General features: G+C 59.8%; 47 protein-coding genes and 12 pseudogenes. 40 read left to right on the top strand and 19 right to left on the bottom strand.

The genetic code is table 11. The annotated features are described in order from the left end of the window. Positions 1-106: 106 nt before the first annotated feature. Positions 107-399: pseudogene (locus tag NKI70_RS29025) on the bottom strand (DUF1236 domain-containing protein). Positions 400-522: 123 nt separating this feature from the next. Here NKI70_RS29025 and NKI70_RS29020 point away from each other — a divergent pair. The 7 genes and pseudogenes from NKI70_RS29020 (at position 523) to NKI70_RS28990 (ending at position 4,224) form a co-directional block, all read left to right on the top strand. Next, entirely contained in the window at positions 523-882 is a 360-nt protein-coding gene (locus tag NKI70_RS29020; RefSeq protein WP_352694285.1) for a DUF2269 family protein, read from the top strand. A gap of 167 nt (positions 883-1,049) precedes the next feature. After that, positions 1,050-1,820 carry a hypothetical protein gene (locus NKI70_RS29015; RefSeq protein WP_352725718.1) on the top strand — a complete coding sequence of 257 codons (771 nt, stop codon included), beginning with the start codon at positions 1,050-1,052 and terminating at the stop codon, positions 1,818-1,820. Next, positions 1,817-2,212, top strand: a complete 396-nt coding sequence (locus NKI70_RS29010; protein ID WP_352694281.1) for a phage holin family protein — start codon at positions 1,817-1,819, stop codon at positions 2,210-2,212. Before NKI70_RS29015 ends, NKI70_RS29010 begins: the two co-directional genes overlap by 4 nt. Next, entirely contained in the window at positions 2,209-3,120 is a 912-nt protein-coding gene (locus NKI70_RS29005; RefSeq protein ID WP_352694279.1) for a hypothetical protein, read from the top strand. The genes NKI70_RS29010 and NKI70_RS29005 overlap by 4 nt, the downstream gene beginning before the upstream one ends. Before the next feature lie 152 nt (positions 3,121-3,272). Next, a pseudogene (locus NKI70_RS29000) lies at positions 3,273-3,353 on the top strand (hypothetical protein); the annotation flags it as partial. A gap of 118 nt (positions 3,354-3,471) precedes the next feature. Then, positions 3,472-3,813 (top strand): phage integrase central domain-containing protein, encoded by a 342-nt coding sequence (locus tag NKI70_RS28995; protein ID WP_352725724.1) that lies wholly within the window; start codon positions 3,472-3,474, stop codon positions 3,811-3,813. A gap of 3 nt (positions 3,814-3,816) precedes the next feature. Next, entirely contained in the window at positions 3,817-4,224 is a 408-nt protein-coding gene (locus NKI70_RS28990) for a tyrosine-type recombinase/integrase (protein WP_352725716.1), read from the top strand. Between the two features lie 194 nt (positions 4,225-4,418). Here the strand turns inward: NKI70_RS28990 and NKI70_RS28985 are convergent, their stop codons facing one another. Further along, entirely contained in the window at positions 4,419-4,679 is a 261-nt protein-coding gene (locus tag NKI70_RS28985) for a hypothetical protein (protein ID WP_352694276.1), read from the bottom strand. Positions 4,680-4,845: 166 nt separating this feature from the next. Here NKI70_RS28985 and NKI70_RS28980 point away from each other — a divergent pair, with 166 nt between their 5' ends. Continuing rightward, on the top strand, positions 4,846-5,112 hold the full coding sequence (locus tag NKI70_RS28980; RefSeq protein WP_352694275.1) for a DUF6894 family protein: 267 nt from the start codon (positions 4,846-4,848) through the stop codon (positions 5,110-5,112). A 204-nt stretch (positions 5,113-5,316) separates the two neighbouring features. On the opposite strand, the gene NKI70_RS28975 is transcribed toward NKI70_RS28980, so the two are convergent. From NKI70_RS28975 to NKI70_RS28955, 5 genes and pseudogenes are all read right to left on the bottom strand, one after another. Continuing rightward, positions 5,317-5,568 (bottom strand): DUF6894 family protein, encoded by a 252-nt coding sequence (locus NKI70_RS28975; RefSeq protein WP_352694273.1) that lies wholly within the window; start codon positions 5,566-5,568, stop codon positions 5,317-5,319. Positions 5,569-5,625: 57 nt separating this feature from the next. After that, a complete protein-coding gene (locus NKI70_RS28970; RefSeq protein ID WP_352694271.1) occupies positions 5,626-5,934 on the bottom strand; it encodes a hypothetical protein in 309 nt (102 codons plus the stop codon). A gap of 381 nt (positions 5,935-6,315) precedes the next feature. Next, a pseudogene (istB, locus tag NKI70_RS28965) lies at positions 6,316-6,928 on the bottom strand (IS21-like element helper ATPase IstB); the annotation flags it as partial. A 136-nt stretch (positions 6,929-7,064) separates the two neighbouring features. Continuing rightward, positions 7,065-8,042 (bottom strand): FAD-binding oxidoreductase, encoded by a 978-nt coding sequence (locus NKI70_RS28960; RefSeq protein ID WP_352694509.1) that lies wholly within the window; start codon positions 8,040-8,042, stop codon positions 7,065-7,067. 190 nt (positions 8,043-8,232) lie between these two features. Next, positions 8,233-9,090 carry a LysR family transcriptional regulator gene (locus NKI70_RS28955; protein ID WP_352725714.1) on the bottom strand — a complete coding sequence of 286 codons (858 nt, stop codon included), beginning with the start codon at positions 9,088-9,090 and terminating at the stop codon, positions 8,233-8,235. A gap of 133 nt (positions 9,091-9,223) precedes the next feature. Here NKI70_RS28955 and NKI70_RS28950 point away from each other — a divergent pair, with 133 nt between their 5' ends. The 11 genes and pseudogenes from NKI70_RS28950 to NKI70_RS28900 all read left to right on the top strand — a co-directional run bounded on the left by NKI70_RS28950 (position 9,224) and on the right by NKI70_RS28900 (position 20,096). Further along, complete coding sequence (locus tag NKI70_RS28950) at positions 9,224-10,306, top strand: amidohydrolase family protein (RefSeq protein WP_352725712.1); 1,083 nt, start codon at positions 9,224-9,226, stop codon at positions 10,304-10,306. A gap of 11 nt (positions 10,307-10,317) precedes the next feature. Next, positions 10,318-10,671, top strand: coding sequence for a Rieske (2Fe-2S) protein (locus NKI70_RS28945; RefSeq protein ID WP_352725710.1), 354 nt, complete (start codon positions 10,318-10,320; stop codon positions 10,669-10,671). A gap of 112 nt (positions 10,672-10,783) precedes the next feature. Continuing rightward, positions 10,784-12,391, top strand: a complete 1,608-nt coding sequence (locus NKI70_RS28940) for an ABC transporter substrate-binding protein (protein WP_352725708.1) — start codon at positions 10,784-10,786, stop codon at positions 12,389-12,391. A 100-nt stretch (positions 12,392-12,491) separates the two neighbouring features. Further along, complete coding sequence (locus NKI70_RS28935; RefSeq protein WP_352725706.1) at positions 12,492-13,538, top strand: ABC transporter permease; 1,047 nt, start codon at positions 12,492-12,494, stop codon at positions 13,536-13,538. Next, positions 13,535-14,419, top strand: coding sequence for an ABC transporter permease (locus tag NKI70_RS28930; RefSeq protein WP_352725704.1), 885 nt, complete (start codon positions 13,535-13,537; stop codon positions 14,417-14,419). The genes NKI70_RS28935 and NKI70_RS28930 overlap by 4 nt, the downstream gene beginning before the upstream one ends. After that, positions 14,409-16,040 (top strand): ABC transporter ATP-binding protein, encoded by a 1,632-nt coding sequence (locus NKI70_RS28925; RefSeq protein WP_352725702.1) that lies wholly within the window; start codon positions 14,409-14,411, stop codon positions 16,038-16,040. The genes NKI70_RS28930 and NKI70_RS28925 overlap by 11 nt, the downstream gene beginning before the upstream one ends. 530 nt (positions 16,041-16,570) lie before the next feature. Further along, a pseudogene (locus NKI70_RS28920) lies at positions 16,571-17,150 on the top strand (transposase family protein); the annotation flags it as partial. Between the two features lie 540 nt (positions 17,151-17,690). Beyond that, positions 17,691-18,008 (top strand): ArsR/SmtB family transcription factor, encoded by a 318-nt coding sequence (locus NKI70_RS28915; RefSeq protein WP_023678365.1) that lies wholly within the window; start codon positions 17,691-17,693, stop codon positions 18,006-18,008. After that, positions 18,005-18,493, top strand: coding sequence for an SRPBCC family protein (locus NKI70_RS28910; protein WP_023678366.1), 489 nt, complete (start codon positions 18,005-18,007; stop codon positions 18,491-18,493). Before NKI70_RS28915 ends, NKI70_RS28910 begins: the two co-directional genes overlap by 4 nt. 237 nt (positions 18,494-18,730) lie before the next feature. Next, the gene (locus NKI70_RS28905; RefSeq protein WP_352725700.1) at positions 18,731-18,979 is read left to right on the top strand and encodes an MAPEG family protein; all 249 of its coding nucleotides are present in this window, start codon (positions 18,731-18,733) and stop codon (positions 18,977-18,979) included. 979 nt (positions 18,980-19,958) lie between these two features. Further along, the gene (locus NKI70_RS28900; protein WP_352725698.1) at positions 19,959-20,096 is read left to right on the top strand and encodes a hypothetical protein; all 138 of its coding nucleotides are present in this window, start codon (positions 19,959-19,961) and stop codon (positions 20,094-20,096) included. 583 nt (positions 20,097-20,679) lie between these two features. On the opposite strand, the gene NKI70_RS28895 is transcribed toward NKI70_RS28900, so the two are convergent. Beyond that, complete coding sequence (locus tag NKI70_RS28895; protein ID WP_352648076.1) at positions 20,680-20,982, bottom strand: DUF1236 domain-containing protein; 303 nt, start codon at positions 20,980-20,982, stop codon at positions 20,680-20,682. 1,063 nt (positions 20,983-22,045) lie between these two features. On the opposite strand from NKI70_RS28895, the gene NKI70_RS28890 reads away from it, so the two are divergent. Beyond that, positions 22,046-22,258 carry a hypothetical protein gene (locus NKI70_RS28890; protein WP_352693751.1) on the top strand — a complete coding sequence of 71 codons (213 nt, stop codon included), beginning with the start codon at positions 22,046-22,048 and terminating at the stop codon, positions 22,256-22,258. A gap of 97 nt (positions 22,259-22,355) precedes the next feature. Here NKI70_RS28890 and NKI70_RS28885 read toward each other — a convergent pair whose 3' ends face one another. The 3 genes from NKI70_RS28885 to NKI70_RS34090 form a co-directional block, all read right to left on the bottom strand. Beyond that, positions 22,356-22,592, bottom strand: a complete 237-nt coding sequence (locus NKI70_RS28885) for a hypothetical protein (RefSeq protein WP_352693753.1) — start codon at positions 22,590-22,592, stop codon at positions 22,356-22,358. Between the two features lie 170 nt (positions 22,593-22,762). Further along, on the bottom strand, positions 22,763-23,005 hold the full coding sequence (locus tag NKI70_RS28880) for a hypothetical protein (protein WP_352693755.1): 243 nt from the start codon (positions 23,003-23,005) through the stop codon (positions 22,763-22,765). A gap of 493 nt (positions 23,006-23,498) precedes the next feature. Then, a complete protein-coding gene (locus tag NKI70_RS34090; protein WP_502894652.1) occupies positions 23,499-23,873 on the bottom strand; it encodes a hypothetical protein in 375 nt (124 codons plus the stop codon). A 107-nt stretch (positions 23,874-23,980) separates the two neighbouring features. On the opposite strand from NKI70_RS34090, the pseudogene NKI70_RS28870 reads away from it, so the two are divergent. Together NKI70_RS28870 and NKI70_RS28865 are read left to right on the top strand one after the other, a co-directional pair. Continuing rightward, a pseudogene (locus tag NKI70_RS28870) lies at positions 23,981-24,504 on the top strand (transposase); the annotation flags it as partial. Positions 24,505-24,697: 193 nt separating this feature from the next. Then, entirely contained in the window at positions 24,698-25,549 is an 852-nt protein-coding gene (locus NKI70_RS28865) for an alpha/beta fold hydrolase (protein ID WP_352693757.1), read from the top strand. 200 nt (positions 25,550-25,749) lie between these two features. On the opposite strand, the gene NKI70_RS28860 is transcribed toward NKI70_RS28865, so the two are convergent. Both NKI70_RS28860 and NKI70_RS28855 read right to left on the bottom strand, forming a co-directional pair. Further along, complete coding sequence (locus NKI70_RS28860) at positions 25,750-26,613, bottom strand: ferritin-like domain-containing protein (protein ID WP_502894653.1); 864 nt, start codon at positions 26,611-26,613, stop codon at positions 25,750-25,752. 158 nt (positions 26,614-26,771) lie between these two features. Then, positions 26,772-27,494 (bottom strand): RNA polymerase sigma factor, encoded by a 723-nt coding sequence (locus tag NKI70_RS28855; RefSeq protein ID WP_352693759.1) that lies wholly within the window; start codon positions 27,492-27,494, stop codon positions 26,772-26,774. A gap of 310 nt (positions 27,495-27,804) precedes the next feature. Here NKI70_RS28855 and NKI70_RS28850 point away from each other — a divergent pair, with 310 nt between their 5' ends. Both NKI70_RS28850 and NKI70_RS28845 read left to right on the top strand, forming a co-directional pair. After that, the gene (locus tag NKI70_RS28850) at positions 27,805-28,278 is read left to right on the top strand and encodes an ABC transporter permease subunit (protein ID WP_352725696.1); all 474 of its coding nucleotides are present in this window, start codon (positions 27,805-27,807) and stop codon (positions 28,276-28,278) included. A gap of 44 nt (positions 28,279-28,322) precedes the next feature. Then, positions 28,323-29,071: pseudogene (locus NKI70_RS28845) on the top strand (amino acid ABC transporter ATP-binding protein). A 73-nt stretch (positions 29,072-29,144) separates the two neighbouring features. On the opposite strand, the pseudogene NKI70_RS28840 reads toward NKI70_RS28845, so the two are convergent. Beyond that, a pseudogene (locus NKI70_RS28840) lies at positions 29,145-29,441 on the bottom strand (ABC transporter permease); the annotation flags it as partial. A 225-nt stretch (positions 29,442-29,666) separates the two neighbouring features. Next, a pseudogene (locus NKI70_RS28835) lies at positions 29,667-29,753 on the bottom strand (ABC transporter permease); the annotation flags it as partial. 269 nt (positions 29,754-30,022) lie between these two features. On the opposite strand from NKI70_RS28835, the gene NKI70_RS28830 reads away from it, so the two are divergent. Continuing rightward, a complete protein-coding gene (locus NKI70_RS28830) occupies positions 30,023-30,583 on the top strand; it encodes an MBL fold metallo-hydrolase (RefSeq protein WP_352725694.1) in 561 nt (186 codons plus the stop codon). 226 nt (positions 30,584-30,809) lie between these two features. Here NKI70_RS28830 and NKI70_RS28825 read toward each other — a convergent pair whose 3' ends face one another. Then, positions 30,810-31,460, bottom strand: a complete 651-nt coding sequence (locus NKI70_RS28825; protein WP_352693765.1) for a response regulator transcription factor — start codon at positions 31,458-31,460, stop codon at positions 30,810-30,812. Beyond that, positions 31,444-37,863, bottom strand: a complete 6,420-nt coding sequence (locus NKI70_RS28820; RefSeq protein WP_352725692.1) for an AAA family ATPase — start codon at positions 37,861-37,863, stop codon at positions 31,444-31,446. Before NKI70_RS28820 ends, NKI70_RS28825 begins: the two co-directional genes overlap by 17 nt. A gap of 393 nt (positions 37,864-38,256) precedes the next feature. Between NKI70_RS28820 and NKI70_RS28815 the strand changes: the two genes are divergently transcribed. The 12 genes and pseudogenes from NKI70_RS28815 (at position 38,257) to NKI70_RS28755 (ending at position 50,330) form a co-directional block, all read left to right on the top strand. Continuing rightward, positions 38,257-39,078 (top strand): alpha/beta fold hydrolase, encoded by an 822-nt coding sequence (locus NKI70_RS28815; protein ID WP_502898948.1) that lies wholly within the window; start codon positions 38,257-38,259, stop codon positions 39,076-39,078. Between the two features lie 84 nt (positions 39,079-39,162). Next, positions 39,163-40,149, top strand: a complete 987-nt coding sequence (locus tag NKI70_RS28810) for an alpha/beta fold hydrolase (RefSeq protein ID WP_352725690.1) — start codon at positions 39,163-39,165, stop codon at positions 40,147-40,149. A gap of 181 nt (positions 40,150-40,330) precedes the next feature. After that, a complete protein-coding gene (locus tag NKI70_RS28805) occupies positions 40,331-41,242 on the top strand; it encodes an alpha/beta fold hydrolase (protein ID WP_352693770.1) in 912 nt (303 codons plus the stop codon). A gap of 105 nt (positions 41,243-41,347) precedes the next feature. Continuing rightward, complete coding sequence (locus NKI70_RS28800; RefSeq protein WP_352725688.1) at positions 41,348-42,316, top strand: MBL fold metallo-hydrolase; 969 nt, start codon at positions 41,348-41,350, stop codon at positions 42,314-42,316. 140 nt (positions 42,317-42,456) lie between these two features. Next, a complete protein-coding gene (locus tag NKI70_RS28795) occupies positions 42,457-43,206 on the top strand; it encodes an SDR family NAD(P)-dependent oxidoreductase (RefSeq protein ID WP_352693773.1) in 750 nt (249 codons plus the stop codon). 72 nt (positions 43,207-43,278) lie between these two features. Beyond that, complete coding sequence (locus NKI70_RS28790; protein ID WP_352693775.1) at positions 43,279-43,752, top strand: nuclear transport factor 2 family protein; 474 nt, start codon at positions 43,279-43,281, stop codon at positions 43,750-43,752. Positions 43,753-44,036: 284 nt separating this feature from the next. Beyond that, the gene (locus tag NKI70_RS28780; RefSeq protein ID WP_352693777.1) at positions 44,037-44,633 is read left to right on the top strand and encodes a pyridoxamine 5'-phosphate oxidase family protein; all 597 of its coding nucleotides are present in this window, start codon (positions 44,037-44,039) and stop codon (positions 44,631-44,633) included. Between the two features lie 313 nt (positions 44,634-44,946). Next, positions 44,947-46,629 (top strand): annotated as a pseudogene (locus tag NKI70_RS28775) (FAD-dependent oxidoreductase). After that, positions 46,629-46,937, top strand: a pseudogene (locus NKI70_RS28770) (UBP-type zinc finger domain-containing protein). The pseudogenes NKI70_RS28775 and NKI70_RS28770 overlap by 1 nt, the downstream one beginning before the upstream one ends. A gap of 355 nt (positions 46,938-47,292) precedes the next feature. After that, entirely contained in the window at positions 47,293-47,700 is a 408-nt protein-coding gene (locus NKI70_RS28765) for a response regulator transcription factor (protein WP_352725686.1), read from the top strand. 75 nt (positions 47,701-47,775) lie between these two features. After that, positions 47,776-48,669, top strand: a complete 894-nt coding sequence (locus NKI70_RS28760) for a response regulator (RefSeq protein WP_352725684.1) — start codon at positions 47,776-47,778, stop codon at positions 48,667-48,669. A 179-nt stretch (positions 48,670-48,848) separates the two neighbouring features. Next, on the top strand, positions 48,849-50,330 hold the full coding sequence (locus NKI70_RS28755) for a PAS domain-containing sensor histidine kinase (protein ID WP_352725682.1): 1,482 nt from the start codon (positions 48,849-48,851) through the stop codon (positions 50,328-50,330). Positions 50,331-50,713: 383 nt separating this feature from the next. Here the strand turns inward: NKI70_RS28755 and NKI70_RS28750 are convergent. Continuing rightward, positions 50,714-51,073, bottom strand: a pseudogene (locus NKI70_RS28750) (adenylate/guanylate cyclase domain-containing protein); the annotation flags it as partial. 377 nt (positions 51,074-51,450) lie between these two features. Continuing rightward, positions 51,451-51,649: pseudogene (locus NKI70_RS28745) on the bottom strand (ATP-binding protein); the annotation flags it as partial. A gap of 198 nt (positions 51,650-51,847) precedes the next feature. Between NKI70_RS28745 and NKI70_RS28740 the strand changes: the two are divergent. The 3 genes from NKI70_RS28740 to NKI70_RS28730 form a co-directional block, all read left to right on the top strand. Continuing rightward, a complete protein-coding gene (locus NKI70_RS28740; RefSeq protein ID WP_352725680.1) occupies positions 51,848-52,099 on the top strand; it encodes a type II toxin-antitoxin system Phd/YefM family antitoxin in 252 nt (83 codons plus the stop codon). Between the two features lie 121 nt (positions 52,100-52,220). Then, entirely contained in the window at positions 52,221-52,487 is a 267-nt protein-coding gene (locus NKI70_RS28735) for a hypothetical protein (protein ID WP_352725678.1), read from the top strand. Between the two features lie 445 nt (positions 52,488-52,932). Beyond that, positions 52,933-53,189, top strand: a 257-nt coding sequence (locus tag NKI70_RS28730; RefSeq protein WP_352725676.1) for a hypothetical protein, incomplete at its 3' end; no start/stop codon positions are given.

Below are 53,189 nucleotides of genomic sequence, written 5' to 3'. Positions count from 1 at the left end.
AGCCGTGGCACGCTGATCACCCCGGCCCCATGCCGGAGAGCGCGGCGACCGAGCCGTCAGCTACACCACTCCCTGGGACACGATCGGCTTTGGTAGAAAAATCAATCTAGACCTTAACAATCCTGCGGGTACCTGGGTCAACCAGAACGGTTCGTCCCTCAACGACTACATAGCGGTACTGAACGTCCGGGACTTCGTACAGCTCGACTGTGTCGGGCAGAGCGGCGCCAATCTTGAGCTCAACACCGGGAAGCTCAGCGATGCTATCGGTTTCTTCTTTACATACTCCCGGATCACCGTGTCCTGCTCAGGCTGAATGATGACATCCTGAGCGGCGACCGCTCCGACACCTACGAAAAGAAGGATTCCTGTCGCAGCAGATAAAAATTGCTTTCCTATATAGTCCAACGAGGCAACCTTCCGCTGCGGTGCTTGATGGTCCCGCACGGGGCTACTTACCTGAACGGGCGGAAGGAATTGTTGTTCCGCTGGCGCTGAGCAACCCCGCGGCCGGCCGCCACGATGGCTTGGTTCCTTCGTAGAAAGGAGCTTTTAGGTCAGGACAATCGGGATGTGGGCATTCTTCACAGGGACAGGGCTGGTCGCCAGCGGTGCCAAAAGATGCACAAGCTGGCGTCGCAAGCCGCCGCTGCAGGCGCACCGTGGCCGCCGCGCTATCATCGGTTTTTCTGGCTGTCGGTCGCCTTCGGCTTCCCCGCCTTCGCTGCCGTACTCGGGATCTTCTGGCTGGTAATAGCTCGCCCAGCAATCGAGTCGCAGGCAGGGCATGCTGCGATCACGCGCAGTCAAAGCATTTGCGGAAAATTCCCGCCCCATGCAGAGCGAATATCCGCCGGAACGGGCCTATTACCCTCGCGTTAACGGTGATGACGTTCTCCGCAGATGTCTACCGCGCCGCCGGCTTTGCTGTTCTGAGAGAAATGCCCGTTAGTCGCACCGGAGTCCGGTCGCCGATATCATTCTAACGGCGCTCACTGCCGTGGGCATAAGGCCCCCTTCAGGCTGGTTAGGCGGAGCTTACCAAAAAAGTGCTGTTCGAACGGAACACAGAAAGCGCAGGCAAGTTCGGTGGGCAGTGGAGGAGATTGCGCCATGAACAGTGTCATTTATCTCATCGGCCTTGTCGTCATCGTGCTTGCGATCCTCTCCTTTCTCGGATTCCACTAGGAGATACCATGCAGGACCAGGACGACCAGGGCCGTCAGACGGCCGATTTCGAGGCAGCCAAAAGCGAGCTTTCGGAAAGACTACAACGGGAAAAGCAGACCGCGACAGAGGCGCTCCACGATGCTCGCGACGAAATCACTAGGAAAGCCGCCGATTACGCCTCGGAAGCAAAGGAAGCGTTGTTCAACAAGGCGGAGGGAACGCAGCGCGACGTGAGCGCCAATCTGAAGGCTTTCAGCGGCGCCTTGCGCGCGGCCAGCGAGCATCTTGCCAATAGCGATCAACGGACCGCTTCGAAGTTGGCCCTTGACGCCGCAGGCGGGCTCGAGCGGCTTTCGTCGTCCTTGAAGGATAAACCGTTCGACGAGGTGCTTGGTGAGATTCGGTCGTTCGGCCGCGACAACTCGGGGGCGCTGATCGCCGGTTCCGTATTGGCGGGCCTGGCGCTGGGACGGTTCATCAAGAGCTCGCCACCATCTGCCTCGACCGGGACACCGGTCCAGCCGGGAACAGGCCAAGCATCCGAAACGGGTTCGAACTCGCGATCGGCTGAGGCACTAGAGCCGACGCCGCTACGATCCGATCAGTCCGGCGACGACTGGGCCAATGCAAGGGTGGAGCAAAACCCATGACCGACAATCAGGACAGTCGCAGCCTGACAACACTTGTGGGGGATCTCGCACAGCAGGTCACGACGCTGCTTCAAACCGAAAGCAGGCTGTTGCGGGCTGAAATTTCGGAAAAAGTGACCAAGGCGGGCGCTGGCGCGGTTGAGGTCCTGGGAGGTGCCATTTGCCTGCTCGCCGCCCTGATTGTGCTCTTGCAGGCGCTGGTAATTGCTTTGGCGAGCGCCGGGTTGGGGGCGGGTTGGTCTTCGCTGCTGGTCGGAATCATGGTGGCGATACTGGGGATCATACTCTTGCGCACCGGCACGGCAAGCATGGCTCCCTCGGAGCTGACGCCCGACCGCACGCAAGACCAACTCAAGCGCGACGCACGCGTGATCAAGGACCAGATAAGATGATCGACAAATCCTCAGCCGAACTCGAACGCGATGCCGACATTGCCCGAGCCAAGATAACGGACACCGCAGACTCGATCCGCAGCAAGATGACACCGGGTCAGCTGATCGACGAATTCACCGGGATGTTCACCGGTGAGGGGGCGGCCATGCTCAGCAACCTCAAGGCTCAGGTCAGGGACAATCCCCTGCCCCTTACATTGGTGGGCGCCGGCCTGGCGTGGCTCATGCTCGGCAAAGGCACTTCGCTAGACAGTTCAGCGCCAGGCGCGTATCGGAGCAGGCCATCTGGGGGCTCCCGCAATTTCTCCGACCGGCAGAGCTTCGGCGAGGGCTGGCATGAGTCGAGCAGCGAGTACAATGGTCCCGAAAGCGAAGCTGCCGGAGGCGGCTCCATGCTCTCAGATGCCGCTGATTCGGTGGCTTCGGTAGCAGGCGGTGCTACCGAAGCTGTTGCAGACCTTGCGAGCGGGGCCAGAGAAAAGTTGAGAAGCACGGGCGGACAAGTCGCCTCGGGCGTTAGTGATGCGGCTGCACAGGCGCGCGAGTCTGCGCTGGACTTGTTCCAGCGCGAACCTCTGGCAATGGCTGCGGTCGGCCTCGCCGTGGGCACCGCCATCGGTGTGATGCTGCCCCACACCGCCTCGGAAGACGAGCAACTTGGCCGCTACAGCGACGAGCTCCGTGAGAGTGCCGAGGTCGTCCTCGAGACTGGCATGGAGCAAGCCAAGCAGGTCGCCGCCGAAGCCTATGAGACCGTAAAGGAAGAGGCTGACCGCCAGGGCGCCAGCGGCGACGAGACGCTAGTCGACCGCGTCGGCGAACTGGTAAAGAAGACGGCAAGCAAAACCGAGGAAGCTATTCGCGATCGTTTGCCGGAGACGGACGAGCCTCCCAAGACTTCGTCATAGCGCTGCCGCCGGTTTTCGTGGTGCGCTGGCGCAGCTGTTCTTGAGGTCCACCTAACTAGCGTTTCAGCTATTCCGTACCGTCCCCTGCTTCTTTGAAAATATTGGGCTTCTGGATTTATTTGTCTCGCACTGTCCGGCCCCGTCCCGTACTCATGTGGGCTCGTGACGGCAAGCGGCGTGAAATGGGCTTGGGCGCCTATCCCGTCGTCACACTTGCAAAGGCACGAGCGAAGGCCACCGAGTGCAGGTCTGCGGTTGAGGAAGGCCGCGATCCAATTGCAGAGAAAGCGAAGGAGCAGAGCCGACTTTCGGGGACTGCGCTGACAAGTACATCGCCACCATCAAGTCCGAATGGCGGACAAGCACGAATATCAGTGGAATCAGACGCTCACCAGTTTCTGCGAGAGCATCCGGCCGAAGCGGGTTTCGACAATCACAACCGAAGACCTTCTAGAAGTTCTTGCGCCCATCTGGCAGGCCAAAGCCGAGACGGCATCGAGGCTTCGCGGGCGTATCGAGCGCGTTCTAGAGTTCGCAAAGGTGAAGGGCTGGCGCTCGGGAGAGAACCCGGCGGCATGGCGCGGCAACTTGCGGAACCTCTTGCCGAAGCGCCAGCGGTTGCAGCGAGGCCATCAGCCGGCAATGCCGTATGCTGAAATCCCCGCGTTCACGGCTCGCTTGCGGAAGGCATAGGCGATGGCAGCTCGTGCGCTAGAGTTCACAATCCTGACTGTGGCCAGATCCGGCGAAACGTTTGGCGCGACGTGGAAAGAAATCGATTTTAAGGGAAAGCTCTGGAATGTGCCGAAAGAGCGCATGAAGGCCGGCGCCCCGCATACCGTTCCGCTATCGATCGAGGCCCTGGCGATTCTGGAAGCCCTGCACGAGCAACGGCAGGAGGGACAGGAATTCATCTTCACCCGTGACGGTGAGAACCCTCTGTCAAATATGGCCATGATGATGCTGCTTCGGCGCATGAAGCAGACGGAAATCACAGTTCACGGTTTCCGCTCTGGTTTCCGGGATAGGTGCGGCGACGCCACAAGCTTCTCGCGCGAAGTTGCGGAGGCCGCCCTGGCTCACAAGGTCGGGGATGAAACCTAACGAGCCTACCGCCGGTCTGACGCGCCCAAAGGTAGTGCTCATGGCCTCTGCCGCCATTGGCGATTCACTTGCGAGGCGATCGAGCAGCGCAAAGAGATTGCCGCGTTGGTAGCCGAGGCGCGGCGAACAGCGGCCGCTGTGATATGAATGGACCTAGTTCGCCAATCACACAGCGATGCCCGTGCCCCTAACCTTCAAGTCGCACGACCCAGAGCGGATGAAACTACAGCCGCTTCCGTTCCCGGCAGTTCGAACAGCATGGGCAGATGGCGACACTCGGCTTCGTCGACGATCAGCTCCTCAATAGTCGCGATGGAAAGATGGCTTTTGAGGCGCAGCCGGACAACCGCCGCGAGTTTGTGAACGGGGACCGGTACCGCCCCGGCGTGATGGGCTAGCAGACTATTGATCTCAGCAACTACCTTTGGATCGACGACGTGGGGCAATGGCAGCATGAGAGCACTCCTTTCGGAAGTAACTCTAAGCCGATCAGGGCGATGAGTCTGGCGGCGTACGTTTTTAACCAAATGCGCGGACATCATTGGACGTCAGATCACGCTCGTTAGCGGTTGCGTGCATTCGAGCGGCGGGCGCCGGCTGCATAGCCAATCGTGAAGCAAGATGAACCTTTCCCGCATTATTGTGTTTGGAGGGATGCCTCGCTTTTTCTTCGACTTCACCGATACCGGGCAAGTCTTCCGCGACGTCGAAGGCACAGATCTGCCCGATCTCGAAGCTGCAAAACAAGAGGCGGTGAGAGCCTTGGTCGAGATCACCACAGATAAGCTGCCGGATGGCCCCTATCGAGAGTTTGTGATGAAGGTACCCGACGAGAGTGACCAGACGTTCGCAGACGCAGTGCTCAAGTTTGAGCTGCGGGAGCGCTAGGGGTCTTCAAATGGTTTCCGCCTGGGACAAGTTTGACATAGTAACTGCTCGATTGAATGAGCGCCGCGCCCGCGCAGACATCGAAGACCTTCGGCAGACCATCGGCGAAACCCGCCGTGTAATCGCAGCGGCCCGTAAGCTGTTGGACCGGCTAGCCGTAGGCCACGGGGCCATCTCGTCAGAAAGCAGCTCCTCCCGCCCTACCTAGGCGCTGCTGATGCCCGCTATGCGGCTCAGTTCGAATTTGACCACGATCTGCACTAGCTGGTTGCCTGCTTCATCGCGGACTTGAATGCTAGCCTCGCGGTAGGTGCCATCGGGCAGCTTTTCTCTTGCGATTTCAAGCAGCGTTTTTGCTGCCTCGTCCTCCGCAGATTCCAGGTTCGGAAGCTCTGAACCTTCAGGGTCTGGGAAGGTCTCTCCATTGCTGGACAAGTCGAAGAAATAGCGCGGCATCAGTCCTAACTAGGATTGCCGGAAAATGTTCAATATCTCTTTTTTACATACAAAGAGCTAATTCACCATGTCCCGCAGGGGCTTCTTGCGCTTCGGTGGCCGGTATTTCTCCACCAGCCTGATCTTGTCGATGTCGATCGTCACCAGGGGCCACATGTCAATGGTCACCTTGCGGCCTTCCTCGTCTGTGCGCGTGACCTCGCCTGTAAGCTCGATTTGCTGGCCTCGCTTGACCTTGGAAGAATCCCGGATCGAATGCGGGAAGTTATAGGACGGAATAGAGACGCTTACGCGGTCCTCGGTGACCCGCCTTCGAACCGTGGCCGTGATTGCAACCACGTCACCGATGCCAATGCCCCGCGCCATGCCTTTGAGTCTGGAGCGGCCGGCGCCTTAGTCAAGATGCTGCTAATGTACAGCGACGATACCGCTTGGCGGACTGGCTAAACTCTCGTTATATCGCGCGCATGGCAAGCGGCTGGACGATTTGTGGCCGGCTACAATCGGCAATACGACACGTTCAAAACGCTGTCGCTGGACGCTCCCATGGGCGGTCGGAGCTCAGACGAATCGACCTGCTGGAGGCACCGGCCGCTTACGAACCCGATGAAGACGAGGAAGATGATCCGGATATCCTGATGCTCAAGGGCAGACACTTCCGTCTGTGATGGACAAGGGGACGGCCCAATCTTAGGTGTCAAACGAATCCAGGAATTGACCCTTTGGCGAACTGAAGAACTGACCCCTTCATTGGTTTGCTGTTTGGTTTGTTTCGGGCACCGAGCCGACCTTCTGCAGAAGGCCGGACCGTCGCTTTTCGCGCAGCCTGTAGCTGTCCCCCCCTGATGGTGATCACCGTTGAATGGTGAAGCAGGCGATCCAAGATTGCCGTGGCCACCACGGGATCTCCAAAAACGCTCCCCCATTCACCCACCGAACGGTTGGAGGTAATCAGGATCGATCCCTTCTCGTAGCGGCGGGACACCAGTTGGAAGAAGAGGTGGGCGGCATTGGGCTCGAAGGGAAGATATCCGAGCTCGTCGATGATCAGCAATTTCGGCCGTGACAGGATCGTTAACTGCTTGTCGAGCGAGCCGTCGCTGTGGGCCTTGGCCAACATCGCCACCAACGTGGCTGCCGTGACGAACTGCACGTTGTAATTCTGGCGGATTGCCTCGCGGCCAAGGCTCACTGCAAGATGGGTCTTGCCCGTGCCCGGAGGGCCAAGGAACAGGACTGTGTCGTCGTGGGCGATCCAGCGGCAGGTCGCAAGTTCCCTGATCTGTCCCTGATCCAGCGATGGCTGCGCGTCGAAGTCGAAGCCGTCGAGTTCGCGCACGAACGGGAACTGCGCCAGTTTCCAGGCGCGAGCGTTGTCGTGAGCTGACCCAAAGCAGTAATCGTCTCTTCAATTCATGAGGGAACGTGCCTGAGGCCGAAGTTCGTGTGGTGCTTCGAAGCGGACACGTTGGGCTTCAATCCAAACTCACCCGGGGTTAAAGATCTAGCAAAACGTCGCCTTGCGGGCGGCTGCAGCACGCCAGGACGTAGCCTGCCGATTTGTCGTCCAATGTCAGTCCGCCCAGGTCATCCATGACGACTTCGCCGGACAGCTTGGCGATCCGGCACGTGCCGCAAACTCCCTGCTGGCAGGCGGTGGGGACGTAGACGCCACATTGGCGCGCCACTTCCAGCAAGGTCTCTCCGGGCGCGCAGTCATGCGCAACGCCAGACCTGACGAAGCGGACCGACGACGAAACCTTTGAAGCCGGTACCGAACGCGAACTGTTGCCGCCTCCGAAGCTCTCCTCATGATACTGTGAACGGGCGAGCCCGATTGCATCGAGGCAGCTGCGTGCAGCCTTCATGTAGGATTCCGGCCCACAGGCAAACACCGTACGGCTGTGGAGATCGGGAACCAAGGTCAGGAGCATCTCACTGTTAATTCGCCCGGTTGGACCCGTCCAGGCCGGGTCTCCGTGACTGCAAATGCAAGTCACATGAACATTGGGAAAGCGAGCGGCAAGTGCGTCCAGTTCGAGCCGAAAAATGATGTCGTCCGGCGTTCTCGCACTATGAATGAAGTGGATATCCTGGTCGGCTGCGCGGTCGGTAAATGCGCGCAGCATTGACATCACGGGAGTTATCCCGCTGCCACCTGAAAGGAAGAGGGACTTTGCATGCGGCAGATCGTCGAGATTGAACGAGCCGAGCGGCCCTTCGATCTCGATCCCGTCGCCCGGCTTCAAATTGTCATGCAGCCAATTCGAAACGAGCCCGCCCGGCGTCCGCTTCACGGTAATCTGAAGATCGAGCGGTCGCGTCGGCGGTGACGAAACAGAGTAGGAGCGCGTCACCGCGGCACCGTCGATCCTCAGGTGCACCAGAACATATTGGCCAGCGCTGAAGCAGAACATCCGATCTGAAGCGGGTGTGAGAACGAATGTTTTCACATCGTGCGTTTCGTTGATCACGCGCCGGCAGAGCACAAGCTGCGGTGTGGTCTGTGCCCAATGCCGGTGACGCTTTGTTGGGACGAAGCCGGAGGCTGCAAAGGCCGCGTATGCATTCATCATTCAACTCGGGTTTGAAGTCGAGCCAAGATGCCACTTCAAACCCCGCTGAACAGCCGCGCAATCCTGCCTTTATGATCGGTAATTTCGATTAGACTTCCAGTGACATTACAGCAACCTGGAGAGCTCGGATGCCTTTGCGAATAATTGGTTCATGTTTGCGGCGCGCGAGTATCGCGGTGTGGACTGGCTGGTGCAGCGTCGGCGCTCCCTCGACGAGAAACGATGGGAGTTCAGCAGTGAACCTGCGCGCATCGTCGCTACGCATATAGCAGGTGCCGCCCGTTCGTCGGAGCATGATCTCCGCCAGAGTTTCCGATCCCGTCGAAAGCCGGCAGATCGTTAACTCGGCCAACAGCTCTGCGTGCGTCTTTTCCAGCACGGCGGTGTAGCCCGGGCGAATGTAGGTTTCAGGGTCGACGTCGGACAGCGTTCTGGCAGCCGTCGAAACCATCACATATTCCTCGACCATCAGGTGTTCGTAGGCGATCTCAGGCAGGTAGCGAGGCGCATAAAGGACGGCGATATCCAGATTTCCCATGCTTAGGTCGCTGACCATCTGGTTCGAATAGTCCGACTCGACGTGGATCGAGGATTTTGGAAGGGCCTGGCACAGTGTCTCGACCCATCCGGGCAGGACCGAACGGGTCATGCCTACCTGTGCGGCGATGCGCAAGGTGCCCTCGAACCGGTTGAACGCTCGCACGTCGTGTCGAGCTTGCGACCAGGTCGACAGCAGGGATCTGGCGTAGGCTTCGAACCGCCGTCCTGCGGCTGTCGGCTCAGCACCGGCGCGCCCGCGCTGGAAGAGCTCGGACCCGATCGCGCTCTCCAGATTCCTGATCCGGGTGCTGATCGTCGACTGGGTCAATCCCAGCCGATCGGCGGTGCGATTGAAATTTCGCGACTCGATGATGTCGAGAAAGGTTTCGATGTGATCTAGCTGCACGTGACCTCCAATCGAAAAAGTCGATCATATTGCGCTGGATCATAAGCTTGATCAAACAATACTCAAGGCGGAAGCTGCATGGGAGAAATCGGCCGGCAGCATCGACCAGGCTGAAGCTACGGAGCTGAGCAACGTGTTCATAGTCGACTGCGATTGTCACAATTACTGGTCAAGCGCCACTGTACTGGAGCCCTACCTTTCCGGCCTGTGGAGGGACATGTTCGTCGAAGGCGAGAAGACAGGTCCCGTTGGCGCCTTCCCGCATGGCCATCGTCCCTGGTTTCATCCGCAGGACTTCTCCCGCAAGGACGTCCGTCCGAAAACGGAAGCCGACAACTATCTCATCATGAAGGAAAAACACCTCGACAAGTACAAGGTCGATGTGGCGATCCTGACCGGCGACGAGCCGATCGAGGCTTCCACCCTCGCCAATCCCTATTATGCCAGCGCCCTCGTCAGCGCCTACAATGACTATCAGATCGACCAATGGCTGCCGAAGGACGATCGCTTCATGGGCTCGATCATCGTCGCGCCACAGGATCCGAAGCTCGCGGCCGCCGAGATACGCCGTCTGGGCAATCACCCGCGCATGGTTCAGGTTCTTGCCTCGCAAGGCTCCGTCAAGCCCTATGGCGATCCGTTTTACCACCCGATCTATGAAGCATGCGCCGAGGTGGGGCTGCCCTTTGCCATTCATCTGGGCGGCCATGGCGGCGTGAATTCGACCGCGATTGCTCCGGCCCCAACGACGTTCTTCTGGGAGACGCACGCCATCCTGCACATGTCGGCGATTTCACATGTCGCAAGCATGATTGCGCATGGCGTCTTCGAAAAATGGCCGGACCTCTACTTCGTTGTCATCGAGTGCGGCGTTGCCTGGGTGCCTTCGGTACTGTGGCGCCTTGACGCCGATTACAAAGCGCTGCGCAAAGAGACGCCATGGCTGAAGATGCTGCCCTCGGAATATTGCCGGCGCAACATCCGCTTCTCCACGCAGCCGCTGGAGCAGCCCGCAAATATTCAGCATCTCTGGTCCACTCTCGAGGCGATGGACGGCGAAAACACGCTGATGTTTGCCTCCGACTATCCGCATTGGGATTACGACGATGCCAATACGCTGCAAATCCCTCCCGTCTGGAAGAGCAAGATTATGGGCCTGAATGCGCTGGAGGTCTACAAGCGCATCCCCCGCGCGCAAGCGGCGAATGCCGCCTGAGGAAGCAGACGATGCCCGAGAAGACATACATCTGCCGCGTCGACGAGATCGAAACCGGGTCTCCTTTCATCGCCAAGATCCGCAGCCTTTCGGTCGGCGTTTTCCGCATCGGAGATTCATTCCACGCGCTGCTGAATGTTTGTCCGCACCGCGGCGCTCCGCTTTGCGAGGGGCCGCAATGCGGAACAACTGCACCGGTCAAAGGGGCGCAATTCATCTATCACCGCCAAAACGAGATCGTGCGCTGCGCCTGGCATGGCTGGGAATTCGACATCAAATCAGGTGCGGCCCTGGTCGATCCGTCCGTTCGCGCGCGCACATTTCCAGTCACCGTCGAGGCGGGCAGCATCTATGTGACGGCCTGATCGAGGTGCGGATTTGAGCGGTCAGAAGAAAGGGTGATCGCGGCTGACGAGCAGATTTCTTCACAGGTGCTTGACGAACAATAACGCGGAAAATCCGCAATGGGAGAGTCAAATGTCAGAATCTGAATACAAGCTTGCTATCGCTCAAAGCCTGATTGGTCGCGGCAAGATTTCTCGCCGCGACTTCATTCATCTTGGGCTGGCCGCGGGGCTGAGCGTCGCCGCTGCGGACAAGCTCTTCGTCAGCACGGCACGGGCCGAACCGCTGCAGGGCGGCTTCGCCAAGCTGGGCATGGCACATGGCGCAACAACGGATTCGATCGATCCGGCCGGCTACCCGGATACGTTCACACAAACCGCGTTCTCGGGCTCGATGTCCAACAGCCTCACCGAGGTCGACGCGAAAGGCAACGTCCATCCGGACCTTGCCGAGAGCTTTGAATCATCCGACGGGGCCAAAACCTGGGTCTTCAAGCTGCGCAAGGGCGCAATCTTCCACAACGGCAAGAATGTGACGGCGGACGACGTCGTGACTTCGCTGCGCTACCATATGGGCGACGAAACCAAATCGGCGGCGAAGCCGCTGCTTGAACCGGTCGCCAGCATCAAGGCGGACGGCCCGGAGACGGTTGTCTTCACGTTGAAGAGCGGCAATGCCGACTTCCCCTACATCATGAGTGACTACCATCTGGTCATCATGCCGGCCAAGGACGGCAAGGCGGATTGGGGATCGGGCGTTCGCACCGGTGCTTTCGTGCTCGAGAACTTCCAGCCCGGAGTTTCGGCCAAGCTCAAGCGCAATCCGAACTACTTCAAGAACGGCAAACCCTATCTCGACGAGGTGGAGTTCATCGCCATCACCGATCTCGCCGCTCGCATGGCCGCGTTATCGACAGGGGAGGTGGACTATATTGGCCGCGCCGACCTCAAGACCCTCGGCATGTTGAAACGCAATCCCAAGGTGGAGATCGTCGAGGTCACCGGCTATGGCCACTATACGTTGCCGATGAATGTCACGATGGCGCCGTTCGACAATCCGGACGTCCGAATGGCTTTGAAATGGGCGATCAACCGTCAGGAGATCGTCGACAAGATCTTTCTCGGCCACGCCACCGTGGCCAACGACAACCCGATCGCGCCGGCAATCAAATTCGCCACGAATCCGCAGCCGCAACACAGTTTCGATCCGGAGAAAGCCAAGCATTATCTGAAAAAGGCCGGGATGGAAAAACTGAAGGTGGACCTCTCGGTTGCGGATGCCGCTTTTGCAGGCGCTGTGGACGCGGCTGCGCTCATCCGCGAGACGGCCGCCCAGTGCGGCATCGACGTAAACGTGGTGCGCGAGGCCGAGGACGCATATTGGGACAATGTCTGGCTCAAGAAACCTTGGTGCGCTTCTTATTGGAGCGGTCGCGCGACGGCCGACTGGATGTTCACGCAAGCCTTCGCCGCGGACTCCAGCTGGAACGAGTCGTTCTGGAAAAATCCCCGCTTCAACGAGTTGCTTGTCCAGGCGCGCGCCGAGACCGACGAGGCCAAGCGGGCGGCAATGTATGCCGAGATGCAGCAACTGACCCATGATGATGGCGGCAGCATCGTACTGGTCTTCAACAATTTCGTCAGCGCCAAATCCAATAAGCTCGCACATGGCGAAGTGGCGCCGAACTGGGAGAACGATGGACTGAAGATGGCCGAACGCTGGTGGATCGCCACTGCGTGAGAGTGCGGGCCGGACCCGCGATGGTTGCGAGGGTCCGGTTGGCCCCGGTGTGCCCTGCCGGATGTGGCAGGGCAGCGGCCGCAACGGGAAACGCGTGCAAATGAACCCCGTCGCAAGAACGGTTCTGCAGCGCCTTGGCCTCGGCCTGGTCACGCTGTTCATCGTGTCCATCATTATCTTCTCGGCGATCGCAATGCTGCCGGGCGACTTCGCCAAGGCGACGCTCGGGCAATCCGCGACACCCGAAACGGTCGCCGCCTTCCAGCGAGAAATTGGCATCGACCGTCCGCCTGTCGAGCGCTACTTCGTCTGGGTCGGGCAGATGCTCCACGGGGATTTCGGCTCTTCGTTCGCGAGCCGCACCGGGTATCGGCGCACCGTGGCCGAGATCATCGCGCCGCGCCTCTACAATACGATGTTCCTCGCGTCGATGACCGCGCTGATCGCAGTTCCGCTGGCCCTGGGACTTGGCGTCCTCGCTGCGCTCTACCGCAATGGCTGGTTCGACCGGCTGGTGAACGCAGTGACGCTGACAACCATTTCGTTCCCGGAGTTTTTCGTCGCCTATATGCTTGCCTACCTGGTCATCTCGCGCGACACGTTCATCGGATCCGAGTTCGCACAATCCCTGCCGCAATGGCTCGCAGTGTCACTGAACTGGATACTCAACGCAGTTCCCAAATTCCCGACCTTGTCCAACGTGAACGACCAGACGCCGTTCTGGAACCACGTCTGGAGAGTAGCTTTGCCGGCAACCACGCTTACGCTCGTCATCGTCGCCCACATGATGCGCATGACACGAGCGGCGATCATCAACATGCTGGCAAGCCCCTATATCGACATGGCGCGGCTCAAGGGAATGTCGCCCATGGCCATCGTACTCAGGCATGCCTTGCCCAACGCATGGGCTCCGATCGTCACGGTGGTGGCGTTCAATCTTGCTTATCTCGTCGTCGGAGTGGTCGTTGTCGAAGTGGTGTTCGTCTATCCCGGCATCGGTCAGCTGATGGTTGACGCGGTCAAATCAAGGGATGTTCCGGTTGTCCAGGCTTGTGCCCTGATTTTCGCGGCGACCTATATCCTCCTCAATCTGACTGCCGACATCATTTCCATCGCCACCAATCCCAGGCTCTTGCATCCACGATGACCAGCTACGAACCCATCGCTCAGGTTCACAGGCTGAGGCGCTCGCGCGCCACCCGGGCCAAAACGGCGCTGAAGAAGGCACCCTTCAGTGCCTGGTTCGGCATCCTCGTCATCATCGGCTATGTCATCGTTGCGGTGTTCGCGCACTGGATCGCCCCATACGGCGAAACGCAGGTCTTCAGCGAAGCCTTCGCACCGTGGAGCCAGCAGTTCAAATTGGGAACCGACCAGCTCGGCCGCGATATGCTTACACGCTTGATTTACGGTGCGCGCAACACCATCGGTATCGCCGTCGCGACCACACTGCTGTCCTTCGCAGTCGGCGTCTCGCTAGGCCTTCTAGCCGCATTGTACAGGGGATGGCTCGACCAGATACTGTCGCGTGCGGTTGACGTGTTGATGTCGATCCCAAGCCTGATCTTCGCCCTGGTGCTGCTTTCGATATTCGGCTCGTCGATCACCAGCCTGATAATCATCATTGCGCTGCTCGATTCTACCCGTGTCTTTCGGCTCGCACGCGCCGTCGGGCTTAACGTGGCAGTGATGGAATATGTCGAAGTGGCGCGATTGCGCGGCGAAGGCCCGAAATGGATCATCGCCAAGGAAATCCTTCCCAACGTCATGCCGCCGCTGGTCGCTGAGTTCGGCTTGCGATTTTGCTTCGTATTCCTCACGATCGCGGCACTGTCCTTCCTGGGCGTCGGTATTCAGCCGCCGACCGCCGATTGGGGGTCGATGGTGCGCGAGAATGCGACCCTGATCACCTACGGCGATGTCACGCCGCTGCTGCCGGCCGGCGCGATTGCCCTCCTTACAGTCTCCGTGAATTTCGTCGTGGACTGGTTCCTGCATGCAACCAGCGGGTTGCGCGATGAAAAGTAGCGGTCCGGGGTCGCGCGAAAAAGGCAAGGATCTGCTGCAGATCCGCAATCTCCATGTCGAGGGCTTCTCGGACGAGCGATGGCATCCCATTGTCCGCGGGGTCGATCTGGCGCTGAAGCAGGGGGAGGTTCTTGGCCTGATCGGCGAGTCAGGCGCCGGCAAATCCACCATTGGCCTCGCCGCGATGGGTTACGCCAAGCCGGGCTGCCGTATCACACAGGGCTCGATCCTGTTCGACGGGCTCGATCTTCTGGCACTCAGCGAAACAGGGCGGCGTCGCCTCAGAGGCTCCCGTATCGCCTATGTCGCACAAAGCGCCGCGGCCTCTTTCAATCCGGCCCACCGGCTCCTCGACCAGACTGTCGAAACTGTGGTGGCGCATGGGATTGCCAGCCGAGAGAAAGCGAACCGGAGTGCCGTCGATCTTTATCGGCGTCTTCAGCTTCCACATCCGGAGACCATCGGCTTCCGCTATCCTCATCAGGTTTCCGGCGGACAGTTGCAACGGGCAATGACCGCGATGGCGATGGCTTGTCGTCCGGACCTCATCGTCTTCGACGAGCCAACGACGGCGCTCGATGTGACGACGCAGGTCGAAGTTCTCGCCTCCATTCGCAACATCGTGGAGGAATTCAACACGGCTGCAATCTATGTGACGCATGATCTGGCGGTGGTGGCGCAAATGGCGGATCGCATCATGGTTTTGCGCGATGGACTTACCGTGGAGGAGGCAGAAACGCGCCAGATGCTCGCCTCGCCCAGCCAGGAATATACCAAAACGCTCTGGGCCGTGCGCAAGCTCGCCAAGCCCGAAGTTCCGGCCGATGAATATCTGCTTACGATAGACAATGTCACCGCGGCCTATGCCCGGACGGTGAAGGTGCTCCAGGACGTCTCCATCAAAGTTCCGCGTGGAAGAACAGTGGCTGTGGTCGGCGAGTCCGGTTCCGGGAAATCGACGCTCGCTCGCGTCGTTACCGGCCTGTTGCCGCCGCTTTCGGGATCGATTTCCTTTGCCGGCCAGGCCCTTTCCAGGTCCCTTAAGACGCGCCCAAAAGAGATTCTGCGCCGCATACAGATGATTTATCAAATGCCCGACAACGCCCTAAATCCGCGCCAGACAGTCGAAGAAGTCATAGCTCGGCCGCTTGAATTCTATCTTGGCCTCAAGGGAGCGCAGCGGGATCGGCGGATCGGCGAACTCATGCACATGGTCGAGATGAGCGAAACTTACCTGGATCGTCTGCCGGCCGAACTGTCGGGGGGCCAGAAGCAGCGCGTTTGCATCGCCCGAGCGTTGGCCGCCGATCCGGAACTGATCATCTGCGACGAAATCACGTCTGCGCTCGACCAGATTGTGCAGGAGGAAATCCTCAAGCTGTTAATGCGGCTTCAGCGCGAGCTCGGCATGAGCTACATTTTCATCACCCATGACATTGCCACCGTGCGGGCGATCGCCGACGAGATTGTGGTCATGCACCAGGGGAAAGTCGTTGAGCAGGGATTAAAGAGCGAAATTCTCACGCCGCCGCATGCCCCCTATACCGAACGGCTTTTATCCTCCGTGCCGGAAATGGATCCGGATTGGCTGACAAGGCTGCTGGCCAGCCGGAAGATCTGACGGAGCGCAGCAGGTGTTTTCGATAAGACGAGAACCGCGTACACTTGTCGCCTGATCTTTGTCTCCCGCTAAACAATAGTCCTTACTCGTTGCACGCTTCGCATGAAGCGACGCTAATCCGAGCCCTGGAGCCCGCCAATTCACCGCGCGTGGCGCTTTAAATATGCTGACGACAAGAAGGTCTGCCACCTTCCGTATTGAGCTCCGGATGGATCGCAGCTTCGGTCAACAAAGAGAAGTGACTCGAACGTCCGCGGTGGGGCGCATTGCCGCCCGGCCGCTGTAGGGCCGAGAGCAGACCGGCACCTTCGGAGCCCTGCAGGAAGATAGGGACGTTCCAGTCCGAGCTGACGTGGCAGGCTAACCTAAAACGGACTGATCGATCTGACAGGTGGGACCCTTGGGCAGCCCTTATGTCCGCTGTCGTGAGGCGGACTGGCAGGGTTGGTTAGCGAAAAGCTCAGGTCGACCAGATGTTTGATCCCAGATTTTGATGGGGCATCCTTGTCCTCCGAATCAAGTGATGCGCTATGGGCCAGGTTCTGCATGGGCACGCCACGACGACAGAGGCGGTCCTCGAGCGATACAGAACAGTCAAGAGAGCCTGAGAGCGCTGGCGAAGCGCTACGGGATCAACCAGAAGACTGTTGCCAAATGGCGGGAACGGACCTCGGTGGCCGATTTGCCGATCGGTCCGAGAGAGCCTAGATCGACAGTGCTCTTGTCCGAGGAGGAGGCCGTCATCGTCCCTTCCGGCGCTACACTCTGCTGCCGCTCGACGATTGCCGCTACGCGTTGCAGCCGACGATCCCGCATCTGACGCGCTGTTCATTGCACCGCTGTCTGCAGCGCCACGGCAGCGGCCGATTGCCGGATGTCGAGGGCGACAAGCCGGCGAAAAAGAAGTTCAAGGCCTATCCGATCGGCTTCTTCCACGTTGATATCGCGGAGGTTCGAACCGAACAGGGCAAGCTACACATGTTCGTCGCCATCGACCGAACCGCGGGTTCGCCTGTCGAGCTGCACGAGAAGGCTCCGACAGCCATTTCCAAAGAGTTTCTGCTACGCCTGATCGCGACCGTCCCCTACAGGATCCACACCGTTCTCAGCCAGCCATTTCGCGGCGGAGGTCCGCCCAAAGATGGCGGCGTTGAAGTTCGCTCAATGCACCGACAGTGGCGGCAAACCGGAGCGGTCGTGACGAGACATGAGATGCTCGATGACGTCTCGCTGTACTGGCTCACAGAATCCGGGGCTTCCGCCGCACAGATCTATTGGGAAGATCATTCCAACAATTTCAACGCCGTGACATTGTGAAGATGCCCGTGGCGGTGACCGTCTTCCCCGGGGAGATCTATCGCGCGAGCGCAGCTGGGTCGAGCGCTGCTACAACAACCTGGTCTACTTCAGCAACGCCGAAAACGGCGGACATTTCGCGGCATGGGAGCAGCCGGAAATCTTCACCCAGGGACTTCGGGCGGCTTTCCGGTTGCTGCGCTGATTGAGCAGTGGAGGCGGCGTACCTTACATTTAGTCACCGAGTAGCGCGCGACATCACCTGAACTTTTAACGACGGGGTCTGGACCAGGGCTGAGTTCCGTCGATCCCTCCAGGTTGACAGCGCAGGCCCATCGATTTAAGTTCGCGTTAGTGGCAACTAACGCGAAACATTGGACAGCGCTCGGAGACTCGACGAGGCGCACGATATTCGAATTGTTGGTCGAACAGCCTTGTTCGGTCAGCGGACTTGCTCGTGTGCTGCCTGTAACCAGGCCGGCGGTCTCTCAGCACTTGAAAGTACTCAAGGATGCCGGGCTTGTGGCCGACACGCGCTCAGGCAAGGAACGAATATACCGTATCGATCCGGACGGCCTAGCAAGTCTGCGCGCGGAAATCGATCAGTTCTGGAGCAAGACCCTGGCGAGCTACAAACTGGCCGTCGAGCACCCAAAGAAGGACCAGCCATGAGCAAGCTTCCTGCAACCGCGCCCGTAAGGCATTTCGTCGTTGTCGAGGCACCTATCGCGCGTGCCTTCAAGGTCTTCACCGAGGATTTCGGGAAATTCAAACCTCGCGAGCACAATCTTCTTGCCGTACCGATCGCAGAGACGATCTTCGAACCCTGGGTCGGGGGCCACGTTTACGATCGCGGCGTGGACGGCAGCGAGTGCCGCTGGGCTCGTGTGTTGGCTTACAATCCCCCCAGCCGGCTGATTCTGAGCTGGGACATCAGCCCTCGGTGGCAGATTGAGAGCGACCTGAACAAAACCAGCGAATGGGAAGTCCGGTTCACGGCTGAGACGGAGAACCGAACCCGGGTTGAGATCGAGCACCGGAATCTCGAACGCCATGGCGAAGGCTGGGAGGGCGTGCGCGGGGGGGTTGATAGCGATCAAGGCTGGCCGCTGTACTTGCGGCGGTTCCACGACCTTTTCCCCGGTGCGACCGCCTGACACCGCTGGCGACTTTGAGGGCGTGACTGGCAAGAACCGTTTGGTCCACTGCGATCCCAGTGAGTGGAGACAAGACGGAAGTCTATTGTTAAGCGTTCTCGGCGTGCTCGCGCTCTGTTTGCTATCGGTCGTATTGGCAGTCTACTCAGGTTCGTCCAAGGGTTTGCAGGAGCGCTGGCAGGACCGGTAGTCCCAGCAGACGACGAGAACCGGCTCTAAAGGATCGACCGCGTTCACATGAACTCGGTCGAGGCGCTGGCGCCCCTTGTCGTGCCCTCGGCGCTAGCCATGATGGTTGGCGTTGAACCGGCCACTTTGGCGATATTGGTCTGGACCCACGTCGCGATACGCCTCCTCCACCTGGGAGTCTACCTGCGCGGCGGAAACGCCGCCAAGGGAGGTAGTGTCAGAACGATCTTGTACGTCTCTGGCGCGCTGGTCACGTTTGTCCTTATTCTTGTGACTGGATGGGCAGCACTCAAGTGACGTTGGCGCCACTCCTTGGAGGCCACAGGGAAAGAAGTCGTTCCACTCCAAGCAGCATCCCCACCCCGATAAGAGCTCCTGAGCATGCAGGGGACGTTCGGCCTCTAGCAGGCTGTTGAAGAAGCATCCCGTTTGGCCTTGAGGATAGCCTCATGCAATCCTTCTTCCGTCTGACCTGATCAACCCCAGCCGCCTCCCTCGCTTCCACCGCCGCCGCCACCAGAAGGAATGACAGGCGCAGGAACAGGCTCGTCCTCAACCGGTATAATCACTTTCTTCGCGATTTTTTGTTTGCGAACGGGCTTGACGACCTTCGGCGGAGGCACCCGGCGGACAATCTTCGGCTGGGGCGTTTCGAAACGTCCATACCCTGGTCGACCATCCTCGTTGAGGGATGCTGCAAAATCTGCTCCGCCGGCAAAGCGTGCGGGGATAGCTGCATATCGAGGCAGAGAAAGTACCACAAAGCACCGGGCTGTGCGTGCGACGGATAGGGCGCCGACCCGGCAATCAGCCAATGACACCGAGGAATGGGTCAGCTACGCTGACGCGGCGGCGGACTTGATTCCGCCTGGCCGGCACCTATCCCATGCCCTCCCCCGCTCCCGATGGGTGCCGGCCATCTTCAGCGCGACGCGAGCGCTTCAGTTCCCCCGGAGCTTAATCGGATCCCAGCCTCACCGGCCGCCGCTCGTGCAGGCATGCGCCCCGACCGTGCTGAACAGTGCGTCTTTGCGTACCGCCGGATGGAGCGGCAGGTACTTAGCTCCGCCACGGGGCTATGATCCGAGGCGGGTAGGCCGCCGAGCAATGTCCCTTCATCGGTGGTCCGCCGGGTGCCCACTGTATGCCTCGATCGATATGATGCCTTTAACAAAGCGGAAAGAACTGTGACCTTATCCAGAGCAGACAGGACGTAGATGAGGTCGCAAGCCGACCCGCAAATGACAATCAAACTCCTGACCCAACAAATTTCTCGATGGTTGATCTCATTTCGTCGAGCGACGAGGAGGTCTCTGCACTCGTCAGGCGAACCGAGCGCCTTGCCATTACCGTGACCACACTAATGGCGATCTTCCTGATCTTCGCACCGGTGGTCTTCATTGCTCTGATGTAGCCTCCTCTCAGTTGCTCGGTGCGGATCTTGCTCTGGGCATTGGGTGGGCCGGCATGTTCCTGGACCTACTTCCGAAGGTGCTCGCGCATCTCTCGATTGCTGCTGACGAAAGCGCTGCCGACGTATTGCGCGTGCCGATCTCAGGCGAGTGCCGGCATTCCCGGCTCGCACTCGGCGCCCGGCATTTCGAACTCACTTTCGGGGCCTGCAAATCTTCCGCGCTCCCGGCGGGGGCATGGCCAAGTGCGTGTGCTTCTGGAAAATCCCAATCGTGTCGGTATAGGTAATCCGGACCTCGCGTCCGCACCCCTCGCACTTGTAATGGGAAACAACCTGGAACCAGCCGCCGTTCTTGACGAGCGAAGTTGCAATGCGGGCATTGGAAAGTCAGACCGGCAGAGGATAGAATGGGAGAGAGGGACATTGCAGCGCCTCGCATTCTGGAGAGCTCAAAGCTTGTCCAGCCCGTCAACGAAGGATGCGGCTATCAAATCGTCGGCTTCAATTTCCCCCTTGCGCTTCTCCGGTCGCGACCTTCCCGCCGTACCTTTCGGAACGGCGGGCTGTCCTCTGAGTCGTCAGGTCACTGGATGATCTTGACGATCTTGCGTGTGCCCGGGTCGACAACGACGGTCCGATCGTCGACGACCGTATAGCGATACTTCTTGACGTTAGGCACTTCATGAAGCTCGACCGTATCGGGCAACGTCGAACCGATATTGAGCTCCACTCCAGGGACTTTCACCGATGCGAGCGGCTGCTTCTTGACATATTCCTTGATGACGGTTTCCTGCTCAGGCTCGATGACGACGTCCTGAGCGGCTACGGCGCCGACACCTGCAAGCAGCAAGAATCCCGCGACTGCGGTGGAAAGATGAATTCTCATAGCTATCTCCTTGTGGGCTCGTGGGCGCAAAACATCGCGCCAAAGCGCCCCAAACCTGCAGCTTCTCTAGACGTTCCAAACTGAGCCTTAAGGCTTGCGTGCGTAGGACCTAAGTCTGAGTCGCTGCGCGCAATGGCCCCCCACAGTGTAGCCGTCCGGAACTGCGTCTGTTCGTACTCGTTGCGGTCCCTCAAGGGAGGAGCCTATGGAGAACAGTGTTCACGAAGCTCGCTGGCTGCTTGCACCGGTTTTCGCCATCTCCCTCACCTGCTTGGTGATTGGAATAGTCGCGAGTTGATGGTCGTTAGCCAGAAATGACGCTCAAAAAGTCCCCAGAAATTGTATTTGCGCAGCTAGAGTCCCTTCCTGCGCTGATGGGATCCGCCCGCCAAATCGAGGAAGTGGCGGGCGGATTCTCATTTGCAGCTGCTGAGTGAGTAGGAAAACGGAAATGAACGAGAACAAGGGCAACCAAGCCTACGTCGAACCGAGGCCGCCTATCGATCGATCGATGCGTTTTATGAGGTGGAACGTTTCGCGCGGAAAAATTGCATTTCGCCAAGTCATGACCGCCAGACCCTCACCAAGGCAGTGAAAAAGCTGCGAGATCGCCATTGAAAAACCCGCCGCACTCCAACCAAGAGTTGGGGATTCCATATCCGGCCTCATGTTCGCTTTTTACACACCGTTCACTCGTGCATCCTGACGGGCACTATTTTTGATGCATCAGCTACTACAGCGACGGTCTTCTGAATCTTGGGGGTTCAAAATGCCTTTCAAACGAGCCGGTCTATACCCATCCGATCTGGACCTTTTCCAACGCGTTTTTCGACCAACTCTGCAGTGAGGAGAAGATCGCCCGCTCCTCCCAAGCTGACCAAATGCTCGCAATGCAAATAGTTGGCGTCTTTCGAGAGACAGGCTCGAACGACACCGATCTGCCCGAGCTCGTGAGAGCGAAACGTAGCATTCTTCGTCCCAAAAATTCCCCAGCCGCTACTCCATAGCGGCGGGAAAGATAAGCGTTACGAAGACGCCTCGGGACTCATATTCGGACCTCAGCTTGTTCCATGACATGACCTTGCCAGGCGCCGTTTTGCTTCTGGAGCCCGATGATCTCATGGTGCCGCTCGACGATCAGACCACGGCAGCGAGGATCACTGCTTGCCTCGTACTGGACCATGTGGAGGCTGAGCCATTGGCGCTCGCGTACTTTGCCGAACCCTGGTGTTTCTCCAGCCCGGCGGATGAGGCAGCCGTTTTTCGCCGGTGGTGAGTTCATTGATGGCCTTGGAGAACTCGTCAAAATGCTGACGAGCCCGAGCGAACGCCGCATGAGTCCGACCTCGCTCTGTCGCTACATCGGTGTGCGGCTAGCGGCCAAAAGGCTCAAACCGTGCGGCTGTGTCCGTGCTGCCAGGATCGATCTTCGCCAACCGCGATCTCGCCTCGGCCACGCGTCGTTGCGCAGCCCGGATCGTGCTGCACAGCGCGAGGTTGATACCGACACCGCAGTCTTCATCCAGCATTTCATTTGCACGTTCGAGGGAGCGTTCGGCCCGGTTAAGCCGCTGTCGGGCTCTCGCCAGTTCCATATCCAAAAGTTCCATTATTCCGAATCCATTGCGGTCCCTTCGATTTGTAAACCGCTTGTGGTCGACGTTGGTTCCGGCTGTTCGCGAGCGTGTCGCTCAGACGTCGATGTGGCGGGCACGGTTCTGGAGCGAGAGTGGTGGCGCCGGTGGCCTGAAGATCGCGACGAACGAAACGCCGGCCCAGTTCAACCCGCGCGACGTCCTTCAAAGCTGGGGGGATCGATCTTCACCAATCGGTCTGCGGCCTCGACCGCAGTTCGTATCCTTCTGCAGAGCGCGAGATTTTCGGCCAGCATTTCTTCAGTGCGTCGAAGCGCGAGCTCGGTCCGGTGGATGCGCTGCCTGGCATTGGCAACTTCCGATGTCAAAATATCGGCCGCCATCCCGTGGCCGTGGGGTTCCATAGTGTCCATGGGTTTGTAATACATGGGGGGCGATATCGTTCCCTGTTGTCGTGCGAAGCGGGGTATCGCAGCGTTCTGGATTGCGACTGGCGAAAAATGAAGGCCTCGAGCGTTCATCGACTGACCATTGGAAACGGCACCTGAAAACTTCACATTGAACCGTTCATCGGAACGACGCTGCTTTCCCACATCACGGTGCCGGCGGTGCGCAAGTTCGCGGACAAGCTGCGGAACGAAGCAACGAAGGCCGATTGCAGACGATGGCCCGGAAGGCTCTCGGTTCGCTTGGGGCGCTTTGCTCTGACGCGCAGGAACGCGGCCTGGCCACACGCGATCCGGTCAGGGCCTCCGCCGCGCGCGGCGCAGAGGCAAGGAGCGCTAGGCGGAAAAGCGACAGAAAAGCAAGCGCAAGATCAGCGTCGACATACCGACGCGCGAAGAGATCAAGGCCATTCTTGCCTCATCGACGGGACGCTGGCGCCCGCTTCTCGGCACTGCCGTCTTTACCGGCACGCGATCATCGGAGCTTCGCCGGCTGCGATGGAGTGACGTGGATTTCGAGCGAGCACAGATTAGCGTTCACCAGCGCGCCGACGACTATGGGGCGATCGGCCGGCCAAAGCCTGAAGCGGGAGAGAGAACGATCCCTGGTTGGAAGCTCGCCTGCCCCCGTCGCGTGACTGGCAACGACGCCGCGGGCAATCCCGTCAGGGAATTGCACTAGGTGTTCCCGATAGCAAGCGGCAATATCGAAAGCGGATCGAACATCACCAAACGCGGTTTCCTCCCAACGCAGGTGTCGGCTGGCGTGACTGTCGCGAGCGAAGAGAGAAACCAGGACGGCGAAGTCGTCATGGCGGCCAAGTATGGCGGCATGCACGCCCTTCGCCATTTCTCTGCATCATGGTTGATCAATCGGCCAGAAGGTTGTGGGCTCGGCCTTCCACCAAAGGTCATCCAGGAACGGCTAGGGACATAGCTCGATCGTGATAACCATGGACGTCTGCCCATGAAGGCATCAAGGCGGCCGTCACCAAGGTGCTGTGCGCGATCTGGCAGAGGTGCCGCGTCCACTTCATGAGGAACGTGCTGGCCCATGCCGGCAAGAGCGGGCGCCGCGGTCTCCGCTTTCATCGCCACCGCCTTCGCCCAGGAAAACGCCCGGGGCCGCAAGCACGCAATGGCGCGCCGTCGCCGACCAGATCCGGCCGAAGGTGCCGAAGCTGGCGACAATCATGGACGACGCCGAGCCCGACGTGCTTGCCTACATGACTTTCCCCAAGGAGTACCGCGCCAAGCTGCACTCGACCAATCCGATCGAGCGCCTCAACGGCGAGATCAAGCGGCGCACCGAGGTCGTCGGCATCTTCCCAAATGATGACGCCATCGTCCGCCTGGTTGGCGCGATCCTGCTCGAACAGAACGACGAATGGGCTGTGCAGCGCGCCAGATACATGACGCTGGAAACCATCAGCCAAATGAGCGATGATCCTCTGATCAGCCTGCCAGCCGTGGCACGCTGATCAGCCCGGCCCCGTGCCGGAGAGCGCGGCGACCAAGCCGTCAGCTACACCACTCCCTGGGACACGATCTTGCTTTGCAGCTCCCTATGGCACATGGCGAGCTTGAGATCGGACCGGACGACGCAAGATTGCCAAGGCTGGCGGCGATACTGAGGTGAGATCCCCTAGGTGTCATCCGGTGCGCAGCGAAATATTGAAACTTGATGATTTGGTTCTGGCCGCCGACGTGACCGGCAATCCGCAGCATCCGGCACTGCTGCTGCTACACGGTTGGCCACACAATCGTCGGGTCTACGACACTGTGATCGACGCCTTCGCGGCGGATTTCTACGCAATTGTCCCTGATCTGCCGGGCATCGGCGAGTCTATCGGCGCTCCACGAACCGGCGAAAAGGCAGTGCTCGCGGATATCGTCCTCACGGCTGCGGAAGAGCTTGGCGCCAAGGACATCGTGGTCGCCGGGTTTGATGTCGGCGGCATGATTGCCTTTGGATCGGCCCGCGAACATGGGGCGCGCATACGCGGCGCGGTGGTAGCCCATACGGTCTTGCCGGGCAGCGAACCCTGGACGAAGGTGATCAGCAATCCGCATATCTGGCATTTCGCCTTCCACGCCATACCGGAGCTGCCCGAGGTGCTGGTTACCGGTCACGAACGGGAGTATTTTGACTTCTTCACGAATTTCCTTGCCGGGAGGAAAGAGGCGGTAACGGAGAAACACCGAGCCGCCTTCACCAAAGCCTATGAACGACCGGAGGCATTGAAGGCCGGCTTCGACTGGTATCGAGCGTTCGAGGCGGACGCCAAGAAGAACATGCGGCACAAGCGGATCAGGACGCCCATGCTTTATCTGCGCGGCAACGCGGACGGCCGCGGAATCGAGGACTATGTTGCTGGGATCGAGGCAATTGGTGCCGAGGCCTTGACAGGTAAGGTCATCAGCGGAGCTGGCGAGTTCATGCCCCTCGAAAAACCGGAGGCATTCGTCCAGGTCGTGCGCGACTTTGCGAAGAGCGCTGTGTCGGCTAGGGCCAAGGCAGCGTAGCGTTGTACTACCCGACGAGCCACAGCAATGTCGTCAGCGCGAGGATTCACTCATGGCGCATAGAAGGGCCGAGGTTCGCTTGTGGCGAAGCTGACGATCCGTGGCTCCCATTATCATCATTATTCATGGTCTTTCTCCGAGAGCAGCCGATATCAGGCCGCTCGGTTTCCGGCGGCCGATCGTCACCCGTCGCAACTGGCTCAGGTGCTTTTGAGCGTGCCGTTCATCCCTTCCGGATAGAAGCCGCCCTTGCTCACTCCGTCCTTGTCGGTGAGGTAGACGATCCGGAGCACCTGTTGCGGTGTTCTGGTGAAGGCGATTGCGTCCGGCGTTGAAGGAACGATGTTGGCTTTGCCGTCCACCTGGATCCCCTGGTCCTTATCGTCCGATCCGTCGATTTTGTCTCGGGCATCGGAGACAGCGTTGGCGGCCTTCCAGGCTTTCTCTCCCTTCCGGTATAGCGTAGATCGCGCCATTCCCATGTGGTAGGCCTCGACCGCCAGGATGCCTGCGGCGGCGGCGAGGAAGTCTTTGTTTTTCAGAACTGTCGCCGCACCCGCATAGGCGGTGACGCCGACATCCTCGAACAGCATGCCGCCGAGAACGAAGTTCGTTTCGTTACCGAAGGGATCGAAGTCCCGCCCGAGGCCAGCTGCCTCCGTAACCGCCTTGAACCCCGCATCGAAATCTATGGCCGGCCTGTCGACGGCGTTCTTTGCAAGCGTCTTGCGGTAGAATCGGACGTGCGCAAGTTCGTTTTCAGCAACTTCCTGCATGAATTGGCCGATGGCGGGTGTTTCGAAGGACACTTTCTTTCCGCCGACGACATCGCCCGGTTTCGAGCCGGCATCGGCGTCGTCGATACCCTTTCCGGTGGTGCCGCGGAGGTAGTATTCAGCCTCCATATATTCGAGATTGAGCGCAAAGCGGAAAATGTCCTCGTCCGATATGTCCTGTGCCAATACCGGAGAAGGCCGCGCGATGCCGCCGAGTGCCGCTCCGGCACCGAGTACGACAAGTCCCTGAAGCGACTGACGCCGGGATAGGTGAAGTGCGCCCTGCATAGCGGTCTCCTATGTTTGTTGATTCAACACCGCTGTCAGCACCGCGGCGCCGAATGCATTTGCCCGACGATTAGATGGTCCGGGGCGCCGAAATATTCCCGTGTCCCGCTACAAAAGCCCCGCGAAAGAAGCCGGCGTAATCTCGGCGTGGACTGCGTCTACGTGCGCTCGGTCGCCACATTCAACAGATGAGTATTCTTTCGAACCAGGCTGATTGCGAGCCGATCTAAGACTGATTGCGCGAGGCGGTCACAACGGGCGCCAGCGAAGAGAAACGTATCCGTGAACACGGTGGTGAGCTTGTCACGCAGCGCCTCGCGAAGCAGCCGGCGTGCGCGATAAAGGCGGGTGCTCACTGTCTGAGGTCGCAATGCCAAAAGAAAAGCCGTTTCCTCAATGCTCATTTCCTCAACGTCCCGCATGACAAAGACGATGCGAAAGGGCTCTGGCAGGCCACCGACGGCCCCCTCCAGGAGGCCGCGGATTTCAACGAGCGCGGCTGCTTCTTCGGGATCAGGGTTGTGGGCGCTGAATGGAGCGACCATGCCTTCGATGGCTTTCACGTCGACAGTGGGCCGCCTTTTCCGGCGGCGTCCCAGCGCCTCGTTCAGCGCGATCCGGGTGAGCCAGGTCGACAGCCGCGCCTCCGCGCGGAATTCGGCCAGATGGGTGAAGGCGTGGATATAGGTCTCCTGAAGTACGTCCTCCGCCTCAGTGTCGTCATTCAGGACGGCGCGGGCGACCCGGTGAAGCCGCTGATTGTGACGCTTGATGATTAACCAGAATGCGGCGGGGTCACGCTGACGCGCGTGTTCAACCAGCCCCGCGTCGTCAAGGTCTTCGATCCTCACTGCCTCGTTGGATCCGGTCGGCTTCACCATAGGCGGTCCAGATGCATCAGCTTACTATGAGATAAGCGTTTTCCGGGTTTCGGTCTGCAGCCCTGTGGAAACTTGGGACTCTAGCGAACCAGAGGTCTGCTCACCACCCAACCGCGACGTAGAACGCTCCACGGCAGTAGGGCGGAGCCGAACCCTTCGGCCGGCTCGGTCGCGCCAGAAGCAGTCACTCCGTAGCGAGCCCTTGAATGACCGCAATGAGGCCGATGAACGAACCCGCTGGCCTGTGGCCCGCGGGTTCCTTCCTCGGGTACTTGCGTACGCCTGCCGGCGCCCGACCGGGCTGCCGCTCTTGTCCATCCTGTTCGTGGCATCGATCATGATGCCGCTGTTCCTGCCCGAAGCCTTGTTGCCCGACAAGTTCGTGCGTGCGCTGGTCGCCCTCACCATCTTCGCCGCGGCCTATCTCGCCGAGGTGATCCGCGGCGGCCTGCAGGCCATCCCGAATGGCCAATACGAGGCCGCGGCGGCGCTCGGCCTGCCCTTCTGGCGCACGCAATATCTCGTCATCCTGCCGCAGGCGATCCAGGTGGCGATCCCGGCGCTGGCCAACACCATCATCGTCATGATCAAGAACACCAGCCTTGTCCTGGTGGTCGGCCTGTTCGACCTGATCAGCTCCGGTAAGGCGGCGCTGGCCGACCCGGACTGGCCGTCGCCGGCGGCCGAGACGTTCCTGTTCATCGGCGCGATCTTCTTCGCACTCTCGTTCTCATTCGCCCGCTTCGCCGACTTCCTGGAGAGGCGCGGCCCCACCGCTCACTAGGAAATGTTGTGATGTTATCATCCGCCGCCAAGCGCGTTCCGCCCATGCCCGATCCCAATGATCCGCCGGCAATCGAAATGACCGGGATGAACAAGTGGTACGGGAACTTCCATGTGCTGAAGGACATCGACTTGACAGTCCTTCGCGGCGAAAAGCTGGTGATCTGCGGGCCCTCGGGCTCGGGCAAGTCGACCATGATCCGTTGCATCAACCGGCTGGAGGAGCACCAGCAGGGACAGATCGTCGTCGACGGCGTCGAACTCACCAATGATTTGAAGAAGATAGACCTAATTCGCCGCGACATCGGCATGGTGTTCCAGCATTTCAACCTGTTCCCGCACCTGACCATTCTGGAGAACCTGACGCTGGCGCCGATCTGGGTGCGCAGGATGCAGCGCGCACAAGCCGAGCAGACCGCCATGCATTATCTGGAACGGGTGAAGATTCCGGACCAGGCGCACAAATATCCCGGCCAGCTTTCAGGCGGTCAGCAGCAGCGGGTTGCGATCGCGCGTGCGCTCTGTATGAGCCCGAAAATCATGCTCTTCGACGAGCCCACGTCGGCACTCGATCCGGAAATGGTCAAAGAAGTGCTCGACACCATGGTCGCGCTGGCTGGGGATGGCATGACCATGCTGTGTGTCACGCACGAGATGGGATTTGCCGCCAGGTCGCCGACCGCATCGTCTTTATGGACCAGGGCGAGATTGTCGAGATGAACACGCCCTCCGAATTCTTCTCGCATCCGCGTCACCAGCGCAGCAAACTGTTCCTTACCCAGATCCTGAACTAGCGAACCTCTTCCGCCAGCCCAAGCGTCGGCCGGATGAGCAGACGCAAGTCAGAAATCTGGTCCGAGTCCTGGATCAGCGCGCCGCGACCTGCCAGACCGCGACGCCGGCGAGGATGAGGCCGGCGACACCTTCTATGCCGCGCGAGATGAGGTCGAACAAAAAGGGCCGACTCTCGAAGAAATGCACCAGCCGCTCGCGAAGCAGGATCGACAGCGCCGCGACTGACGAGAGTGTCAGCGCGACGCCAAGCATCATGGTGATCGCGAAAAGGATGCCGGCTCCGGGAACGCCTCGCAACATGGCGAAGCTCATCACGAACAGCGTCAGCGGACACGGGATCAGGCCGGCAATGACACCGACGACCTCCCCTTCATGTTTGTGCCTGCCGGTGGTTCAGCGCGCGCCATCCATCCACAGACCGATGAGCCCGAGGAGTGCGCGACTGACATCTTCGAGCAGCGGTGCCCGGCCAACACTTCCCAGAACAATAAAAGCGCGTCACGTTCGTCCGGCCTCATGCGACACGCTTTAGGTTCTTGTTTTTATGCATGCCGTTTTCGCAAAACCGCTGCACACTTTTGCGCGACATGCATTAGACACGAGCGGCAAGGAGAGGACGGCGATCAGCACCGCCATCGTCACATGGGTAACAGAGAGCGTGATCGAGACGAGTAGACTGCGCAAGACCTTCGCATCCGAGCCGGCGCTGGACGGCTATATCGACATTAAATCCGAGCTTTTCATCGGGCTCGACGCGAGGCGGAGCGGCTGGCGGAGGTCAGCTTCAACAAGCCCGGACCGCGCCGCGCACCGGTCAATGCCTATCTCGTCAATCTGCGCGACCGTCTGGTGCTCGTAGACGCCGGTACGTCGGACAGCATGGGCCGTCACCCGGCCGCCTTTCAGCCGCTACCGAGGCGGCCGGCGTCGCTCCGGACCAGATCGACACTTTGCTGATTACTCACATGCATCCCGACCACATCAACGGCGTTCTGACTCCCGCCGGCGAGGCGCTATTTCCAAATGCAGAGCTCGTCGTCACCGCAACCGACTACGCTTTCTGGCATGACGACGCGAACATGAACCAGGCGCCGGACGAGGCGAAGCCGTTCTTCATCAGGGCACGCAAGCCCGCCGCCGCTTATGCGGACCGCCTGCCGCAAGTGGACGGCGAGCGCGACGCGCTCGGCTCGATCCACACCGTGCCGTTGCCCGGCCACACGCCGGGCCATGCCGGCTTCATTGTCGAATCGGATGGCGAGGCGCTGATGTCGTGCACATGGCGACCTCAGTTCGCCCGCCCGGAGTGGAGCATCGCGTTCGATGTCGATTCCAAACTGGCCGCCGAGATGCGCAAGCGGACGCTCGACCGGGTCGCTGCCGATCGGATGCCGATCGCCGGGATGCATTTGCCGTTCCCCGGTTTCGGACATGTCGGGCGCCACGGCAAGCCCATCGCTTCGTGCCGGCCGAATGGGTCTATGAACTGTAGGCAGAAGTCGGCACGTTAAGCGACGCGTCTGCATCCGCATCGTCAAGTTCTGGGGTTCGACATGGATGCGCTGACATAGCCCAGATCGGGCGAGCCTTCGATGCGGTTCTTTTTAGGCCGGTGCATCAGCGGGGCTGTAGCGGCGCTCTGAGGTCTTGCCGTCGGGCTCCGGGCATAATCAACATTCAGGTGGAGCACCCGGCCAGGCGCAGCTGGTCAGGTTTGCGCATCTCTTTTGGCTCGGATTATTTGGCAAAACGTCTAGAGTTGCTGGAAGGGTCGATCGCATCGGTCATTCGCACAAGTTCGGCGACCGATCGCGCGTTCATCTTTTGCATCACTTGCCCGCGGTGGAGTTTGACTGTCGCCTCGCTCAGACCAATGTCCGCGGCGATCTGCTTGTTCCGGCGCCCAGTTACGACCAGTGCCATGACCTCGCGCTCGCGCGGCGTCAGGGTTTCAAAGTCCGCGCCAACTCTCGAGACGGTGCGAGCACAGGCCCGGTGGGCTTGGTCCCGCTCGATTGCCAAATGAACGGCATCCAATAGATCTTGACTTCGGACAGGCTTCGGCAGGAACTCCACGGCGCCGGCTTTCATGGCCCGAACAGCCATCGGAACGTCGGCGTGACCGCTGATGAATATGATTGGGAGACGGACGCCCTCCCTGACAAGGAAGTCTTGGAAGTCGAGCCCACTCTGCCCGGGGAGGCGAACGTCAAGAACCAAACACCCAGGACGATCCGGCTGGTCGTCGGCAAGAAACGCCTGGACAGATGCGAATAGCTCCACGCGGAGGCCAATCGACTGGAAAAGTTCGTTCAACGCCTCGCGGATGGACTCGTCATCATCAATGACAAAGACCGTCGGCCTTGTATCGTCAATGCGAGGAGACATGGGCATTGTCGTCGACGAAAACGGGCAGGGTAAAGCAAAAGGCACTTCCCAAGGGCACTCTCGGCGCGGTCCATATGCGACCGCCATGCGCTTCGATTATGGAGCGACAAATCGACAATCCCATGCCGATTCCTTCGCGCTTCGTAGTGAAAAAGGCTTCGAAGAGTTGGGCGCTGTTGTCCGGATCCAACCCGACTCCTGTGTCGGAAACAGTCACCAAGATGTAGCCAGGATCACCCGGTTGAGTGTCTATATGCATACGTCGAGGCTGATGCTGGCTCGCAGAGATCGCCTCAATACCGTTCATAATCAGATTCAAGAGCACCTGCTGCATCTGGATACGGTCCCCAAGGATCTCGGCATCCATCGTGAGGTCTGTCTCCGCGACTATCTCATGTCGGCGCAGTTCGCCACGCGTCAGCAGCAGCACCTCAAGGATTACTTGATTGAGATTCAGTTCGCTCATCTGCGGTGGAGACTTCTTGGCCAGGGCCCGGATGCTGGCGATGATATCACCGGCGCGGTGGCCGTCCCTTACGATGCGCTCTGCGGCTTGCCGTGCCTTCGAGATATTGAGATGTTCGTCTGTAAGCCACTGCACGCAAGTTGCGGCATTGGTCACGATTGCCATCAGCGGCTGGTTGACTTCATGGGCGATCGAAACTGTCAGTTCCCCCATGGCGGTCAATCTTCCCGCGCGGGCAAGGCCTGCCTGAGCCTCTCGAAGCGTCATCTCGAACCGATGCGCGTCTTCCTCTTTGGCTCGTTGTTCGGTTATGTCGAAAATCGTCCCCCCGTAACTTGGAGCCTCGCTTTCATTCAACGCCAATCGCCCACGGCTCTGAACCAACTTGACCGATCCGTCGGGCAGTACGATGCGGTGCTCGAATTCGAATTCTCCCCCATCTGCCATTGCGGTTGCATGCACGGCTTCGACGTGGTCCCGGTCCTGCGGATGCACACGCGCCAATAGTGCCTGATAGGTGACCTCCCTTTCACTTGCGTTGAACCCGAAGATCCGTGCGCACTCCTCAGACCACGATATACGGTCTGTCCCGGCACTCCAGCTCCAGCTCCCGGTATGACTGATCCTTTGGCCCTCTGCCAGCATCGACTCGCTCTTGCTTAGAGCGTCTTCGGCGTTCTTCCGGTGCACGATGACGCTTGCGAGATGGGTAAACTGTTCCAAGATCCTTTCCTCCCATGCTGTGATCTCACGTGCTTCACGAGCATAGAGCGCCAAGGTACCGAAAACGCCGCCGCTGCCTGAGAGTATGGGCGTTGACCAGCAGGCTCTCAGGTCATGATCCAGGGCCAAGTTGCGATAGTCAATCCAGAGCGGATCGGTTTTGATATCTGAGACGAAAACCTTCTCCGCGCGATAGGCTGCGGTGCCGCACGATCCGGCTGCAGGTCCGATCAGCCCGCCGTCGATAGCCTTCGTGAAGCTCGCCGGAAGGCTTGGAGCGATACAATGTCGAAGTGTGTTGGCCGCTGCATCCAGGACCAACAAGCTTGCCGGAGATCCGCCTGTCATATCTTCGATAGCTCGAACCAGGGAGTCCAGAATTGGCATCAGATCGCAGCCGTCCGCGATCATTTCAAGGAGCCGCTTCTCTGCGGAAATCAGCTCTTCGGCACGCTTGATGTCTTCGATGTCTGTGTTCGTGCCATACCACTTTACGATTGCGCCGCTTTCATCGCGCATAGGCGAGGCCCGTACCAGAAACCTGCGGGTCGCGCCGTCGAACCGTACCATGCGCGCTTCGATTTCTCCTCCAACGCCAGTCGCCAGAACGTCCGTCCATTTCTTTACGACCTTGTCGACATCGGCAGCGTGGAAGGTGGAGATCCATACATCGCCCGTCATTGCTTGTGGCGGGATCCCGGTAAAATCGTGCCACCGCTTGTTTGCAAACTCGATCGAGCCGTCGGGTAGTGCGCTCCAGGCCAGCGCGGGGATCATGTCGAATGACTGGCGCAACTCGACTTCCGCCCCTCGCGCGTATTCCTGCGCTGTCTTGATATCCAGGAATAACTGCGCGTTTTCGATCGATATGGCCGCCTGGGAGGCAAGAACCCGCAATAGCGACAGCTTGTTCGGTGTGAACAGATGGGACGATAGGTTGTTCTCCAGATAGAGGACACCGACAAGCAGTTTCTGCTTGACCAGCGGGAGACATAAGACGGACCGTGGACACGCGCGGAGCAGATAGGGGTCGGCCGAATGCGGATTGGCAGTCAAAGCGTCATCCAGGATGATGACATCATGCGTGCGCGTGACAAAGTTTAAGATGGACTCAGGCAGCTCGCTTGCCGGTCTGGATTGACGCCGCGGATGCACGACTACGCCTTCGGCGCTGGTGATGGCCTCAGCGACGATGCGCATCTCCCCTTCCAGCGGCAGGAGCAGGAGCCCACGGACAGCGCCGGCGTGCTCAACCACCGCTGTCATCAATCGCTCGATCAACCGCTCAAGAATAATCTCGCCGGACACTGCCTGCGACACCTCGATCACAGCAGCCAGATCCAGGTGCTTCAGCTCGATCCCGCTCGCAGCTGTTCCTACGCGCGGCGATAGTTCGCCGCCCAGTTGGGGATACAGCCGATCGAGTTGGCTTACCTTGGCGGCGGCACCCCAACGAAGGTAGCAGGACCGCGCGTTGCGTAGATAAGCGTCGGCGATCGTCTCGAAGCCGCGCTCTGCGTAGAACCGCGCGGCAAGCTCGTTGGCAATGCCCTCGTTATGGACGAAATCCTGCTCGCGCGCCGACCTCACAGCGTCCTCGTAAAGCCGCATGGCGTCCAAGTCCCGTCGTTCAAGACGGGCCAGCTCGGCCCCGAGCAGGGCCGCGCGGTGCGTGAAATTTTCGGGGCCGCTCTCCGCCCACGTCGTGATTTGCTGGTGATGGGCTGCAAGCTCTTCCAATTGGCTGGATCTTTCCTCCGCCGACGCGGAGTCGTAGCGCCCCGCCCGAGCGAGTCCCGCATAGAAATGGTATTCTGGCAGCTCGATTTGAGTCGGCAGCGTCCAAAGCAAAGACGCGACCTTCGATGCTGCTGCGACGGCAGATGCGTAATCGCCGGCATAGACGCGGGCTTGCAGCTTGCGAATCCAATAGCGGGAGGCGGCGATCGCCAGTCGCGGGTTGTCCTCCAGATGTTGCTCGAACTGGAGTTCATCGAACTCTGCGTCATTGAAAGAGTTGAAATCCGGCGTTTGCCCGCGGAGGGTCCGGATAAGCCTGAGTTGCGCGACGATGACATCGCTGATGAGACCGAAGCGCGCGCGCCGCACGAATTCGAGCGCACTCTCCGCCTCTCGTTCGACTTCGCCGAGCGGCTCGCCGGAGGCGAGAAGGATGGTGACCAGGTCGACGCGGGAAAAGGCGGCAAAGGTAAGGTCACCCGCGTCCCGCGCCGCCTCAAAGGCGCGTCGCAGGAAGACTCGGCAGGTCGCCAAATGCTGCGTCCAATGGGCAAGGTGGAGCGTGAACACCGAATAGACGCTGCCGCTGAGACGGTCGAGACCTCGCTTCTCGACCAGATCCAAGGCAAGCCTGCCGAAGCGACTACCGGCCTGGGGGTTGCCCAAGTAGATGCCGAGGACGCTGCCAAGCAGCGCATAAGCGAGGCATGATCCATCGGTGTTGCCGTACTGGAGGCTGAGCGCTGCCATCCGTACAATGACGAGACGGAACAGGTTCAAGTCGGTGAACTGGGCCGGCGATAGGAGCGCGGTGAGCACGTTCATGGTCGCCCGCCGGTCGGGGTCGGTCATGAGTGGCAGATCGACCAGGGCCTCGATCGAGCCAGCCTCGATCGGCCGCCATAACCGACCATATTCCTGGCGAATGTCCTCCTCCGTCGCATGCCGCGACCACTGGAGGTCAACCCGCCGGAGATAGTCCAGGCCAACCTCGACAGCGCTGTCGCTGCGGTCCAAGGTCGTGTAGAGATTGAGGCGAACACAGGTCACGGCAGCAGCGTCAACGGTGGTCTGCGGGCGCATTGACAGCGCCGAGAGACGTGCTTCCGCTGACGCCAACTCTCCGGATAGATACTCGCACTCAGCCCAGTTCAGCTCAAGGTCGAACGTGAGTCGGTACCACCGTTCCCATTCGTTGTTCGCCAGCAGAGCGCGGCCGGCGGTAAAATACTGCAGGGCCGAGGCATAGGCGGTTGCCGCCTTGGCCCGCTTGCCCGCTATGAGGTCAAGCCCGGCGACTTGCTCGCGCTCCTCCGGCGTGGCAATTAGCGCCGCGCCGCGAGCGAACTGGTTCACGACTTCGAAGATGCTCTCCTCGAGTTCCTCTGTCGTGGCCCGCGCTGCAAGCAGGCGGCCAATCCGAAGATGCACAATGGCACGCTCGCCTTCTGCGACGAGTGCATAAGCCGCTTCCTGCACACGGTCATGGGTGAATGCGAAGCCGCCGTCCACAATCAGGACAAGGCCCGCGAGAATGGCTTCCCAAAGCGCGTCATCCGTTGCCTGCTCGGACCGCCCGACGACGATGCTCAGCGTCATCAGCCGCGCACCATTTCCGAGGCAGGCCAGAATCTTCACCGCCTCCAATGCCGCGCCGGACAGGCGTGCCAGTCTTCCGGCCATAAGCTCGGCGAGGTTGTCGGTGATCCCCTTGGCGCCGATACGGGCCACATCCCACCGCCATGTGCCCGCGTTCCGGTCGAAAGCGAGCAGTTCTTCGTCTCCAAGCGCTGCCAGGAACTGCCCAGCGAAAAATGGGTTACCCTCGGTCTTGTCGTACACAAGCTCGGCTAAAGGCCGAACGAAATTGGCATCTGACTGTAGAGCGTCCGCCAACAGAAGCGATACTTCGTTGCGCGCTAGAGATCCAAGACGCACCTCTTCAAGCCTGCGATTAGCGTTCCGCATCATCTCCAGGGTCGGAGCGAGGGAATGAGTCGGTCCGATCTCATTGTCCCGATAGGCACAGATCAACAGGAGATGTCGAACGTCCGACTCCGCAGCGAGACGCCGAATGAGCTCGATCGTGGCCGCATCCAGCCACTGCACATCGTCGATAAACAACGCCAGCGGGTGATCCGGCCGGGCAAAGACCCCAAGGAACCGCTGAAAAACCAGGTGAAAGCGATTCTGCGCGTCCTGAGGCGGGAGATCGGGCGCCGGCGGTTGCTCGCCAATTATGACGGCGAGCTCCGGGATCAGGTTGATCATCAGTTGGCCGTTCGGCCCCAGCGCCTCGAGTAGTTCTCGCCGCCGCCGATCAAGGTCCGTTTCTTCGAGGCTCAGGATCTGGCGGACGATGCCTTGGAAAGCCTGGGCAATGGTCGCGTATGGAATGTCGCGCTTGTACTGATCGAACTTACCGGCCGCGAACAGGCCTGGCTTTGAAACCAGAGCCTTGCGCAGTTCCCCCACCAGCGACGACTTGCCGACTCCCGCGGGACCCGACACTAGAACGACCTCCGTCTCTCCCAGTCTGGCGACGCGACCGAAGGCCTTCAGGAGGCTGTCGAGCTGACCGGAGCGTCCGTACAGGCTCTCCGGGATCCGAAGCCGGTCTGGGCGATCACTCGCTGCAATCACGAATGCGTCGACGCGTCCATATGTCGTCCATGAATCGAAACAACGCCGCAGGTCGGATTCGACCGCGATGATGGTCTGGTATCGATCTTCCGCTGTCTTGGCCAAGAGTTTGACCAAAATCGCCTCGAGGGTTTGCGGGACATTGGGCACACGTTCACGCGGCGGGATTGGCTGGCGCGCGATATGGCAATGGATCCATTCTATGGGTTCAGAGGCGGTGAACGGCAGCTCTCCGGTCAACATCTCGTAAAGGGTGACGCCGAGGGAATAGAGATCACTGCGCGAATCGATTGAGCGGTTCGTACGGCCTGTCTGCTCGGGAGACATGTAAGGAAGTGTTCCTGCGATCAGTTCCGGCGGCGCTGGAGGCTGGCGTTCGCGGGGCAGTTGGATCGCTAGGCCAAAGCCCATGAGCCGAACATGCCAGTTGTCGTCGACGAGTACGTTCGCCGGCTTGATATCCTTGTGTATCAGGCCACAGGCATGGACCTGCCGAAGCGCTGCGACAAGCCCGATGGCCAAGTTCAGGAAATCTCCTTGTGGCAGAGGCGCGCCGAGTTGCCCGTCAAGTGGACGGCCGCCCGGGTCTTCAAGCACGAGCGCCATACGGCCTTCATGGCGTGCAAGCGCCACCGGCCGGACCGCCCAGGCGGGGTCAAGCTGGTCCGACAACGCAAGCTCTCGCTCCAGCCGTTCGAGAGTCGACCTTTGCGGTTGGAGGGAGGTTGGGGACAGAACAAGGATCGTCTTGCCAGACGCTCGTCCGCGATAGAGAGCGGTCTCGCCGTCTTCGCGCAGCCTTTCCAGCACATATCCGGAAATGTCCATCATGGCGGCCCCCGCTTCGCGGCACTTAACCTTGCAACCGTAGTCGTTCCGCAAGGCGGCCGGTAGCTAAAAACCAACTTACCTTTCATTAGAACAAGGCGTTTTTGCCCAAGCGAGCTGCGGGCGGCCGCCTAACAAGTCCTCACGCAATCTCTCGCGATCTCCTTCGATCTATGCGGTTCCCTGACGTAAGTTGGAGGCATACCAAGGCGGAAGAAAGCGGCGAAGCGAGTGAACAGCCCAAGCAAACGGGGTTCGAGTTTCGAGGCCTTTTACGAGAGCGTCGTGATCGGCGACGCGAGCCAACTCACACCGACAAAATTAGCGCTCCCGGCGTTCGCCATCGCCACCGAGCCGACGGTCACCGCAGTCGATTCAGATCAGAAAGGACAGACCATGAGCATGATCACAACCAAGGACGGCACCGAGATCTACTATAAGGACTGGGGCTCGGGACAGCCTGTCGTGTTCAGCCACGGCTGGCCGCTTTCCTCCGATGCCTTCGAGGACCAGATGTTCTTTCTGGCCTCCAATGGCTATCGCTGCATTGCACATGATCGCCGGGGACATGGCCGCTCCAGCCAGCCCTGGAAGGGCAACGACCTCGACACTTATGCCGACGATCTCGCCGAACTCACCGCGGCGCTTGATCTGAAGGATGCAATCCATGTCGGCCATTCCACCGGCGGCGGTGAAGTCACCCGCTATATCGGTCGGCACGGCACGGGACGAGTGGCCAAGGCCGTGCTGATTGGTGCCATCCCGCCAGTCATGCTCAGGTCGGAGAAGAACCCGGGCGGCACGCCGATCGAGGCATTCAATCAGTTGCGCGCAGCCGTTCTCATAGATCGCTCGCAATTCTGGAAGGATCTCAGTGTTCCCTTCTATGGCTACAACCGCCCGGGAGCGAAGGTATCGGAGGGAGTCTGCGAGTCGTTCTGGCTCCAGGGCATGATGGCCGGCTTCCCGGCGTCTTACTTCTGCATCAAGGCCTTCTCCGAAACCGACCTCACCGAGGATTTGAAAGAGATCGACGTGCCGACGCTCGTGCTGCACGGCGACGACGACCAGATCGTCCCGATCGCGGATTCGGCTCTCCTCTCGTCGAAGCTGATCAAGAACGCGAAACTCGTCGTCTATGAAGGCGCCCCGCACGGAATGTGCACCACCCTCAAGGACCAGGTGAACGACGAGTTGCTCGCCTTCATCAAATCCTGACGCAAAATCCGCCTCTGCTGCTTCGCAGAAAACAACCGCCCGGCGGCTGGGTGAGTTCTGCCCGACTGTCGAAAGGACAAATCAATGACCGAGAAAGCTTCGGGATTCCTTGCCTCTGCGTCGCGCCGGGTCGTGCTGATAGGAGCGACCGGGTTGGTCGCAACGTCAGTCATGGGTCTCCCCATCGTACCAGGTGGAAATGAGGCTCGGGCGGCTGCCAAAAAGCCTCAGAAGGCTCGAACCGGCGATACTCTCGCCACCAAAGACGGCACCGAGATCTACTATAAGGACTGGGGCTCGGGACAGCCTGTCGTGTTCAGCCACGGCTGGCCGCTTTCCTCCGATGCCTTCGAGGACCAGATGTTCTTTCTGGCCTCCAATGGCTATCGCTGCATTGCACATGATCGCCGGGGACATGGCCGCTCCAGCCAGCCCTGGAACGGCAACAACCTCGACACCTATGCCGACGATCTCGCCGAACTCACCGCCGCGCTTGATCTGAAGGATGCAATCCATGTCGGCCATTCCACCGGCGGCGGTGAAGTCACCCGCTATATTGGTCGACACGGCACGGGACGGGTGGCCAAGGCTGTACTGATCAGTGCGATACCACCGCTTCGACTGAAGACGGAAGCGAACCCCCTCGGCGCGTCGATCGAAGCGTTCGACCAGGTGCGCGCCAGTGTTCAAGCGGACCGCTCACAATTCTGGAAGGATCTTAGTCTTGCCTTCTATGGCTATAACCGCCCGGGAACGAAGATATCGCAAGGAGTCTGCGAGTCGTTCTGGCTCCAGGGCATGATGGCCGGCTTCCCGGCGTCCTATCTCGGCATCAAGGCACAGTCCGAGACAGATCTCACCGAGGATTTGAAGAAGATCGACGTGCCGACGCTCGTGCTGCACGGAGACGACGACCAGCTAGTTCCGATCGTGGATTCGGCGCTGCTGTCGGCGAAGCTTGTGAAGAATGCGAAACTGAAGGTGATCAAAGGTGCACCGCACGGTTTATGCACGACACACAAAGACGAGGTGAACGCGGAGCTCCTCGCCTTCATACGCCAAACGGCCTGACTCCCCGCCTCCTCCCCCACAGGCCGTTGACTGCGCTACGCGGGCGACCGCGTGCCCGCGTAGCGCCTTTCCTCAACAATCCCGGCAGCCGCCGGACAAAGGAGATCAAATGTTCACTTTCAATACCCGCCGCACCGCGCTGGTGTTTGCTGCCGCACTGCTTTCTTCGACCCCACTGCCGATGATGGTCAATGCCCCTGCAAGTGCCGCCGCTGAGACCGTGGACTCGACCACCCACTACCACACGGTCAAGATCGGTGGCGTCGACGTTTTCTATCGTGAGGCAGGGCCGGCGAACGCGCCGGTTGTGCTTCTGCTTCACGGCTTCCCGACCTCTTCACACATGTTCCGCAATCTGATCCCGGCGCTTGCCGACCGCTATCACGTGATCGCGCCCGACTACCCGGGATTTGGCGAGAGCGCGGCACCTGATCACACCAAATTCGCGTACACCTTCGCTCACTACGCCGATCTGGTGGATGGCTTGCTCGGGCGACTCGGCGCGAACAACTACGCGATGTACGTCATGGACTACGGCGCTCCGGTCGGATACCGGCTCGCGCTCAAACATCCGGAACGGGTAACCGCCTTGATCGTGCAAAACGGCAACGCTTACGAGGAGGGCCTGAAGGAATTCTGGGATCCGATCAAGGCCTATTGGGCAGACGGTTCGGCCGCGCATCGGAAGGCGCTGAGTTTCCTTGTCACGCCTGCCGTCACGAAATTCCAATACACGGACGGCGTAGCCGACGTTTCCCGGATCGACCCGGACAATTGGGAACATGACCAGGTGCTGCTCGACCGTCCCGGCAACAAGGACATTCAGCTCGATCTCTTCCACGACTATGGCAGCAACGTCCCACTCTACCCGAAATTCCAGGCATTTTTCCGCGAGCGCAAGCCGCCAATGCTGGTCGTGTGGGGCAAGAACGACAAAATCTTCCCCGCCGATGGCGCCGGCCCATATCTTCGTGATTTGCCAGGAGCCGAGCTTCATTTGCTGGATACCGGGCATTTCGCGCTCGAAGACAAGCTGGATGAGATGGTACCGCTGATCCGGGACTTCCTGGACCGCAAGCTGGCCACCAACTGAGCCAACGTCAGCTGCGATCGGAGCGCTGGCGGCGTCGCGGCCGCCAGCGGGTGGACGCGAGACGCACAAACACGACATGACGCACCATCAAAGGATGAAACAATCATGTACGCCCGCCGGCATTTACTTTCGCGTCGCGGCTTTTGCCTGTGCTGCATGGCCGCTTTCGCCGGCGCTGTTACCGGCGGCTGGCTCACACCTCGGGAAGCATTTGCCGAGGCACGCGGCATCGTCAGCCTGATCAAGGACGGTGCCGCCGTATCGCCCATAGCCACCCACAAATTGCGCGGCAACGTGAGTGTGCTTGAGGGTTCCGGCGGCAACGTCGCGGTCCTCACTGGACCCGACGGCAAGGTGCTTGTCGATGCCGGCATCGGGGTTTCCCGCCCTCAAATGACGAGGGCGCTCGCCAATCTCGGCCCCGAGCCGATCACACATTTGATCAACACGCATTGGCATTTTGATCACACCGACGGCAATGCATGGCTTCGCTCGGCCGGAGCGAAGATCATCGCTCACGAAAACACCCGCAAATATCTCTCACAGACCCAGCGCGTCGAGGAATGGGACTATAACTTCCGGCCATTGCTCCCGGATGGATTACCCAGCGAAGTGTTCGCCGACAGGCGCGATCTGCAGCTCAATCGGGCGTCCATCGCACTGAAACGTTGCGGCCCGGCGCACACCGACAGCGACATCTCCGTCACGTTTGGCGAAGCAGATATCGTCCATGTCGGTGATACCTATTGGAACGGCATTTATCCCTTCATCGACTATTCGACGGGCGGCAGCATCGACGGAATGATCGCTGCGTCCGACGCTAATCTCGCCGCGACAACCGGCAAGACGATCATCATTCCGGGTTACGGCCATCCGGTCAGCAACCGAGCGGAGCTCCAGGACTTTCGCGACATGCTGGTCGTGATCCGGGAGAATGTCGCGAAGCTGAAGCGCCTGGGACGAACGCGCGACGAAACCGTGGTGGCCAAACCTACGGCTGCGTTCGACGGCAAGTGGGGCAACTTCGTGATCGATCCCGGTTTTTTCACTCGGTTGGTCTACGAAGGCGTTTGATCGCCAAATCGGATTTCGGAGCGTCTGCTCGGTTGAAACATGAGCGCCGTCGAACAATTTTGGCCGGCAGCCGCAGGCTGGGACCACTCACTGCCTCTATTCATCGCCGCCGCGACCAACTTGGATCAGGAGATTTCGTAATGGGCAAGCTCAACGGAAAAGTCGCAGTGATCACCGGCGCAACGAGTGGCATAGGTTTGGCCGCGGCAAAACGGTTTGCGGCGGAAGGCGCCCGTGTATTCATGACCGGCCGCCGCAAAAGGGAACTCGATGCGGCGATCAACGAAGTTGGCAACAATTCGCGAGGCATTCAGGGTGATGTAGCGAACCTAGCCGATCTCGACCGCCTTTTTGAGATCGTGAAGGATGAAGCCGGCGCCATCGACATTCTATTCGCCAACGCAGGTGGCGGGGAATTTTCCGCTCTCGGCGCTATTACGGAAGAGCATTTCGACAGAACTTTTGGAGTCAACGTAAAAGGCACGCTCTTCACAGTCCAGAAGGCGCTGCCGCTTCTCAGGGACCATAGCTCGATCATCCTTACCGGATCGACCGCTGCGACGACTGGCACGCCTGGGTTCAGCGTCTACGGCGCCAGCAAGGCAGCAATCCGCAACTTCGCGCGCAGTTGGATTCTTGATCTGGTCGGCCGAGGGATTCGCGTCAATATACTTGTCCCCGGCGCCACCTCTACTCCCGGCTGGCACGAGCTCGCGCCATCCGAGGAGGCCCACAATGAGATGATCCGGTTCGTGTCGACAAGAACGCCGTTAGGGCGTCTCGCTGACCCCGACGAAACCGCAAGCGCAGCCCTCTTCCTTGCTTCCAGCGACAGCAGCTTCGTCACGGGAAGCGAGTTGTTTGTCGATGGCGGCTCCGCGCAGATCTAGGTTTCAGGTTACGTCGTCGGGACCGTGACCAACCGCTTACCAATCGAAACACTGACTGAAAGGAGAAAGATCATGCCTGAACAACGCCCGCCGCTGCCGCCATTCACCCGCGAATCCGCCATCCAGAAGGTTCGCGGTGCAGAAGATGGCTGGAACAGCTGCAATCCCGAACGCGTGTCGCTCGCCTATACTGTTGACAGCTATTGGCGCAATCGCTCGACTTTTGTGCAGGGACGCGAGGCTATCGTCGCCTTCCTGACCGGCAAGTGGGTGCGTGAACTGGATTATCGGCTGATCAAGGAACTTTGGGCCTTCACGGACAACCGCATCGCCGTTCGCTTCGCTTATGAATATCACGACGATTCCGGCAACTGGTTCCGCGCCTATGGCAATGAGAATTGGGAATTCGATGAAAACGGCCTGATGCAAAAACGCTTTGCCTGCATCAATGATTTGCCAATTCAGGAATCAGAATGCAAATTCTTGTGGAACCGCTCCGGACCACGTCCGGCCGATCATCCGGGCCTGTCGGAGTTAGGGTTGTAATCTGTGCCTAAGACCATCACCGTACGTTCGGACGTCATTCCGGTCCTTGCCGAGATCTTCCGCGAACATGGCTTCGAAGGCGCGAGCCACCATCGGCCAGAAGACCGGACTCGGCAACGGGCCGACCTTTCCGTCCCGGTCGGCAACCAGTGCGTGACGACGCCACCGCCCTTTCGCTCTTCCGGGAAGCGCGGAAATCTCGAAGTTGGACTCACGGATCTGCCAGATCGTCAGGGTTCTCGTGCCATCTAGCCAACCATCTAGCGACTCGCAGGGAGCAATGAATGGCCCACAAATTCGCCGAAATCGCGTTCACTGACGCAGTGAAGTCCGTGCAGCAAACGATGGGCAGCCGCAGCGCTTATGCCCGCCGTGAAGCCGGTTCTGATATCAACGGCCAGCTTGGGCCAGATGAGATCAAGTTTCTCGCCGAGCGCGACAGCTTCTACATTGCTTCGGTCTCGGAGATCGGATGGCCCTACGTGCAGTTCCGTGGTGGGCCGGCTGGATTCCTGAAGGTCCTTGACGAACAGACTCTGGGCTTTGCGGATTTCCGGGGCAACCGGCAGTACATTACCACCGGCAACGTCGCCGAGGACGACCGTATTTCGCTGTTCCTGATGGACTATCCGAACAGGCGCCGTCTCAAGATCTTCGGTCGAATGCATGTCATCGGTACCCGAGATGATCCGGCGCTCACGGCAAGGCTGACAATCGGGGATTATGCTGCAGTGGTCGAACGAGTGATGCTCATCAAGGTCGAGGCCTTCGACTGGAACTGCCCGCAACACATAACGCCCCGCTTTACTGAAAACGAGATTGCGGCAGCTTTCGCGGCTCACCGGGAGGGCAATGCCAAGAATCGCGGGCCGGCATCGTAGCGAACCCATTGAGGAGTGGACGGATGCAGGACAATTCCCAGACCTCGGAAGCGCCGATCTTTGGCGTACTTCTGGCCGCCGGCGAGGCGCCCAACTTCAGCCCTGGCGGCGCAGTCCGCATTCTTACCCGCTTTCCGATGGGCCACTACCGCGTACCCACTTATCTGCGCGGCAAGGAAAGCTCGTCGAGGTCGTCATCGAGCCGACAGCCGTCGATAACGAGGAAGAAGGTTACGGCACTTTCCGATTGGAGCAGCGTTGAAGCTCAGAGACCGCTTCGATCTACGGGATGTCGGCGATAGGTTCGAAAATCATGTCTCAAACCACCAACCGGATCTTCGGTGCGCGTCGCGATCAGGCGTTTCCCACGCTGGCTGAGGCCGACATCGATCGCATGCGCCGGTTCGGCGAGACCAGCGCCTATGCCGCCGGCGAGCACATCGTCACGGCCGGCGATGTGGCGCCCGGCTTGATCGTCGTCCTGTCGGGTAGAGTGGAGATCACCCAGGATGGCGGGCTCGGCCGGCGTGAAACGATCGTCACGCATGGTCCAGGCAGCTTCGTCGGCGAACTGGCGCAGCTTTCGGCTCGTCCCTCGCTGGTGAATTCGTAGGCCGCCGAGCCCGTGGAGGCGTTGGTCATCGCCTCGCAGCGGCTGCGCGACCTGATGGTGCAAGAGGCCAATCTCGGTGAGCGCATCATGCGGGCACTGATCCTGCGCCGTGTCGGGCTGCTGGAAAGCGCCACCAGCGGACCAATCATCATCGGATCCGTCGACAATAGTGATGTATCGCGGCTGCAGGGTTTCCTGGCCCGCAGCGGCCAGCCGCTCCGCGTGCTTGATTCCGGCAGCGATCCTTGCGCGAAAACCCTGGTCGAGCGCTTCGAGGTCGACCCTCACCATCTGCCGATCGTGCTGTGTCCGAACGGCCGGCTGCTGATGAACCCGAGCGAGAAGGACCTCGCCCGCTGCATCGGCCTGTTGCGGCCGATCGATGCCGACAAACTGTACGACGTCGCCATCGTCGGCGCCGGACCGGCGGGGTTGGCTGCTGCGGTCTATGCGGCTTCCGAAGGGCTGTCGACGATCGTGCTCGATTGCCGGGCTTTCGGCGGGCAGGCCGGCGCCTCCTCGCGCATCGAGAACTAACTCGGCTTCCCAACCGGCATTTCGGGCATGGCGCTGATGGCGCGTGCCTATAATCAGGCGCAAAAATTCGGTGTCGAAATGGTGATACCGGACGAGGCGAAGCTGCTGAGCGCCGGAACCGACGGTGCCCGTTACACGCTTGATATCGGCGACGGCGAGACCGTGCGGACGCGCACCGTTGTGATCGCCAGCGGCGCGCGCTATCGTCGCCTCGATATGGCGCAGTTCGAGGGATCGTGCGTGCACTATTGGGCGTCGCCGATCGAAGCACGGCTTTGCCAGGGCCAGGAAGTGGCATTGGTCGGCGCCGGCAATTCGGCCGGACAGGCGGCAGTCTACCTGGCCAGCCACGTGCGCAAGGTGGCGCTGCTGGCGCGTGGCGGCAGCCTCGACACCAGCATACGCGCTACCTGGTCGAGCGCGTCAAGGCACAGCCGAATATCGAGGTGCTGACCGGGACTAAAATCGAAGCGCTGGAAGCCGAAGGGGGCAGCCTTGGCCAGGTGCGATGGCGCAACCGCGCCAGCGGCGCGGAAACGACGCGCCCGATCCGCCATCTCTTTCTGTTCATCGGCGCCGACCCGAATACGGACTTGGTTGGTGCACTGCAATGTGGCGCTGGGTGCCAAGGGTTTCGTCCGCACCGGATCCTACATAGGGTCGGGGCATGGTGTGATGGAGACCAGCCGCAGCGGAGTGTTCGCCATCGGCGACGTTCGCGCCGGCTCGGTCAAGCGCGTCGCGGCGGCTGTCGGCGAAGGCGCCCCGGCGTTGGCGGCGTTGCACGCATATCTCGCGCGGGACGGCAGCCACGCCGTCGCGCCTGAACTGGCCAGGAGAGCGTGATGGCAGACGAATGCAGGCATGCGGCAGTCGTTCAGGATGTGACGCCGAGCTCACTCGGCTGCGAGGAATGCCTGAAGAGCGGTTCGCAATGGGTGCATCTGCGGCTCTCCCGCACATGCGGCCATGTCGGCTGCTGAGACGACTCGCCCAACCGTCACGCCACCAAGCACTTTCACGCGACCCGCCATCCGATCATCGAGGGCTACGATCCGCCGGAAGGTTGGGGATGGTGCTACATCGATGAGGTCTTTCTCGACCTTGGCGACCGCGTCACGCCGCAGAACGGCCCGATCCCGCGATTTTATTGAGCTGCATGCGAAACAATGGCGAACGAGAGTGTTTCGTCTAACGAAGAGTCTGCCTCCTGCGCCCCGTGCGCCCGGGCTTGGCCGCAAGCACGGCTTTAACGGCCTCGCGGCCCTCGGCGAGGTCAAGCGATGACGGTCGCCTTGCTCGGCCTAGAGGGCTGGGTCATGGACGCTCATCCCATTTGCAGAAGGCACGGTGAGCGGGCTCCGTCGTGGAACTCGTACGAATGGCTGACGCGTTGGGCCAGAGCCAAGCTAAGCCCACCCGAATAGACCAAAGTCTAGTCTCGCCACCACCATGTGCGAGGCGCGCCGGACTCCCGTCCAGTTGCGGAATATCGATCCTCCCTCCATCATGACCAGCGTGAAGAAACAAAAAGAAACCACGACGCGGGCGCCGCTGATCGCCTGTGTAGACGACGATGCCAGCGTGAGGGAAGCGCTGGAAGGTCTCCTATTGGCCTTCAATTTTGAGGTCGCCACGTTTGCTTCAGCTGAGAGCTTTCTGGCATCGGGTTCCATCGATACCGTTTCGTGCCTAATAACCGACGTAAGGCTAGGAGGAATGTCCGGGTTGCAGCTTCAGAAGAGCCTGATCGCCAGAGGCCGTCTGATCCCGACGATAGTCATCACCGCATTCTCCGAAAAAGGGTTTCGCGAATCAGCGATGGAGAATGGAGCGATAGCGATGCTGCTGAAACCGATCACTGCGAATCGGCTCCTAGCCGCCGTGAACACGGCTCTGAATCGCGGCAAGCCTTGACTGTATCGAAGGTTCATCCGGGATGATGTATCAGAGACAGAGGCAGTATCTTGAGAACGCCTGAGGGATGCGTACATGCACGGGTTGGAATCGCAGATGTCCACGGGTAGCGGCTGGACAGGTGAGGCGCCGGAGCCATTCGGGGAGCGCCCTTTGCGTTTCCGACGGTTCTGCGTGTTGCCGCGATCGCGTGTCTTGCTATGCGACGGTCGTCCGGTCCCGATCGGCAGCAGGGCTTTCGATCTCCTGACGGCATTATTGCGGGTGCGTGGCAGGATCGCCGAGAAGAATAGCATCCTGAAGTGCGTATGGCCGTCCACTATCGTCGACGACAGTAACCTTCGATTTCAGATGGCCGCGCTGCGAAGGGTGCTCGGGTCGGACGGAGATATGATCAAGACCATCCCTGGCCGCGGTTACCTTTTCGCGGACGATGACGTCACGGAGAATGCGGCGCCTCCACCCATGCAGAAAACATCGGAACACGAGACTGTGCAGGTCCCAGGATGGCTGCGGCTGGTTTCGAATCCCGAAGTCCCGTCTCGCACTGCGGCGCCTTATGTAGCTGTGATAGACGACGAGCCCGAGATTAGGGAGGCCTTGGTCGGCTTAATGGAGTCGGCGGGCCTATGCGCTGAGGCTTTTCCCTCAGTGCGCGCTTTCCTCGATAGCGATCGTCCTTCGCCGCCAAGCTGTCTTGTGCTGGACGCATGGCTTCCCGAACACGGCGGACTGGATTTTCAGGCCGACCTGGCCAAGGCAAAGGTGCGGCTTCCACTGATCTTCATAAGCGGTCACGCCGATGTGGCAATGTCGGTGCGCGCCATGAAAGCAGGGGCGATTGAATTCCTGACCAAGCCGGTCCGGCACGAGGAGCTCCTGAACGCGATCAAATTTGCAATGGCTGCTGACATTGCCGCTTTCCGACCTGGTTCGTCACCAGAGCATATGAGGCAGTTGAGGTCGTGATTTAGCGAAGTCTCTGGTCACCAAACAATTTGAGATCTCCAGCTCACCCGAACCTGAACCCATTCGCACTGGCTTCGGTGGAGAACATATATTAAGTGGAGGACATATATTAAAACGATGTCGATCACCGTTTGTATGGTGGCGCGTTTCGGCCGGCCGTGATCGTGAAGGGACCTGCAATGCAGGGTGAGCTTGGCGGTGCCGTTGATGAGTTACCCGGACTTCTATGGACGGCCGCGCCCGACGGACAAATTGACTTTCTGAATCAACGCTGGCGCGAATACACCGGTGTGGCCTTAGCAGAGTTTCATGGCCGAGGTTGGCAGACTCGCGTCCACCCGGAGGACCTTCCCCGACTTCTCGCCGGCTGGCGAAGCGTTCCAGTGTCGAGCGCGCCCATTGAAGCGGACGTTCGTCTGCGTGGGGCGGACGGGGAATATCGCTGGTTCCTGTTTCTCGCTCATCCCTCTCTTGACTCAGCCGGCCAAGTCATCAAGTGGTCGGGATTCAGCACCGACATCGACAATCGAAAGCGTGCCGAAGAGGAATTGCGGGAGAGCGCAGCGAGATTCCGAGACTACGCCGAAACTGCCTCCGATTGGCTGTGGGAAATTGGTACGGACTACAATTACACGCTGTTGACTGAGAATGCGTTTGGTTCACACCCAGCGGATCGAATCGGCACGAAGTGCTGGGATCATGCTCTCGACTTCGAAACGGAACCGGAGAAGTGGCGGCTTGTTCTTGAGACCCTTGATGCACGCAGACCGTTTCGCGACTTCGTATTCTGCTCTGCGGACGGCACCGGCTCTCCGATGTACGTAAAAGCCAGCGGCAAGCCTGTGTTCGACGCCGCCGGAGAATTCAGCGGCTACCGCGGCACAGGGTCCGATGTGACGGCAATCATTCGCGCCGAGCGCGCGGAGGCGTCCTTGCGGACAGCGCAGGCCGACCTCGCTCACATGAGCCGCGTTACGACTTTGGGGCAGCTCACGGCCTCTATTGCCCATGAGCTCACTCAGCCGATCGCGGCCGCGCTCCTCAACGCTGAGACCGCGCTGAGGTGCCTTATTCGCGAGCCGCCAGACGTCGTACGCGCGACACAGGCGATCAACCGCTTCGTGAACGACGGCATGCGCGCCACGGACATTATTGATCGGACGCGCGCGCTGGTTAAGAAGACGCCTGCACGAAAGGACAACCTGGAAATTAATCTTGCAATTTCGGAAATTGTTGGACTGACTCGCAGTGAAGTATCGAAAAATGGTGTTCAGCTGCAGACCCAGCTAGCGGAGGGCTTGCCAGTGGTTCAAGGCGATCGCGTACAGCTTCAACAAGTCATGCTGAATTTGATCATGAACGCCGTCGAGTCGATGAGCCAAATGAGTGACGAGCGTCGAGAACTGCTGATTAGCACCCAACCCGAAGACGATTGCGTTCTGGTTGCGGTGCGGGACTCTGGCCCAGGGCTGCCCGAAGTCGCCTTGGAGCGAGCCTTTGAGGCGTTCTATACGACGAAGTCTAGCGGCTTAGGGATGGGACTATCGATCTGCCGTTCAATCGTGGAGGCTCACGGAGGACGATTGTGGGCGGCCGCGAATTTTCCAAAAGGTGCCGCTTTTCAATTCACTGTGCCTGTCATCTCGGATCTCCGGGCCTGACAGAAGTCTTCGATATTTACCGATAATTTGGCGCGCCCCATACGGTTCGAACGTCGACCTTGCCTTCGGGGGGCAGAACTCCCGTTCTAACCGCTGCTATAGTATGAATCAGATGTTCGCCGAGCCCTCGCGGCTTCCCTTCCACGGTCGAGCCTTCTCCGCCGGCGCTTCCACTTAGCAGAGGGGCGATTTCATCGCATGTCCACATCACGGCCAGCTTGAGAGCGTCGTCGATATGAACATAGCCTTGAGTACCTCCCCTCGCGGCTTGGCCGAGAAGCGCCGCAATCGTCAACTCGGAAAATCCTAAATTCGCCAGCCACGCTACAAAAGGTGTGGCGCAGCGTGTGGGGAGTGACGCCTTCGATGTTGGCCCCGGCGCACAACCGGGCAAGACAGCTATTCGTCGCCGTAAAGCGACCCTCGTCCACGGTGACTTCGCCGATGTTGATGCCGATGCGGACGTCGAACCTGTCCTCCCCAGCTACAGAGGCGTTGCGCTCTGCCATTCCGCGCTGGAGAGCCACGGCACATTCGACAGCGCCGACCACGCTGCCGAACTCCGCGAGAAGGCCATCGCCCATGAGCTTAAAGATCCGCCCATGATGCCGCGCAATCTCGGGCTCAAAAAGCTCAGTGCGTCGCGCCCGAAGGCGGTCAAAGGTGCCCGCTTCGTCTTGCTCCATAAGTGCGGAGTATCCGACCACGTCGGCAGCCAGAATTGCAGATAATCGGCGCTCCATGTCTTAGCTCCTAACATGAATTCCGCGCCAAACACTGTACATGACTTTGCCGCATGTTTCACGCGCGGCTACAGAGTTGATCACCAAAAGCGTGGTCTACTGGTTGCATGACTCGTTACGACAACCAGTTCGCTCACGCTTACTTCGCTTGTGTTCTCGACCACCGTCACTGCGGCCTCTGTACCTGGGCTACGAATGTCCGCCTAAGGTTCGGATCGCGAAGTTCCCCGCCGCATTGGCGAAGGTCCTAAGATGGCGCTTCTTTCTCGTTCCGATCGAGGAAGGTACGAAAGAAAACCACCTCTCGCGACCCTCCCTTGTCGCTCCCGATCAAAGCGACGGTTTTGCAACTGACTTTTGCACAGTCGCAGAATTCAACGGCCCTGCCGGCCGGCACGGGTCTCGGTCTCGAGCCTGTTGACGGGGTCAACGAGGTTGAAGAAGCGCCCGCGTGCGCCGTTGTGGATGAGAGAACGGGCAATGGCGATGGCCAGATGCGACTTGTGTGCCTGTCCCGCCGACCAGGCATTGCGCCGATCGGCGACGAAGGCGCCCGCCAACCGCTTCATCGCCGACATCCACCTGCCGCTCCACAATGCCCGCTTCGCCAGGCCGCCCGAGATTGCCGACAGCGGCTCCTCCTCGATGCACTGGATCTCGGTCAACTGGTCAGGACCGGCGGCGACGAAGGCGAGAATGGTGGCGCTCGCGCGCCGCCATTCTTGCTTTCTTACGTGAAATACCTATATAGGTATTTCAAAAGGAAGTACGGCGATGAAGCAATTCACATTCTCGGACATGAATCGGGTGTCAGGCGAAATCCTCGAAACGGCATTGATCGAGCCGGTGGCCCTGACCAAGCGCGGCAAGGAAAAGCTCGTCATCCTGTCCGCTGCTCAGTACCACCAACTCGTCGGCCAGCCGCATTCTGTCGCCTATACGCTCGAGGACGCTCCTGATGAAGTCCACAATGAACTCATGACAGGACTGGATGCAATAATTTCCGGCGACAAGCCGCATGTTTAAAGCCGGCGATCTGTTCCGATATTATTACCTATGGGCGCGGGAAGCAGACGCCGGCGAGGAATCCGGACGCAAGGCGAGGCCGGTTTGCGTCGTTGTCCGGACGCCAGCAACGCCCGCAGCCTTGTTTCTCTTTCCGCTGACTTCGCAAAAACCCGACCGGTCGCGCCCGCATCTCGCCATCAGCGAAATCGAATGCCGCCGCGGCGGCCTCGACTACCCGTCATGGCTGATCCTGAACGAATATAACCGGGTGCAGGTCGATGAAGCCTATGATCTGGTGACGACCACGCCGATTGGCGCGTTCAGTCCCGCATTTGTCCGCAAGATTGCTGGCGTGATCAAAGAGACGGCGGCGCAGCGTCGATTGCGCGGCATCGTTCGCAAATAGCCGGACTGATTGCAGGCCTCCGGTCCTTACTCGCTCGAGCGGGCCAGGACCGCGCGAGGAGCGCCCCTACGCCCCTCCCCTCGCACTCCCCTCCCCACCAGGGCCGCCGCTCTGTTTCGCGATGTGGGGTCACTTCAGCCTGTCGTCATTGTCGGCAAGTCGAACGCCATAGCCAGGTCCTGGACCACTCCAGCGACAAGGCGACGGAGAACCGGCCTGCGGCCGGTTGGCGATTTGCCGATTGATGATGTTGATAGGCGGCCCCGGGGCCCCGAAGGCCGCGTTATCGGGCAGCTCCAAAGTGGCAGTTCGCAATCTTTATGCTGCGCGCGCACCATACGGCAGGCCCTGCCCCGGCGCGCAACCCTTAAGGGTTCTCCTCTGCGCTTCGCTCCGTTGCGACCTGCGGTGCACTTGCATGTCCTGCCGAATTCGAGCTTCGCGATTGCGCACAACCACTTTGGAGGATCTACCTCATGAAAACGCTCGTGCCCTTCTGCCAGAAAACCCGCCGCCGCCTTCGTTTGTACATCAATCGGCAAATCGCCAACTGTCCCATAAGGGCGGCCAGCTTAAACTCTCCGTCGCGTTCTCGCTTCCGTTGCTCGCCAAGCTCGAGGTGAGCTATCAGGTGCAGTTCGACGAAAAAGCAGATAACGGAACAAACCGAAGTGAGCGACGGAGCCGCGCCCTGCCAAGCAG

Source organism: Mesorhizobium sp. M0500 (genome assembly GCF_040321165.1).
Taxonomy (GTDB): domain Bacteria; phylum Pseudomonadota; class Alphaproteobacteria; order Rhizobiales; family Rhizobiaceae; genus Mesorhizobium.
The sequence above is the reverse complement of the archived record's forward strand: the minus strand, read 5'-3'. Positions and strand labels throughout refer to the sequence as shown.

Coding starts and splice junctions, on each gene's coding strand:
- NKI70_RS28995 (WP_352725724.1), top strand. CDS start 3,472: ATGGCGGACAAGCACGAATATCAGTGGAATCAGACGCTCACCAGTTTC.
- NKI70_RS28780 (WP_352693777.1), top strand. CDS start 44,037: ATGGCCCACAAATTCGCCGAAATCGCGTTCACTGACGCAGTGAAGTCC.
- NKI70_RS28975 (WP_352694273.1), bottom strand. CDS start 5,568: ATGCCGCGCTATTTCTTCGACTTGTCCAGCAATGGAGAGACCTTCCCA.
- NKI70_RS29005 (WP_352694279.1), top strand. CDS start 2,209: ATGATCGACAAATCCTCAGCCGAACTCGAACGCGATGCCGACATTGCC.
- NKI70_RS28815 (WP_502898948.1), top strand. CDS start 38,257: ATGAGCATGATCACAACCAAGGACGGCACCGAGATCTACTATAAGGAC.
- NKI70_RS34090 (WP_502894652.1), bottom strand. CDS start 23,873: ATGGCGAAGGGCGTGCATGCCGCCATACTTGGCCGCCATGACGACTTC.
- NKI70_RS28765 (WP_352725686.1), top strand. CDS start 47,293: ATGACCAGCGTGAAGAAACAAAAAGAAACCACGACGCGGGCGCCGCTG.
- NKI70_RS28820 (WP_352725692.1), bottom strand. CDS start 37,863: ATGATGGACATTTCCGGATATGTGCTGGAAAGGCTGCGCGAAGACGGC.
- NKI70_RS28810 (WP_352725690.1), top strand. CDS start 39,163: ATGACCGAGAAAGCTTCGGGATTCCTTGCCTCTGCGTCGCGCCGGGTC.
- NKI70_RS28980 (WP_352694275.1), top strand. CDS start 4,846: ATGAACCTTTCCCGCATTATTGTGTTTGGAGGGATGCCTCGCTTTTTC.
- NKI70_RS28800 (WP_352725688.1), top strand. CDS start 41,348: ATGTACGCCCGCCGGCATTTACTTTCGCGTCGCGGCTTTTGCCTGTGC.
- NKI70_RS28880 (WP_352693755.1), bottom strand. CDS start 23,005: ATGTATTACAAACCCATGGACACTATGGAACCCCACGGCCACGGGATG.
- NKI70_RS28910 (WP_023678366.1), top strand. CDS start 18,005: ATGAGCAAGCTTCCTGCAACCGCGCCCGTAAGGCATTTCGTCGTTGTC.
- NKI70_RS28900 (WP_352725698.1), top strand. CDS start 19,959: ATGGTTGATCTCATTTCGTCGAGCGACGAGGAGGTCTCTGCACTCGTC.
- NKI70_RS28935 (WP_352725706.1), top strand. CDS start 12,492: ATGAACCCCGTCGCAAGAACGGTTCTGCAGCGCCTTGGCCTCGGCCTG.
- NKI70_RS28970 (WP_352694271.1), bottom strand. CDS start 5,934: ATGGCGCGGGGCATTGGCATCGGTGACGTGGTTGCAATCACGGCCACG.
- NKI70_RS28755 (WP_352725682.1), top strand. CDS start 48,849: ATGCAGGGTGAGCTTGGCGGTGCCGTTGATGAGTTACCCGGACTTCTA.
- NKI70_RS28905 (WP_352725700.1), top strand. CDS start 18,731: ATGAACTCGGTCGAGGCGCTGGCGCCCCTTGTCGTGCCCTCGGCGCTA.
- NKI70_RS28740 (WP_352725680.1), top strand. CDS start 51,848: ATGAAGCAATTCACATTCTCGGACATGAATCGGGTGTCAGGCGAAATC.
- NKI70_RS28855 (WP_352693759.1), bottom strand. CDS start 27,494: ATGGTGAAGCCGACCGGATCCAACGAGGCAGTGAGGATCGAAGACCTT.
- NKI70_RS28940 (WP_352725708.1), top strand. CDS start 10,784: ATGTCAGAATCTGAATACAAGCTTGCTATCGCTCAAAGCCTGATTGGT.
- NKI70_RS28945 (WP_352725710.1), top strand. CDS start 10,318: ATGCCCGAGAAGACATACATCTGCCGCGTCGACGAGATCGAAACCGGG.
- NKI70_RS28985 (WP_352694276.1), bottom strand. CDS start 4,679: ATGCTGCCATTGCCCCACGTCGTCGATCCAAAGGTAGTTGCTGAGATC.
- NKI70_RS28760 (WP_352725684.1), top strand. CDS start 47,776: ATGCACGGGTTGGAATCGCAGATGTCCACGGGTAGCGGCTGGACAGGT.
- NKI70_RS28885 (WP_352693753.1), bottom strand. CDS start 22,592: ATGGAACTTTTGGATATGGAACTGGCGAGAGCCCGACAGCGGCTTAAC.
- NKI70_RS28825 (WP_352693765.1), bottom strand. CDS start 31,460: ATGTCTCCTCGCATTGACGATACAAGGCCGACGGTCTTTGTCATTGAT.
- NKI70_RS28925 (WP_352725702.1), top strand. CDS start 14,409: ATGAAAAGTAGCGGTCCGGGGTCGCGCGAAAAAGGCAAGGATCTGCTG.
- NKI70_RS28790 (WP_352693775.1), top strand. CDS start 43,279: ATGCCTGAACAACGCCCGCCGCTGCCGCCATTCACCCGCGAATCCGCC.
- NKI70_RS28930 (WP_352725704.1), top strand. CDS start 13,535: ATGACCAGCTACGAACCCATCGCTCAGGTTCACAGGCTGAGGCGCTCG.
- NKI70_RS28895 (WP_352648076.1), bottom strand. CDS start 20,982: ATGAGAATTCATCTTTCCACCGCAGTCGCGGGATTCTTGCTGCTTGCA.
- NKI70_RS29020 (WP_352694285.1), top strand. CDS start 523: ATGGCTTGGTTCCTTCGTAGAAAGGAGCTTTTAGGTCAGGACAATCGG.
- NKI70_RS28860 (WP_502894653.1), bottom strand. CDS start 26,613: ATGCAGGGCGCACTTCACCTATCCCGGCGTCAGTCGCTTCAGGGACTT.
- NKI70_RS29010 (WP_352694281.1), top strand. CDS start 1,817: ATGACCGACAATCAGGACAGTCGCAGCCTGACAACACTTGTGGGGGAT.
- NKI70_RS28805 (WP_352693770.1), top strand. CDS start 40,331: ATGATGGTCAATGCCCCTGCAAGTGCCGCCGCTGAGACCGTGGACTCG.
- NKI70_RS28990 (WP_352725716.1), top strand. CDS start 3,817: ATGGCAGCTCGTGCGCTAGAGTTCACAATCCTGACTGTGGCCAGATCC.
- NKI70_RS28795 (WP_352693773.1), top strand. CDS start 42,457: ATGGGCAAGCTCAACGGAAAAGTCGCAGTGATCACCGGCGCAACGAGT.